At 39.5% G+C, this 57,671-nt stretch carries 34 protein-coding genes and 1 pseudogene (1 of these 35 cut by a window edge); 28 read left to right on the forward strand and 7 right to left on the reverse strand.

All coding sequences use genetic code 11. The features are described 5' to 3' along the window. Positions 1-150 precede the first annotated feature (150 nt). On the reverse strand, positions 151-1,395 hold the full coding sequence (locus GKR88_10800; protein QMU64726.1) for a tetratricopeptide repeat protein: 1,245 nt from the start codon (positions 1,393-1,395) through the stop codon (positions 151-153). A gap of 25 nt (positions 1,396-1,420) precedes the next feature. Then, positions 1,421-3,913 carry a DNA gyrase subunit A gene (gyrA, locus tag GKR88_10805; protein QMU64727.1) on the reverse strand — a complete coding sequence of 831 codons (2,493 nt, stop codon included), beginning with the start codon at positions 3,911-3,913 and terminating at the stop codon, positions 1,421-1,423. A 251-nt stretch (positions 3,914-4,164) separates the two neighbouring features. On the opposite strand from gyrA, the gene GKR88_10810 reads away from it, so the two are divergent. Further along, entirely contained in the window at positions 4,165-6,723 is a 2,559-nt protein-coding gene (locus tag GKR88_10810; protein QMU64728.1) for an AAA domain-containing protein, read from the forward strand. Positions 6,724-6,734: 11 nt separating this feature from the next. Here the strand turns inward: GKR88_10810 and GKR88_10815 are convergent, their stop codons facing one another. The 5 genes from GKR88_10815 to GKR88_10835 all read right to left on the reverse strand — a co-directional run bounded on the left by GKR88_10815 (position 6,735) and on the right by GKR88_10835 (position 11,865). Continuing rightward, positions 6,735-7,559 carry a thymidylate synthase gene (locus tag GKR88_10815; GenBank protein QMU64729.1) on the reverse strand — a complete coding sequence of 275 codons (825 nt, stop codon included), beginning with the start codon at positions 7,557-7,559 and terminating at the stop codon, positions 6,735-6,737. A gap of 84 nt (positions 7,560-7,643) precedes the next feature. Then, the gene (locus tag GKR88_10820; protein ID QMU64730.1) at positions 7,644-9,389 is read right to left on the reverse strand and encodes a Na+ dependent nucleoside transporter; all 1,746 of its coding nucleotides are present in this window, start codon (positions 9,387-9,389) and stop codon (positions 7,644-7,646) included. After that, positions 9,367-9,978 carry a hypothetical protein gene (locus GKR88_10825; GenBank protein ID QMU64731.1) on the reverse strand — a complete coding sequence of 204 codons (612 nt, stop codon included), beginning with the start codon at positions 9,976-9,978 and terminating at the stop codon, positions 9,367-9,369. The genes GKR88_10820 and GKR88_10825 overlap by 23 nt, the downstream gene beginning before the upstream one ends. An 89-nt stretch (positions 9,979-10,067) precedes the next feature. Then, positions 10,068-11,036, reverse strand: coding sequence for an electron transfer flavoprotein subunit alpha/FixB family protein (locus tag GKR88_10830; protein QMU64732.1), 969 nt, complete (start codon positions 11,034-11,036; stop codon positions 10,068-10,070). A gap of 82 nt (positions 11,037-11,118) precedes the next feature. After that, on the reverse strand, positions 11,119-11,865 hold the full coding sequence (locus GKR88_10835) for an electron transfer flavoprotein beta subunit/FixA family protein (protein ID QMU64733.1): 747 nt from the start codon (positions 11,863-11,865) through the stop codon (positions 11,119-11,121). A 161-nt stretch (positions 11,866-12,026) separates the two neighbouring features. Here GKR88_10835 and GKR88_10840 point away from each other — a divergent pair, with 161 nt between their 5' ends. The 27 genes and pseudogenes from GKR88_10840 to GKR88_10970 form a co-directional block, all read left to right on the forward strand. After that, positions 12,027-13,004, forward strand: a complete 978-nt coding sequence (locus GKR88_10840; protein QMU64734.1) for a pyruvate dehydrogenase complex E1 component subunit beta — start codon at positions 12,027-12,029, stop codon at positions 13,002-13,004. 65 nt (positions 13,005-13,069) lie between these two features. Continuing rightward, positions 13,070-15,574, forward strand: a complete 2,505-nt coding sequence (locus tag GKR88_10845) for a carboxypeptidase-like regulatory domain-containing protein (protein QMU64735.1) — start codon at positions 13,070-13,072, stop codon at positions 15,572-15,574. A gap of 84 nt (positions 15,575-15,658) precedes the next feature. Continuing rightward, a pseudogene (locus tag GKR88_10850) lies at positions 15,659-18,121 on the forward strand (sodium-translocating pyrophosphatase). Between the two features lie 618 nt (positions 18,122-18,739). Then, complete coding sequence (locus GKR88_10855; protein QMU64736.1) at positions 18,740-20,926, forward strand: DUF4255 domain-containing protein; 2,187 nt, start codon at positions 18,740-18,742, stop codon at positions 20,924-20,926. 32 nt (positions 20,927-20,958) lie between these two features. Beyond that, complete coding sequence (locus tag GKR88_10860) at positions 20,959-21,768, forward strand: hypothetical protein (GenBank protein QMU64737.1); 810 nt, start codon at positions 20,959-20,961, stop codon at positions 21,766-21,768. Between the two features lie 56 nt (positions 21,769-21,824). Next, positions 21,825-23,852 carry a hypothetical protein gene (locus GKR88_10865; protein ID QMU64738.1) on the forward strand — a complete coding sequence of 676 codons (2,028 nt, stop codon included), beginning with the start codon at positions 21,825-21,827 and terminating at the stop codon, positions 23,850-23,852. 109 nt (positions 23,853-23,961) lie between these two features. After that, the gene (locus GKR88_10870; protein ID QMU64739.1) at positions 23,962-25,614 is read left to right on the forward strand and encodes a phage tail sheath family protein; all 1,653 of its coding nucleotides are present in this window, start codon (positions 23,962-23,964) and stop codon (positions 25,612-25,614) included. A gap of 37 nt (positions 25,615-25,651) precedes the next feature. Further along, positions 25,652-26,122, forward strand: a complete 471-nt coding sequence (locus GKR88_10875) for a phage tail protein (protein QMU64740.1) — start codon at positions 25,652-25,654, stop codon at positions 26,120-26,122. 196 nt (positions 26,123-26,318) lie between these two features. After that, entirely contained in the window at positions 26,319-26,792 is a 474-nt protein-coding gene (locus GKR88_10880; GenBank protein QMU64741.1) for a hypothetical protein, read from the forward strand. A gap of 36 nt (positions 26,793-26,828) precedes the next feature. Continuing rightward, entirely contained in the window at positions 26,829-27,299 is a 471-nt protein-coding gene (locus tag GKR88_10885) for a phage tail protein (GenBank protein QMU64742.1), read from the forward strand. A gap of 6 nt (positions 27,300-27,305) precedes the next feature. Continuing rightward, a complete protein-coding gene (locus GKR88_10890; protein ID QMU64743.1) occupies positions 27,306-27,452 on the forward strand; it encodes a hypothetical protein in 147 nt (48 codons plus the stop codon). Further along, on the forward strand, positions 27,449-28,150 hold the full coding sequence (locus GKR88_10895) for a hypothetical protein (GenBank protein QMU64744.1): 702 nt from the start codon (positions 27,449-27,451) through the stop codon (positions 28,148-28,150). Before GKR88_10890 ends, GKR88_10895 begins: the two co-directional genes overlap by 4 nt. Positions 28,151-28,153: 3 nt before the next feature. Continuing rightward, entirely contained in the window at positions 28,154-29,938 is a 1,785-nt protein-coding gene (vgrG, locus tag GKR88_10900; GenBank protein ID QMU64745.1) for a type VI secretion system tip protein VgrG, read from the forward strand. A gap of 21 nt (positions 29,939-29,959) precedes the next feature. Further along, the gene (locus GKR88_10905) at positions 29,960-30,400 is read left to right on the forward strand and encodes a hypothetical protein (protein QMU64746.1); all 441 of its coding nucleotides are present in this window, start codon (positions 29,960-29,962) and stop codon (positions 30,398-30,400) included. 12 nt (positions 30,401-30,412) lie between these two features. Next, positions 30,413-30,598, forward strand: coding sequence for a hypothetical protein (locus GKR88_10910; protein ID QMU64747.1), 186 nt, complete (start codon positions 30,413-30,415; stop codon positions 30,596-30,598). Positions 30,599-30,618: 20 nt separating this feature from the next. Next, positions 30,619-31,032, forward strand: coding sequence for a hypothetical protein (locus GKR88_10915; protein ID QMU64748.1), 414 nt, complete (start codon positions 30,619-30,621; stop codon positions 31,030-31,032). A gap of 47 nt (positions 31,033-31,079) precedes the next feature. Continuing rightward, on the forward strand, positions 31,080-37,217 hold the full coding sequence (locus GKR88_10920; GenBank protein QMU64749.1) for a hypothetical protein: 6,138 nt from the start codon (positions 31,080-31,082) through the stop codon (positions 37,215-37,217). Between the two features lie 256 nt (positions 37,218-37,473). Beyond that, a complete protein-coding gene (locus GKR88_10925; GenBank protein ID QMU64750.1) occupies positions 37,474-39,129 on the forward strand; it encodes a hypothetical protein in 1,656 nt (551 codons plus the stop codon). A gap of 135 nt (positions 39,130-39,264) precedes the next feature. After that, a complete protein-coding gene (locus tag GKR88_10930; GenBank protein ID QMU64751.1) occupies positions 39,265-44,184 on the forward strand; it encodes a hypothetical protein in 4,920 nt (1,639 codons plus the stop codon). A gap of 5 nt (positions 44,185-44,189) precedes the next feature. Beyond that, on the forward strand, positions 44,190-49,199 hold the full coding sequence (locus GKR88_10935) for a hypothetical protein (GenBank protein QMU64752.1): 5,010 nt from the start codon (positions 44,190-44,192) through the stop codon (positions 49,197-49,199). Between the two features lie 35 nt (positions 49,200-49,234). Continuing rightward, positions 49,235-50,935 carry a hypothetical protein gene (locus GKR88_10940; GenBank protein QMU64753.1) on the forward strand — a complete coding sequence of 567 codons (1,701 nt, stop codon included), beginning with the start codon at positions 49,235-49,237 and terminating at the stop codon, positions 50,933-50,935. A 16-nt stretch (positions 50,936-50,951) separates the two neighbouring features. Continuing rightward, positions 50,952-52,376, forward strand: coding sequence for an AAA family ATPase (locus GKR88_10945; protein ID QMU66693.1), 1,425 nt, complete (start codon positions 50,952-50,954; stop codon positions 52,374-52,376). 108 nt (positions 52,377-52,484) lie between these two features. Continuing rightward, on the forward strand, positions 52,485-53,393 hold the full coding sequence (locus GKR88_10950) for a hypothetical protein (protein QMU64754.1): 909 nt from the start codon (positions 52,485-52,487) through the stop codon (positions 53,391-53,393). A 254-nt stretch (positions 53,394-53,647) separates the two neighbouring features. Continuing rightward, positions 53,648-53,830: a hypothetical protein gene (locus GKR88_10955; GenBank protein QMU64755.1), complete on the forward strand. Its 183-nt coding sequence runs from the start codon at positions 53,648-53,650 to the stop codon at positions 53,828-53,830. Between the two features lie 178 nt (positions 53,831-54,008). Continuing rightward, a complete protein-coding gene (locus GKR88_10960; GenBank protein ID QMU64756.1) occupies positions 54,009-55,127 on the forward strand; it encodes a hypothetical protein in 1,119 nt (372 codons plus the stop codon). Positions 55,128-55,311: 184 nt separating this feature from the next. Next, the gene (locus tag GKR88_10965; protein ID QMU64757.1) at positions 55,312-56,253 is read left to right on the forward strand and encodes a hypothetical protein; all 942 of its coding nucleotides are present in this window, start codon (positions 55,312-55,314) and stop codon (positions 56,251-56,253) included. A 445-nt stretch (positions 56,254-56,698) separates the two neighbouring features. Beyond that, positions 56,699-57,671, forward strand: partial view of a DUF4157 domain-containing protein gene (locus GKR88_10970; GenBank protein ID QMU64758.1) — the start only. The gene runs 6,383 nt beyond the window's last position; 973 of the gene's 7,356 nt are visible here — the first part of the coding sequence; it begins with the start codon at positions 56,699-56,701; the stop codon falls past the right edge of the window.

Raw genomic sequence — 57,671 nt, forward strand, 5'->3', positions numbered from 1 at the left:
CTAAAATAAGCCATTGATTATCAGTCAATAAAACTGTAAATTGATGGCTTTTTTTACTTGGTGAAATAATGAGCACATACAGTAAAAACCAGTTCATGTCGCCTAATACGTGAAAGCCAAAATGAGTTCTTTGTTTAAAATAGCTATCTCTTAACCCATATTATCAAGAATCTCTCCGTATTCTTTTGCCTTGTCATTCATCTCTAAGATCTCATACAAGCTTTTTAACACTTTTACGGTTTCAACGGTTCTTTTTAAGCTATCTGCTTTTTCCAAATAAGGCAATGCTTCTTTATATATCAATATTTTTTTTGCCTGTAGATCATCGTATTTATCAAAATCAGTTAAGCCTTCCATTTGATCATTGATTTCACTTTCTTTGGCAATAATCAATCTATACATACTTGAATATGCATCTGCATAATCGGGTTTTAACTCGATTGCTTTTTTGAAATAGCCCATAGCTTCTTCTTCTTTACCTTTTTTATCGCTGTTTATAATTCCTAGATTATAATACAGAAGATGATTATTGGGAGCTAACTCAACGGCTTTCTTCAATAGTTTTTCAAACTCATCCATTTTTTCCAATTTGATATAAAAATCCGCTTCGGTTAGTAAGAGATTAAGATCGTCGGGGTCTTGAGCCCTCGCTTCTTTAATCATTTTAACAGCTTCTTTATATCTGTCGAGTTTAGCTAAAATAGCTGCAATATATTTGATAATACTCGCTTTTTTGGAGGAGGTTACTTCATCTCTGGGCTCTTTAAACTGACCTAATCTTACCATATTGTCTCTCTGAGTTTTACTCCCCAGATTTCTTTCTATTCCTGTCGCTTTTTCTTTGGCATAATAAATGGTGGTAATACCTGTATAGCCAATATCTTTCAATTGCCGATATTTCTCTAAAGCACCTTCAAAATCCTGAGCATTATAAGAACTCAATGCAGAATTTTGGAGGGAAGCAGTATCCGTAGGATCCAGCGTATATGCTAACAAAAAATCTTTGGCAGCATTAAGAAAATCCTTATCTTTTGTAAATAAAGTGGCTGCTCTGTTTGAAACTTCAACAACCATTTCATCTACCATAGGTTTTGCAGTCGCAGCATATTTTTTTCTACCGGAAGTGTTCTCAACATCTTGTAAGTTTTTAAAAGCCGTTGCTGCAGCTTCATATTTTCTAACTCCCTTATATGCCTGAACTTCCAAATAGTGAAATTTTGCTCTTGTTTTTACATCCATGTTAGATACCAAGCTTTTAGCTGCCATTAATGCCGTAGAAGCTGTTCTATAATCTGATTTTTTAATTGCTTTCTCTGCAGTTTTTAATTCGCTTTTTTGTGCAAAAAGGCCTACTGCTATAAGGCTCACAAAAATGACTAATACTTGTTTTCTCATGTCGTTATTATTTAGATTCTAAATTTTATTCATTTTCGTTTCCATTATTCTCAATTTCCATACCATTATTTTCAGAATCCTCTTCATACCTTACCTTTGCTACTGCAGCAATACTATCATCTTCTTTTATATTGATTAGTTTCACTCCTTGAGTAGCCCTACCCATCACGCGTAAATCTTCCACTGCCATTCTAATAGTAATCCCTGACTTATTAATAATCATTAAATCATTACTATCATCTACATTTTTAATGGCGACCAAATTACCTGTTTTTTCCGAGATATTCAATGTTTTCACTCCTTTACCTCCTCTGTTCGTAATTCTATAGTCTTCTAATTTGGAGCGTTTGCCATATCCTTTTTCAGAAACTACCAAAATATTACTTTCCATATCATTTACGGCAATCATACCCACCACTTCGTCGTTCTCATCTGCAAGAGTAATGCCTCTCACTCCGGATGCTATTCTACCCATAGGCCTTGTTTTTGCTTCCTCAAAACGGATAGACTTTCCAGATTTCAGAGCCAACATTACCTGACTATCTCCTGTGGTTAATTTTGCTTCCAGTAATTCATCATCTTCCCTGATAGTAATAGCATTGATTCCATTGGTTCTTGGCCTCGAGTACTGCTCCAGAGGAGTTTTTTTAACCTGTCCCTTCTTAGTGGCCATAATTACATAATGACTGTTTACATAATCTTCATCTTTCAAATCTTGAGTTACCAAAAATGCTTTTACTTTATCATCTTGTCCTATGTTAATCAGGTTCTGAATAGCTCTCCCTTTTGATGTTTTACCTCCTTCGGGAATTTCATAAACCCGCATCCAGAATACTTTTCCTTTCTGAGTAAAGAATAACATATACTGATGATTGGTTCCTATAAACAGGTGCTCTAAGAAATCTTCATTTCTGGTGGTCACCCCTTTTTGTCCGCGCCCCCCCCTGTTTTGTACTTTGTATTCGTCCAAATTGGTACGTTTCAGATATCCGGCATTAGAAATAGTTACTACTACTTTGGAATCAGGAATCATGTCCTCTATTCTCATATCGCCACCGGTATATTCTATGGTGGAACGGCGTTCGTCTCCATATTTATCCCTGATACGAACTAATTCATCTTTGATGATTTGATAGCGTCTTGGTTCATTGGATAATATGTCTTTTAAATCGGCAATGGTTTTTACAATTTCATCAAATTCCGCTCGTAATTTATCCTGCTCCAAACCGGTAAGATTACGAAGTCTCATTTCAACAATTGCTTTTGCCTGGGTTTCGGTCAGTTCAAACCGAACCGTCAGGCTGTCCCGGGCTTCATCTGCATTCTTAGAGCCTCTGATTATTTTGATCACTTCATCAATATTATCAGATGCAATAATCAGCCCTTCCAGAATATGTGCTCTGGCCTCTGCTTTCTTTAATTCGTATTCGGCTCTTTTAACAACAACTTCATGCCTGTGTGCTACGAAATAATGAATTAATTGTTTTAAATTTAATTGCTCCGGTTTTCCCTTTACTAATGCAATATTATTTACACTAAAAGAAGTCTGCAGTGCAGTATATTTAAATAATTTGTTTAGAATAATATTAGGAATTGCATCGCGTTTCAACACATATACAATGCGCATTCCGTTTCTATCGGACTCATCTCTTATATTAACAATACCTTCCAGTTTCTTATCGTTTACCAGTTCGGCTGTTTTTTTAATCATTTCCGCTTTGTTAACCTGATATGGAATTTCAGTAACCACGATAGATTCTTTGCCTTTTACTTCTTCTATAACGGCTTTTGCACGCATTACAATCCTCCCTCTACCCGTATGGAAAGCATCTTTAACACCTTCGTAACCGTAAATAATTCCTCCTGTCGGAAAATCAGGGGCTTTTATGAGCTGCATCAACTCATCTATTTCTATATCCCTATTATCTATATACGCTATCGTGCCGTTAATAACTTCCGTGAGATTATGCGGTGCCATATTGGTGGCCATACCTACTGCAATACCGGAAGCCCCATTAATTAGTAAGTTTGGGATCCTGGTAGGTAATACGGTGGGCTCCTTTAATGTGTCATCAAAATTCAACTGATAATCCACCGTTTCTTTTTCAATATCCGATAACATTTCTTCGGATATTTTTTGCATTCTTACTTCCGTATAACGCATTGCTGCAGGACTGTCGCCATCTACAGAACCAAAATTCCCCTGCCCGTCTATCATCATATAACGCACACTCCAGTCTTGAGCCATCCGTACCATGGAATCATATACGGACGTATCTCCGTGCGGATGATACTTTCCTAAGACTTCTCCGACAATTCTCGCTGATTTTTTATATGCTCCGGTAGCTTTAACCCCCAATTCGTGCATTCCGTAAAGTACTCTCCTGTGCACAGGCTTTAAACCATCTCTTACATCAGGCAATGCCCTGGACACAATTACAGACATAGAATAATCTATGTATGCGGATTTCATTTGTTCCTCGATATTAATCGGAATTAACTTTTCGCCTTCAATCATTATATTTTTGTTAGTTTTTAATAACAAAGCAAGGTACTACAATTCGCATTTCTCACAAAGGTTTTCATTGCGCATTTCCCCTCGAGTTATTAACATTTCTTCATAAATTCTGACTTTTTTATATGGCTGATTTCCAGGTATTTTTATTTCCTCTTTAAGCAGCCAAAATGACAGTATTTTATGATTGGTATTTTTTTTGTAATTTTTTTTGATGAAAAAGGACTAAATTTACACATACTATACAAAGAAATATGGACGATAATTTTTCACCAAAGGTCAGAGATGTAATTACTTTTAGCAAGGAAGAAGCCCTTCGTTTGGGGCATGATTTTATTGGTACGGAACATCTTTTACTCGGTTTGATAAAAAAAGGAGAGGGCAAAGCAATTGATATACTAGATATTTTTGAATTGGATTTAGCTCTGATTCGAAAAAAATTAGAACAATTAAATCCTGTTTTACCCTCTGTCAACGGAGCATATCAGAAAAAGAATTTACATTTGACCAGGCAAGCCGAAAAAGCTTTAAAAACTACTTTTTTAGAAGCTAAATTGTATCAAAGTAATGCTATAGATACCGCACATTTATTATTGTGTATTTTAAGGAATGAAAACGATCCTACAACAAAATTGTTGAACAAACACAATGTTGATTATGATCAATCAAAGGCTTTGTATAAAGAATTGCATATAGAGCAAGACAATTTATCCATAAGCCCAATTGCCGAAACTTCTTCTGATGATGAGTTTACCTCTCCGGAAAAGAGCAACCCTTACGGACAAACTCAAAAAGGGAAAAACCCCAAAAAATCCAAAACACCTGTTTTAGATAATTTCGGCAGAGATTTAACTGCTTTAGCCGAAGCTGATAAATTGGATCCGGTTGTGGGGAGGCAGGTAGAAATAGAACGTGTTTCTCAAATTTTAAGTAGAAGAAAGAAAAATAATCCCATGTTGATAGGGGAGCCCGGTGTTGGTAAATCTGCCATTGCAGAAGGGTTAGCTATTAGGATTGTAAATAGAAAAGTTTCAAGAATTTTATTTGATAAAAGAATTGTCTCTCTGGATTTAGCGAGTTTAGTTGCCGGGACAAAATACAGAGGGCAGTTTGAAGAACGGATGAAAGCTCTCATGAATGAATTGGAAAGGAATGAAGATATTATTTTATTTATAGATGAAATTCATACTATAGTAGGGGCCGGTGGAGCCACGGGTTCATTAGATGCGTCTAATATGTTAAAACCCGCCTTAGCCAGAGGAGAAATTCAATGTATAGGAGCTACCACACTGGATGAGTACAGGACTAATATAGAAAAAGACGGTGCTTTGGAGCGTCGTTTTCAAAAAGTAATTGTAGATCCTACCAGTGTAGAAGAAACCATTCAAATCTTACACAATATCAAAGGTAAATACGAAGCACATCATCATGTGGATTTTACGGATGCTGCTATTGAAGCCTGTGTGAAACTGACCAACCGATATATGACAGATCGATATTTGCCGGACAAGGCAATTGATGCTATGGACGAAGCCGGTTCCAGAATTCATATCACCAATATTGTAGTTCCGAAACAAATACTGGAATTAGAAGCCCAACTGGATGTAATTCGAGAGCGTAAAACCGATGCAGTAAATGGCCAAAAATATGAAGAAGCTGCCAAATTACGTGATGATGAAAAGAATTTGGAAACTGCTTTGCACTCTGCTCAAAAACAATGGGAAGATGACTCTAAACTAAATAGAGAAATTGTAACTGAAGATAATGTTGCCGAAGTAGTTTCTATGATGACAAATATTCCCGTAAACAGAGTTGCCGAGGCAGAAAGTCATCGTTTAAGTGAGTTGCCCGGTATGATCAAAGGAAAAGTTATCGGACAAGATGAAGCAGTTGCTAAAGTGGTAAAAGCCATTCAAAGAAACAGAGTCGGATTAAAGGACCCTAATAAACCTATTGGTTCTTTCATATTCTTGGGACAAACGGGCGTCGGTAAAACACAACTGGCAAAAATACTAGCAAAAGAGCTATTTGATTCCGAGGATTCTTTGATTAGAATTGATATGAGCGAATACATGGAAAAATTCGCTATTTCCAGATTAATTGGCGCACCTCCGGGTTATGTAGGTTATGAAGAAGGTGGACAATTGACAGAAAAAGTGCGTAGAAAACCATATTCTGTTATATTACTAGACGAGATTGAAAAAGCGCATCCGGATGTCTTTAATATGTTATTGCAGATTTTGGATGATGGTTATATTACTGACAGCCTGGGAAGAAAAATTGATTTTCGGAATACCATTATCATTATGACTTCTAATATTGGTGCTCGTCAAATAAAAGATTTTGGCAGTGGTGTTGGTTTTGGAACAGCAGCAAAAAATGCGCAGGCAGACGATCATGCAAAAAGTGTGATTGAAGGTGCTTTAAAAAAATCTTTTGCTCCCGAATTTTTAAACAGGATTGACGATGTCATTATTTTCAATGCCTTGGAAAGAGAACACATCCACTCTATCATTGATATTGAGTTAGATAAATTATTGAGAAGAATAGCCGATCTGGGGTATACCTTGCAATTAAGCGAAAAAGCAAAGGATTATATAGCTGACAAAGGTTTTGATAGAAAGTATGGTGCCAGGCCTTTGAAAAGAGCCATTCAAAAATATATTGAAGATACACTGGCGGAAGAAATTATCACTTCCAAATTAGAAGAAGGAGATACTATTAAAATGGATTTGAATGTCAAAGAAAATATACTCACTATTAAAATTAAGAAAGGGAAAAAAGCACCTGAAAATAAAGCTGCAGAAGAATAAACCAGCTATAATTATACAGCTACAGTACCTTTTATATGTGGGTGTGGGTTGTAATTTACCAATTCAAAATCTTCGTAAGTAAAATCCGTGATGTTTTTTATTTCAGGGTTTAATTTCATTGTAGGCAACGGCCTTATATCTCTGGATAATTGCAATGTTAATTGTTCCAAATGGTTGTTATAGATATGAGCATCTCCAAAAGTGTGTATAAACTCACCTGCTTCATAATCGCAAATCTGCGCGATCATCATTGTGAGTAAAGCGTAAGAAGCAATATTAAACGGTACTCCTAAAAAGATATCCGCACTTCTTTGGTATAACTGGCAAGATAATTTTCCTTCCGCAACATAAAACTGAAAGAACGCATGACAAGGTGGCAAAGCCGCTTTTCCGTTGGCTACGTTTTCCGAAAATGATACCGATATATCGGGCAATACACTTGGATTCCACGCACTGACTATCATTCGCCTGCTGTCAGGATTATTTTTTAAGGTTTTAATGGTTTCCTTTAATTGATCAATATCATCACTATTCCAATTACGCCATTGGTGCCCGTAGACAGGTCCCAAATCTCCGTTTTCATCTGCCCATTCATTCCAGATTCTAACGTCGTTTTCCTGTAAATACTTTATATTGGTATCTCCTTTTATAAACCATAATAGCTCATAAATAATAGATTTTAAATGCAGTTTTTTTGTGGTTACCATTGGAAAACCCTCATGTAAGTCAAATCGCATCTGATATCCAAAAACGCTTTTTGTTCCCGTACCTGTTCTGTCATTCTTCTCATTTCCGTTTTCCAAAACATGCTTTACCAAGTCGTGATATTGCTTCATTTTATCTTTTCCTTTTGGTTTTAACCTTGTGAGACCTTTGCCAAATCAATTTTGCAAAGGTATCCTTGTATTTCTAATAACTTTTTACCCAATAATCATCCCCGCTATTGTGGCAGACATCAGCGATGCAATGGTACCTCCAAGCAGAGCTTTCATCCCAAATTGAGAAAGTGCTTTTCGTTGCCCGGGAGCTAAAGAACCTATTCCTCCAATCTGAATTCCTATGGACGCAAAGTTTGCAAATCCACATAACATGTATGTCGCCATAATGACGGATTTATGATAGGTAAAATGAACTGCACTAACTGTATTTTTTAATGCTGCCAATTGTATATAACCTACAAACTCGCTTGCGGCTAATTTAATTCCCAATAACTGCCCCATTAAAGCCATATCTTCATTTGCAACACCCACCGTCCACATCAATGGTGCAAATAGGTAACCTAAAATAAATTCAAGCGAAAGAGCTTCATAAGGGGTATTTACCATAATCCAATTATTCCATCCGGTAACATTTCCAATTAACAAAAAAACATAGTTTATCATTGCTATGAACGCTATAAATACCAACAGCATTGCTCCTACATTGACTGCCAAACGGAGGCCCTCTGTAGTGCCATTTGCAATTGCATCTAAAATATTCGAACCGATTTTATCAAAGGAGACTCTAACATCCGTATTTATATCTTCGGTTTGCGGATATAAAATTTTGGAGATGATAATTGCTCCCGGTGCAGCCATTACAGATGCTGCCAATAAGTGCTTTGCATATTGTAGCTTTAATACCGGGTCATCTCCTCCTAAGAAGCCTATATAAGCGGATAAAACAGCTCCTGCCACTGTTGCCATTCCGCCAATCATCACTAAAAGCATTTCAGATTTATTCATTTTTTCCAGATACGCTTTTATCAGAAGCGGTGCTTCTGTTTGCCCCAGAAAAACATTCCCTGCCACCGACAAACTCTCGGCTCCTGAAATTTTCAAACTCTTAGATAACACAATTCCAAATGCTCTTACTATAAACTGTATAATTCCCAAGTAAAATAGTAAAGAAGTTAGCGCAGAGAAGAAAATGATGGTGGGCAATACCTGAAATGCAAATATAAACCCGAAAGTATCCATATTGACTATCAGGCCTTTAAATAAAAACTCACTCCCGGCCTTTGTAAATTCAAGAATCTGTACAAATATCTTTCCAACAAACTCAAATCCCTTTTGTATGAAACCTACCTTCAAAACACCTATGGCAATTAACAATTGAAAAGTCAGTCCTATACCAACTGTCTTCCAATTGACAGCCTTTCTATTGGAACTAAATAGAAATGCGATTACGAGTAGTGTCACCATTCCTAAGATACCTTTCCATAAGCTTTTCAGGGAAAACCCTTCGCTTGGTAAAATTTGATTTGTATCCGTATCACTTTTGGTTATATCAGGCTTAATGTCTATTTCTTTTTTAGAAAACTTAAATACGACATCTCTTTCGGAAAGTACTAGTGTGGAATCTGTTTTTACTATAATATTGCAATATCGGACCGTGTCTTTTGGTTGTGTATAATTGAGTATTAAAAGATTGTTATGAAGTATATAAGTTCCGGAAGCTTTTAGGCTGTCTTTTTCAACTAAAGAATAATTAAATGTTCCTTCTTTCAGAAAAAACATATCCGATTTATGAACAGTTATAATAGGTTTACCTTCTCTTTCTATGGAAGAGAATCTCCATTCGTTTTCGACAGATTGAGAAAAGCCTAAAAAAGAAGTATAACATAAAACCACTAATAATAATTGGTTTATGTACCTAAACACATTAAGATTTTTTACTGATTTCATCTCTGATTTTAGCTGCTAACTCATAATTTTCATTAGATACGGCTTCGTTAAGTTTTTGATATAATTCATCCAAAGACAGCTTAGAAAAGATAGTATCCGAAGTTTCTTTACTTTCCAATCGCATTTCAATTTCTTCGGTTTCCGTATCACTATCTTTTAAAGATAATTTTTCTTCAACTTTCAAATAAATGCCTGCTTTATCCAAGATATTTTCATAAGTAAAAATAGGAGCCTTAAATCGAACGGCAATAGCAATGGCATCCGATGTTCTTGTATCTATCACTTCATCTGTTCCGTCTTTTTCGCAAATTAAGCTTGAAAAAAAAATGCCATCTACCAGTTTATGAATAATGACTTCTTTAATATGTATGGAAAACCTGTCTGAAAATGTTTTAAATAAATCATGTGTCAGAGGCCTGGGAGGTCTTATTTCTTTTTCCAGGGCAATTGCAATGGATTGCGCTTCAAAAGCACCTATAATAATGGGTAATGTTCTAATCCCTTCCATTTCAGTTAAAACGAGTGCATATGCCCCACTTTGAGTTTGACTGTAAGAAATACCTTTAATGGTTAACTGTATCAGGTTCATATTTAATTTCTAAACATAAAAAACGCCTAATTATTTGGCAGTGGCAAATACATTAGACATGTTTTTTTGCGGGTACAATTTAGTAAAAATTATAAGTTTTGTGCTTTAAATTCTTTCAGTTTATCAATTAATTTGGGAACGATCTCGAAAGCATCTCCAACGATCCCATAATCAGCAGCCTTAAAGAAAGGAGCTTCCGGATCTGTATTAATGACCACTTTTATTTTAGAGGCGTTCACTCCCGCCAAATGTTGAATTGCTCCGGATATACCAATGGCAATATACAAATTAGAAGCTACCGGTTTTCCTGTCTGCCCGACATGTTCGCTATGTGGCCTCCATCCTAAATCAGATACCGGCTTGGAGCAGGCTGTTGCAGCTCCTAAAACAGTTGCTAATTCTTCTATCATTCCCCAATTTTCCGGGCCTTTTAGACCTCTACCTCCGGAAACAACAATATCTGCATCGGCAATCGTTACGGTTCCTGTTGCCTTTTCAATTTTCCGGGATTGTACACCAAAATCCGTTTCAGTTAAAGAAGCGTCAAAAGATATGGTGGTACCAGTTACCTCGTTTTCAAAAATTCCATAAGAGTTCTTAGCTAAACTGATTACTTTATTTGCAGTAGAAATCACCGTATGGCTAAAACCTTTGTTAGAAAATACTTTTCTTTTTACGGTAAAAGGTGTTATATTATTTGGTAATGCAACTACATTAGAGACAAAACCCGCTTCTAAACCTACAGCCACCAACGGGGATGTGTAAATAGCGTCAATACCGGAATCCATAATAATTACATTGGCAGCCTCAGAGATTGCTACCTGTGTAATTACACCCGCATAAGCCTTTGCGTTAAACGTTTGTAATCGGTCATCGGAGACTGTAATTACTTTTTCTGCTCCGTAGGTATATAAATCAGACGGAGTGTCTGCATTGACAGACAATGCTACTATGTTAGTACCTAATTGTTCGGCCACTTTAACCCCATACGAAACGACTTCGAAAGCTGCTTTTTTATATTTTCCGTCTATTGTATTTGCAAATACTAAAACTGCCATATTTTTATTTTTTATGTTGCTGTGAGAAGAAATGGTAAACAGGTAAGATGCTTCTGATTTGACTCACAGTTGTTTGTTTTTATCAAATTACTTTTGCTTCATTATGTAACAGATCGACCAATTCATCAATATGGTCGGCATCTACTAATTTTACTGCACCTTTTGGTGTCGGTTTTTCAAACATTTGAACTGATGTGGTATGATCTTCTTTCAAAGCTTCAACCACACGCAATGGTTTCTTACGAGCCATCATAATACCTCTCATATTGGGGATTCTCAAATCCGATTCCTCAACAATTCCTTTCTGCCCTCCTACTACCAAAGGCAGGGAAGTAGTTACTTCTTCGCTTCCTCCGTTAATCTCTCTTATTGCAGTGACATCATTTCCGGTTATTTCTATCCCTGTACAACCATTGACAAAATGATAATCCGTTAAAGCAGCTAGCATTCCCGGAACCATCTGACCATTATAATCACTCGATTCCTTTCCGGCCAATACCAAATCATACGCCCCGTCTTTTACTATTTTCGCTAATTCTTTGGCAACTGAAAAGCCATCTATTGCTTCCGTATCTACCCTAATGGCATCATCTGCTCCGATTGCCAATGCTTTTCTCAAGGTAGGTTCGGTAGTTGCATTTCCTACATTGATAACTGTTACGGAAACTCCTTGTTTTTCTTTAAACCACATTGCTCGGGTCAACACAAATTCATCATAAGGATTGATTACAAATTGAACTCCACTTGTATCAAACTTTGTGTCATTATCCGTGAAATTAATTTTTGAAGTGGTATCGGGTACATGACTGATACATACTGCTACTTTCATACAAAATTTACTATTTCTGATTTGATATTGCGAAGATACTATAAATAATAAAAAAACAGCTTTTAAAAATATATTTGCTTTACCCGGTTTCGGATTTTGACTAAACTTTTATATCAAAATTTTCATACTTTTGTCCTCAATAATTTTTTGATGAATACTATATGAAAACAGTTCAGTTTAGAGAAGCCATCTGCGAAGCCATGAGTGAAGAAATGCGTGTAGATGAAACTATTTATCTAATCGGTGAAGAAGTAGCAGAATACAACGGTGCATACAAAGCAAGTAAAGGAATGTTGGACGAATTTGGGGCAAAACGAGTTATTGATGCCCCTATAGCCGAGTTGGGTTTTGGTGGTATTGCCGTAGGTTCTGCCATGAATGGTAACAGGCCTATTGTAGAGTATATGACTTTTAATTTCTCCTTAGTAGGTATTGATCAGATTATAAATAATGCGGCAAAAATCAGGCAGATGTCAGGCGGGCAGTTCCATTGCCCGATTGTTTTCAGAGGCCCGACAGCTTCTGCCGGGCAATTAGCAGCTACACACTCTCAGGCTTTCGAAAATTGGTTTGCCAATTGTCCGGGCTTAAAAGTAATCGTACCTTCTAATCCGTACGATGCAAAAGGTCTGTTAAAAGCAGCTATTAGAGATGATGATCCCGTAATTTTTATGGAATCCGAACAGATGTATGGTGACAAAATGGAAATTCCCGAAGGAGAATATATCATTCCTATCGGTGTTGCAGACATTAAAAGAGAGGGAACAGATGTAACAGTAGTTTCTTTTGGAAAAATCATAAAAGAAGCTTATAAAGCCGCAGAAGCATTAGCAAAAGAGAATATTTTCATAGAGATTATAGATTTGAGAACTGTAAGGCCTATGGATCATACTGCTATCATCAAGTCCGTGCAAAAAACAAACAGATTGGTCATTTTAGAAGAAGCGTGGCCTTTTGGTAATGTCTCTTCGGAAATTACATTTAGAATACAAGAGCAGGCATTTGATTATTTGGATGCTCCGATTAAAAGAATTACTACCGCAGATACACCTGCCCCTTACTCTCCGGTTTTACTGGAAAAATGGTTACCAAACAGCACAGATGTTGTGAAAGCAGTAAAAGAAGTTCTGTACCTGTAATCATAAAAAATACTAAACCTTATTTTTTATAGTTACAAGGTTATAAAAAGTGAACTTTTTATGATATGAACATACGATTTTTATTTTTTTTATTTTTTATAAGTGTAATCGCACATGCTCAGCTAACCATATCCGGCAAAGTTTTAGATGAACAAAACCAGCCGTTGCCTTTTGTAAATATCATTCTCAAAAACTCAACCATAGGGACGGTAACGGATGATAATGGAGCATTTACTTTAACTATTAACGAAAAAAGAGGAAGGATTGAAATTTCTTATGTAGGTTATATCTCACAAGTAATACGAATAAACTCTAAAAAAAAGTACCTGACTATTATTTTAAAAGAAGAAGCCAATCAGTTGGGTGAAGTTGTTATTGTAACAAGGCCAAAAAAAAGGCTTAAAAAGAAAGAAAACCCCGCTTATAGAATTTTAAAAGAGATCTGGAAAAGAAAAAAATCTAACGGACTCAAACTGGTAGATTATTATCAATACAAAAAGCACCAAACCGTAGAAGTTGGGCTTAACAATTTAGATTCTGTTTTTTTAAAAAAGATTTTTAAAAAAGATTTTGATAAAGCTGTCAGTGAAATAAAATACGATAATGACGGCATCAATTACTATATCCCTGTTTTTTTGAAAGAAACGATTTATAATGTTTATGGAAATAATAAAACTAAAGAAATAAGAACTGATATAGAAGCGGAAAAAAGTAAAGGTGTACCTACTCAAGGGTTTATTTTTGACAGAATGACGAATACCTTTAGAGATTATAATTTTTATGACAATAATATCCTCATACTGAACAAAACTTTTGTAAGTCCAATTTCAACAGCCGGTTTTGAAACGTATGATTATGTACTGCACGATAGTACAATTGTTAAAAACAGGAAGCATTACCATATTTATTTTTTCCCTCGCAGAAATGGCGATTTTGCTTTTGAAGGTAATTTTTGGGTTTCGGAAAAAAGCTTCTCTATTACCAAAATGAAAATGAAAGTGCATAAAGATATCAATTTAAATTTTGTAAGGTCGTTTACTTTTGAAAAAGAATTCGTCATTAAAAACGATAGTATTTACCTGCCAAAATCTAATCTCTACGAAGGAGATTTTACACTTTTAGATAAAAATGAAAAAAATAAAGGTTTGACTATAAGGAAAACAAATACTTTTACCAACTATATTCTAGACGAACCTCAATCCGCTGATTTTTATAAGCAGGAAATTGTGAAATACACTCCTAAACAGTTTTTAAAACCCGAAAAGTACTGGAAAAAAAACAGCAAAGCAGAAAATACTTTAACTTATCAAATCATAGAAAATGTAAAAAACAAAAAGAAAATTAAAAACCTAACAGGTATTATCAATACATTAGCCAGCGGTTTTATCAATATAAGTTCCAGTGTTCAGTTAGGGCCGTTCTGGACGTTTTTTGCAAGAAATGAAGTAGAAGGGCTTATAGTAAAAGCAGGTGCCAGATCTTTTAAGACGATTCATGACCGTTTTAGATTTAACGGATATTTGGCTTATGGTTTTAAAGATAAAAAAGCAAAATTTGCTATAGAATCGAAATATTTACTTACATATAAACCACGAATTTCTGCCGGTTTAGCTTATGTATATGATAACGAGCAACTGGGAAGCAAGCTCTTAAATACAAATCAACTTATTGGAAATACCTTTGGTACCGGAGCTTTGGTTACCAGAGGGGATAACTTTTTCCTTTCCAAGATAAATAAGCTTGCTGCTAATGTAGATTTTCAGGTGAAACAAAATTTTAATATTGGTATCAATATGACTCATAATAGCATCGTTTCTGCTGCTCCCGATCTGTTTTCCATAGATTACTTAAATGAAAACAATACCATAAGTTCCAGTGTAAAAGATGTTTCTACCGATATTTATCTTAGTTTAACTCCCGGTAGATTTATATACGGATTAGGTGTTGAACAACGCTATGGAAGAATCTTATTTTCCACATTTATCCTTAATTACAGAAGAGGGTACAAAGGATTTTTGAACGGAACTACAAACTATGATAAAATTCAATTTCTGTATAATCAACCGATATTCTTAGGAAAGTCAGGCCTTCTTGATGCCACAATAGAAGGGGGTAAGACTTTCGGAACAGTCCCGCTAACTTTATTAAACCCGATACCGGCCAACCAGACACTTTCTTTGGTAAGAAATACTTTTGCTTTAATAAATTATTACGATTTTGTAACGGACACCTATGCAGCTACCCATTTAGAACATCACTTTAACGGTTTTATTTTAAATAGAATTCCATTATTAAAAAAGCTAAAACTACGGAGTCTAGTTACCTTTAGAGTGGCTTATGGTACTATTTCCGATGCAAATATTGCGATTAACAGGTCGTCCATACAGTACAATGCACCATCAAACCGATTATATTATGAATATAGTGTCGGGTTAGAAAATATAGGTTTTGGAAATATTCGTTTTTTAAGGATCGATGCTATTTGGCGAAGCAATTACACGCAGGTAAATACAACCATACCTCAAACTCCAAAATTTGCCATTAGAATTGGTATAAGACCGGGCTTATAAATCCTTAACTCCATAAAAAAGAGTTTTTCTATTCGATCGATTTTACTACTTTTGCCCAGCAAATTAACAAAACCAAATAAGAACATGGAATCAATGATGATTTATATGCCGATAGCATTGGCAACTTTAGGCTTACTATACATGCTAGCTAAGAAATCCTGGGTGATGAAACAAGATGCGGGTGATGGTAAGATGAAAGAAATATCCGACTATATATACGAAGGAGCTTTGGCTTTTTTAAATGCAGAGTACAGACTTCTGACTATTTTTGTACTCATTGTCAGCGCATTACTGACCTTAGTATCTTTTATAGTACCTACAACACATTGGTTGATTACCATCGCATTTATCTTTGGTGCTGTTTTTTCTGCTTTTGCAGGAAATATTGGAATGAAAATCGCAACGAAAACAAATGTCAGAACTACACAAGCTGCTCGTACAAGTTTACCAAATGCCCTTAAAATATCTTTTGGCGGTGGTACGGTGATGGGACTTGGTGTTGCCGGTTTGGCAGTGTTAGGGCTCACGGCATTTTTTATCATATTTTTTCATTTTTTTATGGATGGAGCGTGGACTTCAACCGAGGATATGACTATTGTTTTGGAAACGTTGGCCGGTTTTTCTTTGGGAGCCGAATCTATTGCGTTGTTTGCGAGAGTTGGCGGAGGTATTTATACCAAAGCAGCAGATGTTGGTGCGGATTTAGTGGGTAAAGTTGAAGCGGGAATTCCGGAAGATGATCCGCGTAATCCCGCCACCATTGCAGATAATGTAGGGGATAATGTGGGAGATGTTGCAGGAATGGGAGCGGATTTATTTGGTTCTTATGTGGCAACAGTGCTGGCTGCCATGGTTTTAGGGAATTATGTAATCAAAAATATGGGAGGAAATATTACGGATGCTTTCGGTGGAATCGGGCCTATTTTATTACCTATGGCTATTGCGGGTGCAGGGATCATTATTTCCGTAATTGGAACCATGCTGGTCAAAATTAAAAATAATGATGCTAAAGAAGCACAAGTAATGGGCGCTTTAAATGTGGGTAACTGGACATCGATTATATTAGTAGCGATTTCGTGTTTTGGACTATGTTATTATATGCTGCCGGAAACCATGAATATGGAGTTTTTTCGCGAAGGTTTTAAAGAAGTTTCAAAGACGGATGTATTCTATGCTACTCTGGTTGGGTTAACCGTAGGAGCCGTTATTTCATCGGTAACCGAATTTTACACCGGATTAGGGAAGAAACCTACCTTAAAAATTGTACAACAATCCGGTACAGGGGCGGGTACAAATATCATTGCCGGTTTAGCTACCGGAATGATTTCCACATTCTATTCGGTATTATTATTTGCGGGGGCTATTTGGGCATCATATGCATTTGCAGGGTTCTATGGTGTTGCTTTGGCAGCATCGGCAATGATGGCAACTACGGCAATGCAATTGGCTATTGATGCATTTGGACCTATTTCCGATAATGCGGGTGGTATTGCAGAAATGAGTGAGCAGGAACCTATTGTAAGAGAACGTACGGATATTTTAGATTCGGTAGGAAATACAACTGCTGCCACCGGAAAAGGTTTTGCAATTGCTTCTGCCGCTTTGACCTCATTGGCATTATTTGCTGCCTACGTAACATTTACCGGAATTGACGGTATTAACATTTTTAAAGCACCTGTTTTAGCCATGTTGTTTGTCGGCGGGATGATTCCTGTGGTTTTTTCTGCATTGGCCATGAATGCCGTTGGTAAAGCTGCTATGGAAATGGTAGAAGAAGTAAGACGTCAGTTTAGGGAGATTACCGGAATTATGAAGGGTACCGGAAAACCGGAATATGATAAATGTGTAGCGATTTCTACCAAAGCTTCTCTAAAAGAAATGATACTGCCAGGCCTGTTGGCAATTGGTTTTCCATTAATCATTGCATTTGCACCTATGATTTTTGGAATGGATAACAAAACTATTGCTGAAATGTTGGGAGGCTATATGGCCGGTGTAACGGTAAGTGGCGTATTATGGGCTATTTTTCAAAATAATGCCGGCGGAGCTTGGGATAATGCCAAAAAATCTTTTGAAGCAGGAGTTGAAATCAACGGAAAGATGACTTACAAAGATTCTGATGCTTACAAAGCAGCAGTAACCGGAGATACTGTCGGAGATCCGTTTAAAGATACTTCCGGCCCCTCCATGAATATTTTAATTAAGCTATCGTGTTTAATAGGTTTGGTTGTCGCTCCTATTTTAGGAGAACATACTGACGAATCTCATAGTAAAGCCAATATTTGGGTTACAGAAGACGGAAAGGAAATTAAAGTGACCACTGATGCTACCTTTACGTCTGGCACTGACGTTGCTATTAAAAAAATTGTAAAAGTAAACATCACAAAAAATGATGATGGGACTTCAAAAGCCGTCGTAACCACTTCTACAACTGAAAATGGCGAGACCGTAACCAAAGATGAAGTTTTTGAAGGAACTCTGGAAGAAGTAAAAAAGAAAATAGAAGCTTTTGAGCGTGCTGATAAAAATGTAAAAATCAAAATTAAAAAATCCGGTGATATTGATGTTGAAAATCTCGTGAATATTGATGTTTCGAAAAATGAAGATGGAACTACAAAAGCTACGGTCACTACTACTACGATTGAAAATGGAGAAAAAGTAACTAAACAGCAAGTATTTGAAGGAACCCAAGAGGAGGTTGAGAAAAAATTAGAAGCACTTGAAAAATCTTTTGAGAATATAAAAATTAAGAAGATCAGGAAAAAAGTAAAGAAATCAAAATAGGTTTTTGCAGTTTCAAGTTAAAAGCTCAACCTTTTTTAAATAGTGATAAAAAGCATCCTCTTTTTTGAGAAAAACAAAACTTAAAATAATTATTAATTTATGAGGTATCTTTATGATTAAAAACTAATTTGATGGTCCGTTTCACAATCTAATTGTATTTTTTGGATGAAATAATACATCTGCTTTCATCATCATTACAACAACTCAGGAAGATTTTTATCTCATTCTTTGACATTGATGCTTATCAAAAAAGGGCACCTCTAAATAAAAACACTCCCCGAAAATGGGGAGAAAAAAATTTCACCGTTTTCAGGGATTGACTTGTTGCGTTTTTCCTTTCTATATTTGTACCACTTTTATTAATCCCTTAAAAACTCAAAGTTGATTAATGATGTGTTCGTCCTTATAAAGGATAAGTTAAATACATATTTTAAAACACTTGGAATAGAAAACCCCAAGGTTGATTTTGTTGACCCTACTACTACGGAATCAGATGATACTATTTCATTTAAATCCAATACGGTTACTCCTGTTCTCATCAACATAGAAGAAGATCGTATCATGAGGCCTGCAAACCTATATGCCCGCAACATTGCTGAGCAGGGGGTGGTACAAAGTGAAAATTCTCCTGAAATAAGGATCAATCTGTTGGTTTTGTTTGTTTCAAAATTTGCTGATTATCCTGAAGGACTGAAATTTTTGTCTTACATCATCAAGTTTTTTCAGGCCAATCGGGTTTTCGACCATCACAATTCACCCACACTCAGCAGGGAAATAGAAAAACTCATCATGGAGTTATCACCTCCGGTACTACAGGAGCAGGATGCCGTATGGAATGCCCTGAGAACTTCTTACCTGCCCTCCATACTTTACAAGATTAAGATGTTGGTATACTTTGATGAGGATTCATTACAAGCTGCAAATATGGTAACATCTGTTCCTTACGATGTAAGTAATGGAGCTTTAAAAAAAGGGGGATTCCAAAATCAAAAATCGCAAGCAGGGTTATCGAGCACTGAATTTTTTACCAGGCAGACAAATCCTCCTCCCCTGCCAGGTATATCCCCTTCTGTAAAAGATACTGTTTTAAAGGCAGACTATGATACGGAGGCAATTGTTGAATTAGAGCATACGGAGAAAGGAATTACCTATCAACTGTTTTGTATTAAACAAAAAGGCGATCTTCCTTTACCTTGCACAGAAGGCGGGCTACCGGTAACCGTCAATGAAGATGGCATGTCTCTTCAATTGTTTACACAGCCTCTCACAGCAGATCATACATTTTGTGTAAAAGCAACCAACTTGTCAGGTGGGGGTGAAACATACTTAAAAGACGATGTAAAAGTAAAAGTTTATCCACGTACTGATGTTGAGGTGACTGTCTCCGATAAATCAATTCATACCGGTGAGTCGGCAACCATTATATTAAAAAACCCTCAATCAGGTATCAGCTATCAATTGAAAAGAGGAGGCGATAACAGTGGCGAAGCCAAAGTATGCAGGGACGAAAGTACTCCTCTGCACCTTACAAGTGCTGTTCTGGCAGAGCCGGGAAAAGTTACTTTTACGGTGCAGGCTACTTCAGCCGTCAATACATTGTCTGTTACCTTGACCCAGCCGGCCGTTGTAGAGGTTGAGAAAAAAAGCGTCCATATTGACCCCGACCTGGAAGTCGTCCTCAAATCCCTTTTTGTAACTCATGACGGGCAGGCAGATATCACGGTCAAAGGTACTCAGAAGGGAGTGAAGTACCAACTCACAGACAAAGCAAACGAAACTCCCCACGGAGATACCGTCGAAGGACCGGGTGAAGTATCACTCTTTAGCAAACATTTACAAAAAGATACTACGTTCATTATCAGAGCGACTCCCGTAGAGGGAGGAAACAGTGTTGATTTAACTACTAAACCCGATGTATTGGTTGGTTGGTTATTTTTTGAAGGAGCCGATAGTACCAACAAAGGCAAAGGTCTCTATGTTGATTTTAACAACAACGAAAAACTCAAGGTTTCCGGAAATCAAACGATTGAAATGTGGATAGATCCGGACAATCTGACCGGCGATAAAAAAATATATTACAAAGGATGGGCATATTCGGGGAGTATTTTAATCAACAACGAAACTATTAAATATGTCTTTTCGGGGACAGTGGGAGAGAATAGTTCTCAAATAGCTCAAGATCTATCGCAATTCTCAGGACAGTTTATACACTTGGCAATTGTTCGCAATATGGATACAAAAATCATGACATGGTATGTGAACGGTAAAGAAGATTCCCTGGGAAATATAACGGCAAACGATATAGACACTCAAGATCAGCATGCCATCATTGGAGGAAGCGAACAAGCATATGGAAGTTATGAAGGACGAATGGCAGAGGTACGTATATGGAATAGGGTACGTACACAAGAAAATATTTTGAATAATAAAAATAAGCGCCTTAACGGAAATGAAGAAGGACTTATAGCCTATTGGAAGATGAATGAAGGTAAAGGAGACGTTATACATGACACTTCGGAAAATAACATCAACGGAGATATAAAAGAAGGAGACCCGAAATGGGGATAAATAAATAATTTATGTGATCGTTTAGAGAAATTATGAGTAACTATTCAGAACTATTTAGTATCAGCATTATGCACACGTATTACAGTGATGAGGTTTGCCCTGATTTTACGTTGGAGCCTACCCCAAGCAGTTATGACATACTAAAAAATCATCGGATCGTCCTAAAAAACAGAACAGGCAGTTTGCAGCTGGCCGTACCCACCGGTGATAACCCGCCATCTCAGCCTTTTATTGACCTGTCGGCTATTAAAAAAGTGTCTTTTTACATGAAGCTGCACCGAGAAACGTTTAGCTATTACACCGACCTGCCGGAAATAACAAGAGATGAAATGTATTATTACGGTAACTTTGACCCGTGTGAGGAAGATCTGACTGAAGAGATAATCAAAAAAAAAGCGGTTGAGCTTCCAATGAATGATGGCGGTATTTTTGGCATGGCAGACATTTTTTTTCCGGATTCATTTGATCTGAACAGCCCACCCAACTATATAATTAGTTTTCAGGCTAAAGAAATTGAGTGGAGTTATTATTTTATTATCAATAAAAACACTCCTCCGTCAGTACCCAAAGTAACGGTAACGGACACTTCGGGTCAGATCATATTTTCTACCGGAACCGGGGATGCCGAAATAATAGCAGAATTAAAAAAAAGATATCCGAACAGCCACATACACTTTTTACGCTCTGATGCGCCCGTCAGTTATCAGGAAAAAGGACGAGCAGGCATACAATTGTTGGTGGGTGATGATCCTTTGATTGAACACCTCCCCAATCCATCCACAGTTGATAATGGCATACAAATACTGAGAACACCGGTGAGTACTTATCAACCCTCACTATAATCATTACATGAATACAATAAGATCATACAAAATTAAATAAATAACACATTAATATTATGGCAACATACAAAACTCCCGGCGTATATACAGAAGAAATTTCCACACTTCCTCCTTCGGTAGCACAAGTATCCACTGCTATCACTGCCTTTGTAGGCTATACTTACGATAGTACAGGTACTTCAGATACTCCTCAAATTGAAAGGGTTACTACTTTTTTGGAATATCAGGAATTGTTCGGAGGACCACAGCACACCGATTTTGAGATCACTGTCAACAGTAACGGCACACTCAAGACTACCATTCCCGAAGGCAAGGAATTGATATATTTGATGTACTATGCCATCGATCTCTACTTCAAAAACGGAGGCGGCCCTTGTTACATTGTTTCCTTAGGGGCTTATAAAAGTACCCCAAGTATACTACTAACCGATTTTGAAAGAGGTTTGAAAGCACTCGAAAAAGAAGACGAACCTACCCTTATTGTTCTGCCCGATGCCGTAAACCTTTCACAAAGCGACTATTACACCGCATGCAATATAGTACTCGATCAGTGCCATAAATTAGGGGATCGTTTTGGTATTTTCGACATCCTTCCGCAGGATACCGATGGCTCGAAGTTTAGAAACCATATCCGTTCCGAAGCCGAATATCTCAAGTACGGTGCTACGTATATTCCGTATTTAAACACGTCTATCTCCCGGGCATATGATGAAGATAAGGTAGATGTAAAAAAGTTTACGGCACAATATACGATTGCTGAAAGCACAACAGAAGCAATCAAAGTAAGTTATATAGGAGATGTTCAAAACAGCACACCGCAGATAGAAGTAAGTGTACTTATTACTAAAAAAGCATCTAAAGCATCCAAAGCACTTAAAACAACTACTCCGGCGGCTCAATTTACCATAACTGATAACAAGCTGCTAATCACACTTCCGGCCGGAGGCTCACAAGTAACAGATATCATCACCAAATGGCAAACATGGAAAGCAAATAACAATGCTGCCGGCTTTGATTTGGAAGAAAGCGGAAGCGGATCAACAAATATAGTAACACCACTTACAGCCACACCTTTGTCAAGAGATTTTACCGATGTCTTTTACAATGAGGGTAATAAAGGCCTTGAAATAGCATATAAGGGACCGGTAACCACCAATATCCCTGAGGTAACCATTGTTGCAAACGGAAGTGCAAGCGATGATATTGGTTTCGAAACCGTTGCAGGCAAAGGTCAGATTCCTGCGAGCCTCAAAATTACTCTTAAAGCTACTAACAACAAAACTGCATCAGATATTGTGACCGAATGGACTACTTTTGCAGCAACTCCGGAGAATGCCAAAGGATTTGTACTCACCAAATCAGGAGATGGCAGCAATACAATTGATGATGAACTCCCTACTGTTTCTCTTCCGGAAACAACACCCTCCGTTACCCTGACACAGGTCAAGCAAAACAGTTCTTCTTTCTACAATAGCATGGTTACCGAACTGTCTGCTCAAAAAGTTACACTGCCACCTTCTTCCGCAATGGCCGGAGTCTATGTGACTACCGATAACAACAGAGGCGTATGGAAAGCGCCTGCCAATGTAAGTGTGGTATCCGTTACAGGACCTACGGAAGACATCAATGCTCAGGAACAGGAAAATCTGAATATAGACAGCACGGCAGGAAAATCCATCAATGCCATCCGAAGTTTTACCGGAAAAGGCACCCTGGTATGGGGCGCACGAACACTGGCGGGAAATGACAATGAGTGGCGCTACATTTCGGTAAGACGTTTGTTCAGCACCATTGAAGAATCCTGCCGGAAATCTACCGGGTTTGCCGTATTTGAACCCAACAATGCCGTTACCTGGTTAAAAGTAAAGGCCATGATCGATGGTTACCTCTACGGATTATGGCAACAGGGTGCCTTGGCGGGAACCTCTTCTGAAGAAGCCTTCTTTGTCAACGTGGGGATGGGAAAAACCATGACTTCGCAGGACATTCTGGAAGGTAGGATGATTGTAGAGATCGGCATTGCTGCCGTACGTCCCGCAGAATTTATCATCCTGAGATTCTCACACAAATTACAGGAATCGTAAAGGTTTGAGAAAAATATACGATATCAATTACAAAAGATTATTAGTAAGTATAACTTGAAATACTTTAAAACTTAAAAAATAAACAATTCATTAATTTAAAAATCAACACATGGCAACTTACAAAACACCCGGGGTATATGTAGAAGAAATCGCTACACTGCCCCCTTCGGTAGCCCAGGTATCTACGGCAATTCCTGCCTTTATAGGGTATACCGAACGAAGTACTGCTCAGGGGGGAATCGGTACTGTAAAACCGCAGGTAGAACGGATCAGCACTTTTCTGGAATACAAAGATCTTTTTGGAGGTTCTGATGAAGTAACGTATATGGTTGAAGCGACTGGTGACATCCCTAGTATCGAAATTACAGGTACATCCGATTTTCAGATGTACTATTGTATAGATCATTATTTTAAAAACGGGGGAGGTCCTTGTTACATCATTTCCGTAGGCACTTATGGAGGATCTATTGATAATCAAGCCTTATCTGACGGTTTATCAACTTTGGAGAAAATAGATGAACCTACACTGATCTTATTTACCGAAGCTGTAAAACTTACTACCCAAAGTGAATACTATGCACTTTGTGATGAAGTACTGGCACAATGTAATAAACTCGGTGACCGGTTTGGAATTTTCGATGTTATCGATGAGGATACAGGTGTAGATGACTTTAGAAATGGCATTAGGTCCGAAGCAGAATATCTTAAATACGGTGCTGCCTACACGCCTTACCTAAATACAACCATTACCCGCGAATACGATACCACAGGGGTCATAATAAACAGTGATATCCTGGCGGCATATCAAACTGACACAAATGGTATCAACGTGGTTTTTGCAGGGCATTATGTAACAGGTTCAGAACCCGAAGTCACCATTGAAAATGCTGGTGGGGCAGACATAGGTGATATTACTTTTACAGCTACTGATTCACTCATCACTATTAAAGTACAAGCCAGTGGAGGTTCGCTTCCTGCCGACATTAAAAATGCATGGGATACATGGAAAAAAAGTAATGATACACATGGATATGACATCAGTATTTCGGGCGACGGTTCTGAAATTGTTACGGGGGGGATCACTGACCAATCGTTTGACAGCAATGTTACCCTTCAGGCGATAGCAACCGTCAATACCACGCTATACAACAACACCCTTACCTTACTGGATGCTGAAAAAGCGGTCTTACCACCTTCGCCGGCAATGGCAGGTATTTATGCAGCTACAGACAATAACCGCGGGGTGTGGAAAGCTCCGGCAAATGCAAGTGTGGTTTCCGTGACCGGACCCACTCAAAAGATCAATAGCGAAGAACAGGGAAATCTCAATGTAGATGTTCAGGCAGGGAAATCGATTAATGCCATTCGTGAGTTTACCGGCAAAGGTACTCTGGTATGGGGTGCACGAACGCTGGCAGGAAACGACAACGAATGGCGATATATTTCGGTAAGACGTTTGTTCAATACCATTGAAGAATCCTGTCAGAAATCTACGGATTTTGCTGTTTTTGAACCCAATAATGCCGTTACATGGCTGAAAGTAAAATCAATGATTGACGGCTATCTCTACGGTATGTGGCAACAGGGCGCACTTGCAGGTACTACTGCCGAAGAAGCGTATTTCGTAAACGTGGGGCTTGGCAAAACCATGACCTCTCAAGACATTCTCGAAGGCAGAATGGTTGTAGAAATAGGAATTGCTGCGGTTCGTCCTGCAGAGTTCATTATTCTCCGTTTTTCACACAAACTACAAGAATCATAATTTTAAAATAAACTAATAACTAAAAATAATTTTAATCATGGCAGTTACAAAAGAAACCATCAAGAGCAACTATCCGTTACCCGTATACAATTACAAGGTAGACATCGGTGGCGAAACCATTGCTTTTTCCGAAGTTTCAGGACTCAGCATAGGGTATGAGGCCATCACTTTTAAAGAAAGTAAAGTAGACGGCGGGGCCGGTCCCAACGTTATGCAGATGCCCGGACAAATCACACAACCCAGTATTTCACTCAGAAAAGGATATGTAAAAGCCAAAAGTGTGGCTGTTTTTTATCAATGGATCAACAGCATTACGCTCAATCAGGTAGACAAAAAGAACATTACCGTAAGTCTTTGTGACGAAACCGGTTCTCCTGTGGCTGTCTGGAGCGTTATTGATGCCTTTCCTACCAAGCTGGATGCTCCGGGTTTCAGTGCCGACTCAAATGAAGTGGCTATTGAAAGTATGGAACTCGCAGCTCTTAGTATTACCATGGAAGAAGCATAACCGACCGGGGTATCGGGATAGGTTTTAGACTTTAGATTTTATCAGGAGATGGGAATTTCATGATTTTTATCATCCTGATTGTCCGGATACCTCTGTTTGATGTCAAGGTATCCCCACACCTTAGGTCTGTCGGGTTAATAATACAACAATTCAATAAATAAGCATGTAGTCCATACTCTAAATTTAAACCTGTAAAATGGCACTTACAAAAGACGACATTATATACAAATATCCGTTACCTGTATACAATTACAAGGTAACGGTAGATAGCAAGGAAATGGCTTTTTCCGAAGTTTCGGGGTTAGACATCACGTATGGTGAAGTGATTCTTTACAAACACGGACTCAGTTTTATGGAAGGTGAATTCATACAGAGCATTAACAGTACAGAAACACAAAAACAAAAACCGGCAACGATCACTTTAAGGAAAGGCATGATAAGAGGTGAGGATACACTGTATCAGTGGATTCATAACCACTGGGTTAATACCGTATTGCCTATGACCATATCCTTGTGTGATGAAGAAGGAAACCCATTGATATACTGGGACATAAAAAGAGCAGTCCCTGTCAGATTAAGTGCACCGGCATTCAACGCCGAAGCCAATGAGGTTGCCATTCAAAGTATGGAAGTATTTGCAAAGGATATTAAGATTATTTATGAGAAGTAAGAATTTCGGTTCAGTCATTAAAAACAACAGAAAAGTATGAGTAATCATGCACAGCCTCTTCTTGAAAGTTTTCCGCTAACGTTTCGTTTTAGTGTTGTTTTTTTCGAGTTAGGCATTATACCCAATCCGTTGGATATTCGTTTCCGGAAAGTTTCGGGAATTACTTCCGAAATAAACACACACGAGGTAAACTCGGGAGGAGAAAATTTATTTACCCGTCGTTTACCTGCAAAAGTCAACTACCGGAATCTTACGTTGGAAAGAGGGTTCGCTATAGGGTCTGTTGTCCGTTTGGATTTCAATGCCGCTATGACGGGCTTCCAATTTGCACCGGGAAATGTACAGGTAATTCTATATGGTGAAAACTCGCTTCCCATATCCTCATGGATGTTTCTGAATACCTATCCCGTAAAGTGGTCCATATCCGATTTGGACGCCAATCAGGATCAACTGGTCATTGAGTCTATGGAGTTGGCGTATGATCAATTTTTAAGCATTACAATATAGCATACTATGCCGGTAGAGATCAGACAAATTATCATTCGCGCGCTTGTTCGGGACAAAGGTAATGAAAGCAATAATAACGGTGTTGGCACAACCCGGTCAGAGGAAAATGCAGAAAGCATATTAAGAATAATTGAAAAACAAAAAGAACGATGATCAGTACAGCATTGATCCCTTTTTTCAAACTCGAAAAACTCAAAATAGAGTTGTACAAAAGACGTGAAAGGACGATAAGTGACAAATTGTCTGCAAGTTTTGAAGCATTTTTCAATCCGGAAACGCTTTCGCAAACCATTCAAAACAATCTGAACGGAAAACCGGGTTTTTCAGGTGCCAGCAGTGAGATGGAATTCATGAATACACAACCCCGTACCCTGCAATTCAAATTGCTTATGGACCGGACGGCGTTGGGAGGCACATCATCATTTACACCCAAAAGTCTGCACGATGAAGTAGAAGATTTTATAAAAAATGCAGTCTACATCAATGGAGTCATACACGAACCTGCCTTTTTAAAAGTAATTTGGGGGAACTATTCATTAGACTGCCGGGTCAGTAATGTTAGTGTACAATACACACTTTTTGACAGAAGCGGTAATGCGATACGCGCCGAGCTGGATGTCAGTTTTGTAGAAGATATCAAAGAAAATACAAAGCAGGCAGAACTGAAACTGTCTTCTCCGGATCTGACCCATATCAGAACAGTGAGAAAAGGAGATACATTACCCATGATGGTAAAAGAGATCTACGGCGATCAAAAATATTACATACAAGTAGCAAAATATAATAAAATCAACAATTTCAGGCAATTGCAACCGGGGACGAAAATCAGTTTTCCACCCTTAGAAAACTAAGAAATGGCAACACCAATAGTAACCATAGTAGATCCGAATACAAAAAAAGAGGTAAGCAAACCTTTTGATTGTATCAGGCTTGATATAATCAAAGAGGTCAATCGCATTCCTTCGGCTGAAATTGTTTTGAGAGAAGCGGGCAATAAAGACGAATACTTTCCAAAAAGTAAAGAAGGAAATTTTAAACCCGGAAAGTATCTGGAAATACAATTGGCTTATGCCGGCAATCCCGGCAGGAAAGAAACTGTTTTTAAAGGAATTGTCATCAGGCATCGTATTAAAGGAAGCGATCAGGGTACCCGGCTTATCGTGGAATTGAAAGACTCTGCCTATAAACTGACAACCGTTCGAAGAAGCACGGTGTATTATGCAGATGCAAAAACACCGGTAAGCGATACGGATATCATCAGGCAAATTATTGACGAAGCAAAAAAGAAAGAAGCTGTTACAAACCCTCCTTTTCCCATACAAGGCCCTGCCATAGACTCAGCCATTCGGCTGTACCAACACAAAGAATCTCAATCCCGTTATTATTGTACGGATTGGGACTTTATCCTCTCCCGTACAGATATCAACGGTTTGCTGGTCATCGTCAGCGACGGTTACATAGGCATCAAACCCATGCCTGACCTGTCCAGGGCAGGAGCAGCCTCAACACCATCACATGTTTTTTCAATCGGTATTCCGCCGGTTGTCCTTGATTTTGAAATGGAAATTGATATGCGCTGTCAATACAATAAAATAGAATCGTACTGTTGGGATATTGATGAACAGCATTTAATGCGAAAGAGCCAGGCAAAAGATTTTTCCATCAAACAAGCTAAAGATGTTAATGTAAAAGAAGTCAATAAATCTCTTGGCAGGGATATTTGTAAACTGTTGCAGCCGGGGGTGTCTGAAAAAGACGAACTCGTCAATTGGGCAAATGCGAAAATGGCTAAAACTCAAATGGCAATGGTACGGGGACGCATCACCATTAAAGGAGATGCAAAATATAAAGTAAGTGACCTCATAAAGATTACCAAAGTGAGCGAAATGTTCAACGAGATCACCATGATTACAGGAGTCAGACATGTTGTGAATGCTGAATCCGGGTGGCGAACCTATATCCAGTTCGGATTATCGCCACAATGGTTTTCTGAAAATGAAGACATTGCCGGCATCCTCGCTTCGGGTATGTTACCCCCTGTAAATGGTCTTCAGATAGGTGTTGTTGATAAATATGAAGAAAAGAAATTCGGCGGAGATCCCCGTGTCAGGGTTAAAATCGAAGCTATGAGTCTGGAAACCGATAAAAAGGTAAAGCCCGTATGGGCAAGACTCTCCTCTGCGGATGCAGGGGACAAAAGAGGTACGTTTTTCCGACCGGAACCGGGCGATGAAGTTATTTTAGGATTTTTCAATAACGATCCCCGGCAGCCGGTCATTCTGGGAAGCATGTATGGAACCAAAAAGAAAAACCCTCCTCCTTTTACACCCACTGACAAAAATGACATCAAAGGGCTTGTGACCAAGAACGGAGTAAAATTACAAATTGATGAAACAAAAGATGCCTGTACAATTACCGTAGAAATACCCGGAGCAGGCAAGGAGTTGAATCGCATTGTTTTAAAACAGAAAGAAGGGATTACCCTCAGTGACCAAAACAAAAATACGATTACTATGAATGACCAGGGGATTTCCCTGGGCGATCAGCATAAAAATAAGATCACCATGAGTTCAGCAGGGATTCATCTGGAAACCAATAAAAACTTTACTGTTAAAGCTAACAACATGAAAGTAGAATAGACAAAAATAAAAGACAGAGATATGTTAGATGTAGTATTAATAAACGGAGATTATGCCATTTTTGACAATACCCTTGCAGGGGGTGTCATAACAGGACCTACGCTACCCGGTATCATGCGAGGAACCGGTAACGCCTCAGTCAACAATCAAAAAGTATGTGTAGAGGGAGACGAAAAATCAGTGCAGGTTCCCAACTGCCCCTACATTGCCGGAAGCTATTCAATACCCGGTATGGGAACCTTTACCGTCAAAGAGGTGGCCCAGGATCAAAAATCATCTAAAACCACCTTAAAGGAGAAAGCCGTATTGCTGAAGGGCAGTGTATTTAAAGCCACATTTACCGTAAATACCCCTGCACAACAGCCCAATCCTCCGGGACCTAATTTACTTGACGGACCCGGGAAAAAATACGAAGGTACCGGTAAATTTCAATCGTTAAACACTCGTTACAAAACAATGTAAACTATAACAAATATGGAAAAAATAACACTCGAACTAACTGTAGAAGAAGCCAATGTCATTTTAGAAGCCTTAGGACAAATGTCTTTTAAAAAAGTGTACCAGCTGGTGAATAAAATACAGCAGCAGGCATCGCCCCAGGTAAATAAAAACGGACAACAAACCGATGAAACATTATCTGTATCGGAAGAAGAAGCATAACCGGTTTTAAAGTAAAAAACATGAACGAAAGCAAAACCTTTCTCGGCACCGGATGGAGTTTTCCACCTACTTTTCAAAAAGAAACAGGGCAGGTACAAATGGTATCAGCAGAAGAAGATGTACGACAAAGTCTTCAAATTCTGTTCACCGGTACCTTGGGTGAGCGCATTATGCAATACGATTACGGATGTGAACTGAGCCGCTTTCTCTTTGAAGAAGTAGATCAAAGATTACTGACCACCATCAAGGACACTATCTACAATGCTGTGATTACTCACGAACCGCGTGTGAATCCGGACGAGTTGGTCGTTACAGAGAGTATGAACAAGCCCGGAATGATCATTATTGAAATTAAATATACCGTATTAGCCACCAATACCCGCTACAATATGGTGTTTCCTTTTTATCTGAACGAAGCCACATTAACCATGTAAACAGCAACAGGCGTTTGTACTCAAAATAAACCAGCAATTATTCCCCCATGAGAGACCCCATATTATACCGTGACGGTACTTCCCAAAGTCAGCGATTGCCCAAAGCTATCAGTGCCAGCTATGTTGCTGTAGACGAACGTACTCTGGAAGATGTGTTTGCATTCGTACAAGACTACTCCAAAGGGCTCCGTTTTTATGATCTTGACAATACTCCCGGCGGAGACTGGTCTTCCTTTTTCGATCAGGATCCTAATGATATCATTGAATTCTTAAAAGACCCTACCGCCTTTTCCGACGATGCCGTTAAAGAAGCCAAATTATCACAACCGCATCTCGTGTTGTTATTAACCTTTTTGCAACTTCTGGAACACGAAAAAAAACAGGCCAATGACCTGACCAAAAGACATTTGGACTTTTATTATCACGAAGCTCTGAAAATGGTCAAAAAAGCGGCCATACCCGATCAGGTAAATGTGACCATTCAACTGAATGAGAGTACCGGAACTTATGAACTAAAAGCCGGAACTCTTTTTGATGCCGGTACCGATAGTGAGGGCAATCCTTTGGTATACACTTCGGAAGCCGATACACTCATCAATCAGGCTACTATCGGGCAGATCAAAAATCTTTACAATGATAAAGAGGTCATTACCATTCGGGACGAACGCCTTCGCGAAGGAGACATCCTGGAATTGGTACAAATGGCAGCAGGCGATCCCAATCCGGGCGACCCCCTTCCTCCCTATCCGCCGGGAGTTACCAGTTTGCAGGATTTATCAGATAAATGCTCAGGTAATCCAACAGATGAAGTTAGAGACAAACAAATTGAAAATGCCATTGTTTCTCTGATGCGGGAAGCCATCTTCAACAGTCAGGAATACCAGCTCAACGATGCCTTTAAAGAGGAGATGCGTAAAGCCATCACAAACAACAGTGGAAACTTAAAAGTTTCCGCAGGCTCAGCAGACTCAACAGAGATCATCCGGAAGGTTCTTAACAACGTCACCGAAGAAGATTTTGGAAGCATCATGCTGGAAGTGCTGTATCCTGATACTGAAAAGAAAGATTTGCCGGAAATAGATCTCTTGGAACTGGGAAGAGATCTGTTATTTATCATGGAACAAAACCTGATGGTACTTTCCGATATCGTCTGCGACACATTGGTGGAAGTATTGCGTATTGATTTGGATACTGAGACCAGAAATCAATTAAAAAAAGCCATTGAAACGGCAGTAAGTAATAGCAATTCCATATTAGACCATTTGGATGAAGAAAATTCGGAAAGAGAGATATTGAATCGAATCCTCAGCGAAGCCGTAGCCAAAGCCGATACCAAAAGCAATGAAAAAGGAACTTTTAAGTTTGTAGCCGAAGCACTTCACACTGCTGACGGCAGTACATCTTTAGAAGGCTATCAACAAGCTGCCGAAAACGTATTGGGGCAAGTGAATAAAAGAAGTTTGAATGAATCCGTCCGTAAAAGCATCAACCAACAATTGGCTTCCGAACAGTCGAAACGAGTAAACAACGTATTAATAGATAATAGCGAAATACAAACTGCGGTTAAAAACGGAAATGGTGATTCCAATACCATAGCATCTTATTTGTTCCGACATACTGAAGATATCCTAACAACAGCTACGACCGAATTTTTGGGAACGGGTACTCCTGAAAGTCCTGCACAAAACCAACAACTGATCGCTCTATACATACAGTTGGAAATGGAGCAAACCACTCTCAAAACATTGGGTAGAAAAGGGATTGCAAGCGCAACAAAAACCGCTTTAGACGGCATGCTGTCCGAACAAGCGATTGACAATGTTGCGGAAGACATTCAACTGGGGGTGATAGAAGAGCAATTGACAAAGACATTTTCTTCGGATCTTTTACCGGAATCCGGACAAAATGATTCTAAGGAATTGGAAGAAGTTAAAGCAACCACAAAAAAAATCATAGACGATGCCCTGGCAAAAGTAACCAGCCAAACACTGGATCCAGCAGATGAAAGTGAACTTATCATAGCCATTTTAAACGCTGTGGGTCTTGCCAAAGATGAAGTATTGGTTTCCGTCGCAACCATAAATGATACCACAATTGTCTCGGGTATAGATCCTCAAGTTAATGGTATTGTTATTGTAGATATCGGAGCTAAAAAAAGAACGGATGAATTTTTAGTAGAAACCATTAACGTATCCAAAGCAAATACCAATTCTGCTACAAGTGATTATGTAGAAAAGCAGTTGTACATGAATTGTAATACCCTGAAAGAAGTACTCGGCAATAAATCAACTTCCGATGATGAGGCCTGGGACAAAACCTATATCATTCTGGAAGAGGCACACCGGGAAAAAGTGATCGTAAAGGGAGAAAATGTGTTAAAACAAAAAAGAGAAGAAGGTGATCAAGTCACTTCGGGTCGTGGTTTTCAAGACATCAGTGAATACTGTTGGGGAAAACCCAACGAAGGAGACCCGCTACCCGCTTTTCCGGAAGGGGCCAATAGTTTGGATGATGTGTACGCACAATGGAAAGGCACTGACGAAGCGGCAAAAAAGGGGGCGAGTGATTATATTCGAAATGAGCTCTACCTGATTGAAGACCACTTTTCCACTATCATGACCACCAAAGACAATGCGAGAGCCACCGAAAGCGAATGGAAACTGGTTTATGAGTATATGGAAAAAGCCCGGATCAATCTCCGGCAAATTGATATTCCGGAACCTCAAAAAGACCTTTACGGGAATTTTTATGCAACCCCCGATGCCACAAAAACCGCTTTTCGAAAAGAATACGAAGACGAGAACAGCAACCTGCGCTGGAAAACCTTTGGCAGCAATCAACTTGACGAAAAGAACGGTACCGTTACATTTGCCAATATGGGGTTTGCGGTCAGTTCTTCGGTACTGGCCATGGAAAAAGGAAAACGAATCATTCGCTGGTCTTTAGGCTTTACTCCCGGAAGTTATGACGAGAGTGACACAGAGACCCTCTTTAACCATCCCGACATCATTTCCGATCCGGACTCGTTCCCCTTCTGTTTTTACATTACCACTGCCAAAGAATGGATTCCGCTTACCCTGGAAAGAGTGAATTACGGTGCCTGTATTACCTACGATCCCGAAAAAAGATACCTGGAAGATACTTCTACCGAAAAGGTACCAAAGGGAATCAGACTCACTGCAGGAAATGAAGTACAGAAAAACGGGGGCGATCCCTTTACTTCCGGTGATATAGGTGGTTATCTGGTTTGGGGAAAAGACGGGAGCATCTGCCAAATTGATACGATTATAAATAGCAATAAAGTAAAAGTAACACCTTTAACAAATACTGTATCTGCCGACCAACGTCCGGAAGACGATTTTGTAAAAAAGTACGGCGCAGACGATCTCTACCTTCAAGGATGGAAATTTGAATTGAGTGTTGATGAAAAAGACGATCCTATTGCCATGTTAGAAACAGGAACAGACGTATCACAATGGCCAGTTCTTCGAATGACATTACGCAACATCCTGCAAAAAGCAGACATTGCGGGCTTCCCGGATTACTACGTGAATTGCTACAACCAGGTAGAAAATTTAAAGCTCGAAAAAACCAGAGTGAGTGTTGAGGTAGAAGCCATTACCGAATATGCCCTGAGCAATGATACCACCGTTCTGAAGTCAGACAGTCCCTTTGAACCCTTCGGAACCAATCCGGAGCGAGGGTCTGCCTGTTACTTTGCGCATCCGGAAACCGTCTACAAAAAATTAGACACCCTGACCCTGGATGTTGAATGGATGGGAGCCCCTGACAATTTTAAAGAATACTATGAGAACTACTGGAAACTACAAGGCTTAAAAGTACAGGATACACCAACATCGGACGAAGAACCGGCAGACAAAGAATTCCCATACACCAACAATATCGGATATACCGCACAACTCAAATACAGAGACAGGAGCATTGAGATTCCTTTAGAGCATTTTGAATATACCGAAACCTTTTTGACAGGCAATCCCGGTAGAGAAGCACCTTTTCTTTTAAACGGTATCCCTGTTGAATCAGTCACCCCGGCCGATTTCAGTGTAAAAGCAGAAGACGGAAGTTCCCTGCCTGTGGCAGGCTACGAGCCTAAGGTATTGCATCAGTACATCACCATCAGTACAGAAGGCAGAAGTATCGGAGATACCTTTGTGGTATGTTATACAGATAAAACCGGAGAAAAATTAACCGTTCATAAAATAGGGAGCAGGGTTACCTTTTATTTAAAGGAGGGAACTGACGAAAGCAACTTAAAGGGTCTTTGCGGACATGTCAAATGGGGAGCTGAGGTAAGTGACTGTAGTCCGAATTGCCCTGAATCAGGAGAAGGTAAAGGTGTTACACTTATAGACGACCGCGGAAAATATAGTGCCGGTGTCATCAAGATCAATACCCAAACACAACCTGAAGGGAGCAAGATCGAAGTGACCTATCCCGTATCAGGTGATCCCTACCTTTTTTCGGCTCCCGATGCCACTCGGAATCACCGTCTTACCCTACGTAATATCAGCGGGATCATGGCTGCCGGCAATGGGGCTTATCAATACGTTAGAGAAAAGGGTTGGACGGTGACCGACAACCCTCAACAATGGGTACGATTTTGGGAGTTCACGCTGAACGCTCCTGATTTTTACCATACCGATTACAGCAGGTTACTTTCTAAACAGCAGTTATTAGCGGATGAAAATTCCAACAAGGAGTTGCTTTTGAACCCTCCTTACACTCCCAAGATCAAAAAAATGACAATGACCTACACGGCACTGGCAACAATTGCTACGGAAAAGTACACTGTTGGAGAAGATGATGATTTGCTGTTTTATGTACATCCTTTTGGTTTTGCTGAGATTGTGCCCTCGGAAGAAACCGATACACAGGGAGATGTTTGGTATGCCCTGTTTCCGGAATATCCGAATCAGGGAGAACTGTATCTGGGATTGGAAAATCTGGTGCCTCCCAACAACCTTTCCGTTTTGTTTCAACTTGCAGAGGGAAGCGCAAACCCGGATCTTGCACCGCCCGAGGTGATGTGGAGTTACCTGAGCCGGAACAACTGGATTCCATTCAAAGGAGACCAAATCCCTGCCGATACCACCAACGGTCTGATCAATACCGGGATCATTATATTTGATATGCCCGAAGAAGCCACAAATAATAACACCCTCTTATCCGCAGGATACCATTGGATTAAGGCAGAAGTAAATCAGAACAGTGCCGCTACATGCGATACCATAGGGATAGACACACAGGCCGTTCATTTGGTACTGACCAATCCTGCGGAAGTACCCGACGATCATTTCAGCACGCCTCTACCCGCGGGTAGTATTTCCAAAACCTTCGAAAACTTAGACGAGATCAAAGAGGTCAGTCAGCCTTATACCTCCGGTAAAGGAGCTCCGGAAGAAGAAGATACCGCGTTTTACATTCGCACCGGAGAACGTATCCGGCACAAAAACAGATTATGGGCACTTTGGGATTACGAACGCATCGTCCTTGAACAATTTCCTGATGTGTACAAAGCCAAATGCCTTTATATTAATGACAAAACCAATCCCGACAGTCAACCGGGCAGAGTGGACGTACTGGTGATCCCGGACATCAGAGGGAAATTGCCTTTCAATCCTTTTGAACCCAAAGTACCCTCCGGCAGGCTGTTGGAAATTCAACAGTATCTGGACGGATATCGGTCACAAGCGGTGGATATGATAGTGCGGAATGCCAACTTTATTCCCGTTAAACTGCGCTTTTCGGTACGTTTTCGCACAGGATATAATCCGGGAGTATATCAGGTTAAAGTTAACGAAGATCTGAAACAATACCTGTCGCCCTGGGCTTATGACGAAGGGGCTGAGATCAGTTTTGACAGTAAAATATATGCCAATTCCATCATTAACTTTTTAGAAGGCAGACCCTATATAGATTATATAACACGCATAAAAATGTTTGAGGGGTCTTATAATGATCAGGGCGAACTTAAATACACAGACGTCACAGTTTTACAAAACGGAGAAAATGTTGCGGTAGCCCTGATGCCGGATGAGGTACTGATGTCGGCTACCGAACACGAGATAGACATCATTGCCACCGATGAGTATGACGATGCCCGTTACCAGGGGATTAACTACATGAAAATAGAACTGGACTTTAGGGTACAAGCGAAAACGTAGATAATTATGAATGTAGAATTACGAATTGTGAATTATGAATTGCCAATTGTGAATGACAAATGTAGAATGACAAATGTAGAATGACAAATGTAGAATGACAAATGTAGAATGACAAATGTAGAATGATGAATTATTATTAAGACCTAATCTGGACAAGCCAGAAGACGAATTCGAAAACGAAAACATTCTGCAACAAAAGAAATATTCTGCCAAAAAATACACGAATATTATTGATAATACACTAAAATATAAAAATATGAGTACTGATATTAACCAAAAAGAACGACCCGAACTAAAATCTTACTTTATTGCCTTTTCCATTCCCACACAAGAGAATTTTGAATACCTCATTGATGCCATGATCATTCAGGGAGAGGACCCGATTGCTGTTGTGGATGATACGCCATTGATGATCAAAAGTTCGGGAGCAAGCGCAACTCGCAATGAATTTCTTCATCTTTTCAAAACCGATTTTAATCAAGGCACTCCTTGGATATTGGGAGAAAACATTGCTCACGAAGCCTTTGAAATTGGAACCACAGGAAAAACCCATTTTTATATAGGTAGAACGGATAGCAAAGTAGGGATCAATATCAATACCGCTGACTCAAATGCTACTGTAAAAGTACCTAGAGGTCAACTGGATGTATACTATGATGATTCAGGAGGTACCTCCGTAAATCCACTGATCATAGCAGGAGACACCAATAATTACCTTTCGGTAGGGGCACTAAGTCAAAATGCGAAAGTAGTCGTGGGAGGACATGGTATGAAACCTAATGATGCAACTGCATTTTTTAACGACAAAGCAAAACTACATGTCACACTAGATACCGGAAATAACAAAGATGCTGATGTTGCTCCTTTGATCGTTGAAGATGATAATGGAGATGCGTACCTATCCATTTGTAGCAAAAACAATAATAGGCATGTAGGGATTGGTCTGGCAGTAAGCGAAACCATTGACGAACGCTTAACGGTAAATGGCAATATCAAAGCAGTAACAGGCAGTAAGATTTTATGTTTAAAAAATTCCGGAGATGACAATGCACTTGTTTCAGAGGGTACTTTATCAAACCTGCTAAAAATAATTTCCGATGGTGAACTTGGCTTTTGGGCAAACAGTAAAGGTAATGTGACCGCCAACTCACACCTGTTAATTAATACTTATGGTCAAGTAGGAATTGGTTTTGACACCGTTCCCTCAGGTGCTAAACTGGCGGTTAACGATTCTATTTACGTAGGTACTGGTAGTACCATGACAAGCAATTTTAAACTAGAAGTCATTGGCAATGCCAGAATTAATGGTGATCTTCATACAACAGGCGATGGAGTTTTTAATGGAGGTAACATCAAGGGAGTTAGTGGCACAGGAGGTGCTTTGAATATTTATGGTGCTGATAGCGACAGTAATTATATTACCATCCGCAACGGTAGGTTGGGTGTTATGAACGTTGACTCTCCTTCGGAAGCAATAGAGGTTAACGGAACAGTAAAGGCCAAAGCCTTTCGATACAATACTGGAGTAGATGTCGTTCCTAGAGGAGTCATTGTCATGTGGTCCGGAAAAAATGATAATATTCCTAGCGGGTGGGCACTTTGTGATGGAACTGGTAGTCGTCCAAACCTAATACGTAAATTTATAATGGGAGGACACAAAGCTGAGATAGGAAATGAAGGAGGAGAAGAAAAAGTGAAGCTTAAGGAAGCAGAAATGCCAAAACATAGACATCATGGCTGGGGAGAACGTTATACTGATTGGCAATTTGGGTACACTGGTAGTAGAAACCAAATGGGATCTGGAAAAACAGATTACGACAATTATTTCTACTTCGGCTCATACCAAGGAGGAGATCAACCTCATAACAACCTTCCACCTTATTATGTTTTGGCATACATCATAAAACTATAACACAAAAAAGTGTTCTCTTCTTATAGAAGAAACACAGAATATTGAATCAGACGGATTATGAGACATAGGACAAGATTTCAGATAGACTACCGTCATTTTAATAATCATACCACGCCCAACTATATTTAAGCAATCATGAGCGAACAGACGATTACCATTAGTACCGATGCCCCCGAACAACCGGCAATGGATTACGAGTTGTTACGGGAAGAAGGCATCGCACATCTTCAGTATCTGGCCGGTAAAATATGGACCGATTACAATACCCACGATCCGGGGCTCACCACCTTGGAGCAGCTCTGTTATGCACTCACCGACCTTAGTTACCGAACCGGGTACGACATGAAAGATCTGTTGGCTACCGAGGCACATGATCCCTACCGTTGCCTCTATACTCCGGCACAAATACTCACCACGCTACCCGTTACGGCAGAAGACCTCCGTAAAATTCTGGTAGATATTGAAGGGGTTCAAAATGCCTGGATTGAAGCCCGGACACATCCCGATGATTATTTTTATTATGATAAAAATCACGATGTACTTACCTTTGAACAACTGAACGACAAGGCATTAGAAACCAAAGGTTTTTATGAAGTACTGATTCAACCCGATAAAGAAGCAGATGTATCAGAAGAAGATGTGCGAGTACAAGTAACCGACTGTTTGCAAAAAGATCGCAAACTTTGTGAAGATTTTCGGCAGGTTACTTATCTGGACGCGCAACGGGTTCATATCAAGGCGACCATTGAAATTGGGGAGGTGGCAGACGCAGACCTGCTGATGGCGCAGATCTATCGGACGACTGCTGATTATGTGGCTCCTTATATTCGTTTTTACACACTCAGCCAAATGCTGGACAAAGGCAAACGAATGGATGAAGTGATGGAAGGACCGCTGTTGCAACACGGTTTTATAGATACCGAAGAAATCAGACAACTTACCAAACGAAAAGACCTTCGGATTTCCGATATCATCCACAGGATCATGCAATTGGAAGGTGTGAACATCATTAAAACGATCAGTATTTTTGACCACGATGCCACAGATGAAGACGGAAAGTATGTAGATTGGGTATTGAACTTAGATCCGTACAAAGCTCCTGATTTTTATGCCGAAAAGGCGGAAGTTATATTGATGAGAGGAGACAAAGAAGTGCTGGTTAACGAAGAAAATGTATTACAGTACTACCAGAAAATGAAGTTGGCATATATGTATCCCTTACTACCCGAACAAAGCAAGGACATTGTTTTAGCCTCTAGTAATGATCGACATATTAAAACCTACACTCCCTTCCAAAACGATTTTCCAACCACCTACGGCATCAGCAAAGCCGGTTTGGCTTCTAAAGACCCGCAAAGAATAGCACAGGCAAAACAATTAAAAGCCTATCTCTTGTTTTTTGAACAATTGTTAGCCAATTATTTTTCACAGATTGCACATTTTAAAGATTTAGTCGACTTTTTTAATCCTGAAATCAAAACCTATTTTGCGCAAACCCTTTCTGACCTGCCCGGGTTGGAAGAGATCATCAAAGATCCCAATCACTACGAAAATTGGCTAAAAAGCATTGCCGAAGACACCGATACAGATACAGGTATAGACCGTAAAAATCGTTTTATGGACCACTTAATGGCACGTTTTAGCGAACAGTTTACGGATTATTCCCTCATTATGTATGGAGCCACAGGGAACGCTTTATATGCGGCTCCTGAAAAGCAGATTTTTGACAAACAAGTCTTTTTACAAGAATATCCTCAAAATTCAGCAGAACGATGCAATGCCTTTAACCATACGCTGCCTCCTGCTGGCAATACCGATAATATTTCCGGTCTTGAAAAACGAATCGCCAATCTGTTGGGCATCCGCAACTATCAGAGGAGAAGACTCACCGGGCAGTTGGAAGGTACAACTCCTGATAATACAAGAGTACAAATTGAAGTAATATATGACAACATAACCAACAGGAATATATACCATCTTTTGGAATCGGGACTCTTAGCAGAACATTACAAATGGCTTAATAATAAAATAGAAATCGTTAAAGATGTAAGTATCGAAAGTCGTAACAGCGAATCTCAATTGCAGTTTACCGACCCGAATGTATTAGCAATTACCAAAGCATCTTATGATACGGAGGAAAAGTTTGAAGAAGCTAGACAACAACTCATTGCCCAATGGCAACAATGGAATAGCGATGTAGAAGGTTTTTATATGGTAGAACATGCACTCTTATGTCCGCAAACAGCGCAACAAGGAGGTGTTTTTTTGACGTTTACCTCTGAAATTACTGGCACTGAAAAGTCTAAAGTAGGCTACGGAATTCGATGTACCTCACCGGGACACAATTTGAGTACCGGTGAAAGCATAGAGATCTCTCATGCTTCCGATGCGATCTACAACGGCATTTACGAGGTGTACAACATACAAAAAGACCATTTTGAGATTGCTCATGCAAATACGGATACCCGTTTTGATCATGCGCTTTGGAAACGAACACGAATCTATCGGGAACCCTATACCCTACAGCTTAGTTTTGTTTTCCCCGAATGGCCTGCACGTTTTAGAAACCCAAATTTCAGGGAATTGATACAACAAACCCTTAGGGAAGAAACCCCCGCACATATTCAAGTTTATGTGCATTGGTTCTCTCGTTTTATAGACCTCCCTGATGCCACTTGGTCTATTGAAGATATTGAAGCCTACATGACACAACTGGGAATCCCCTACAATCAAGCAGAAACTCAAGAAGAACTTTTGAATAAAATTCCTGAGGTTACAGTCATGGAACAATGGGAGAATGCCTATTTCCACTGGCTCCATAAAAAAGCCCAACAAACAGGAACCCCTAATCAAAACTGGTTAGAGAAAGATATTCAAGACTTTATGGATATCTATGGTATCAGCTATCAATCTGACGAAAAGAGAACAGTGTTGTGTAAGAAGATTGCCAATCATATTCAAAACATGCAAAAATGGCAGTTATTGTATCAATCCGGAACACCGAATACCGATTGGACAGAAAAAGATTTGAAAACCTATATGGATATTCCGGGGATTCCGTACAGTACCGAAGAAACAAGAAAAACCCTTGTCAAAGCCATTCGCCACTTTGAGCAACACTACCGGAAATGGCAGGTGATCCGACAATACGATACCTCATTAGATGGTACGGCATCAGCAGAGACCTTACAGGCGGGAATGCAGCTTTTGGGTGTACCCTACTCAGAAAAGACTCCCAAAGCCACCCTGCTGAAACAACTCAAATCCGTTCGGGAAAAATCTTCCCAATGGTTATCACAAACCGAATTGCCGAATGACCAATGGACGGATACCCAACTCAAAAAACGGATGAATACCCACGGTATTGGGTATACCGGAAAGGATGGAAAAACAGAACTTCAGCAGAAAATCATGCGTCATGACCGTGCCTGCCGCCTTCAAAAACTATTATTGGGTAGTGCCCCGCCCTGTAAAGAATGGAGCAAAACCGACCTTAAGACCTATATGAACTCCCTGGGTATTTCCTTTGACAATGCTGATACGGCAGAAGATCACCTGCACCAAATAGAGCAGGCCCATACCCGTTTTCAGAAACGATCTTTGCTGGAAGGAAATTCCGGTCAAGAGGTTGCTAGAAATAAGCATTCACTGCTCAAGAGAGAGCTGCAGCAATTTGCAGATGAATTTGGGGTTTTTTACAAAAACAGCGACACCAAAGCACAGTTGGCCCACCGAATTCAAGATTTTGAACGATCCGTTGACAAATGGTTGCAACCGGATACCAACCATGTACAATACCATGCCAATCAACTGATAGCATATCTTAAAATGGGAATCATTCCCCCGCCATACAATTTTGACGAAGCCCACACGGTATGGTTTGGTGAAGAACAGGGAAGCCCGGCGGTTCCTCAATATGCCAATATGGCCGACTTTGATTTGATAGATACCGGAGAACGAACGGCATTGGGAATAAAAGCAGTACAAACCATTGAAATGTGGATCAAACCCGGCGAGATAGGAGACGAACAAGTACTCTATAAAAAAGTTACAGAAAGTAATACCGAAGAAAAAATGGTCTTACAAGCCAACGGAAAACCTAAATACAGTTATGGCAGTTCTGAATTGGAGGGTGAAGAAGAAGTTTCTACCGATTCCTGGACACATATTGCCATAGTTCGGAATGAAAAAAACAATACCTCTTTGTACATCAATGGAGAAGCCATTAAACGTAATGATATAGTTATTACCCCTGAGGAGACAGTAAAATATACCCTAGGTGCCGATGAAACTGCCTCTGAACCCTACAAAGGAAAAATAGCTGAAGTACGGATTTGGCATGAAGCAAAAACCTCTGAGGATTTGAAAACAGGTATGTACAACACACTGACAGGAAGTGAATCCAATTTACAAAGTTACTGGAAACTGAATGAAAGTTTGGGAAATATTGCTTTAGACAGTACCTCTCATGCCAACCACGGTGTGTATGCACACGCGTTATCAGAACCGTTTATCAAGACCAATCTTACGGTCACGCCTTCATCAAGTTCCATTGACTACAATCAACGGGTTACGATCACTATTAACGATACGCAACCGAATGTTAGTTACCAACTCAGAAAAGAAAAGGACAATGCACATGTTGGAGCCCCAGAATTTGGAACAAGTAGAGACCTTACTTTTATTACGGAACGTTTGGAAGTTAGTACGGAATTCAACATACTAGCAAGGTATCATATAGATCATCCGTTAGACGGGATGGGTGCAGAAAGTGCACGAATAGGAAATCCGATTCCTATTAATGTCAATCCTAAAACCGATGTACAAGTCTCACCTCTTAAAATAACCATAGACTACAGTCGTACTGCCTCCGTTAGTCTTACAGGTAGCCAAGACAATGTATCTTATCAACTACATCTGTACGAAGGTGGGTCGGCAGGAACCCCAACAGGAAGTGCTGTAGACGGAGACAGCAGTGGAACAATTACACTGAAATCCTATCTCTTACAAGAGAACGTTCAACTTTGTATCAAAGCAACCAATAAACCAACATAAGAGCCATGAGTAATAATGACGGTGTTCTATTAAATGTCTTTCCCGAGGTTCGTGTAAAGCCTAATACAAATTTAAACGTATCTTATGGGTATAGTCCAGGCGAAAACCCTTCTATTAGCTACAATACTGCTACAACAGTATTCATAGAAGAAACGCAAAATGGGGTACGCTACCGCTTATTTGCCGGAATCACTCCCACTGGTGATGCTATTAGAGAAGAGAACGGAAATGGGAGTACCCTTTCCCTAGCTACTGAAAAACTGACAAAAAACAGTGATTTCTGTGTAGTAGCCAATAAAGATGACACGCTTGAAGTGGTATTGAAACAAACCGCGACTGTGATTGTAATACCCAATCCCAATATTGACATTGAAGCAAGTTCCACTCTGATTGATTACAATACTGCCACCAAAATACAAGTACTGAAAAGTCAGCCCACAATCATATATAAAATCGTAAACGGTCTGGGTGATGAAGTGAAAGGGAACGGTGGAACAATTTTGTTGCCTACCGATAATTTAGTAGATGATACTACATTTCAAGTTGAAGCCATCAACCCAACAGATGAAGGTCCAAAAATCACGTTAACAGATACGACAACGGTATCAGTACGCCCCGATGCCAGTATTCAGTTACATATACCCACTTTACCAGAACAAGAGCCTGAGGATGTAAGTGGAAGTGTCAAAGAAGTAACCGTCATAGAAAATCGTCAATTAACAATAAAAATAGACACTCCACAAACAGGAATTACCTACCAACTTTGGAAAGTTGGAGAAGACAAACCAGACTTTACAGAAGGAGAGCAACTAAAATCAGCAGTACTCACCGGGAATGCTTCCTTTCAAGTTTTGGCAACCAAAGCACAAGACAATGATACAACATTACAAGAAACAGTAGAGGTAACCATAGCACCACAAGTGGTACTTGATCCTGGAAATACTCCGGATCAAACTCCGGGTGTTATTTATTATGGTACAACAGCAAGTGTAAAGGTCAAAGCTACGGAAACGGAAAAGATATATACTCTTTATAAAAAGGAAGGAGATGATGATTGGGAAAGACAAAACAGCCTGCCAGGAACAACAGAAAACAATGGGGAGATTACTCTCAAGACCCTTGCATTACAAAAAGATGCCACAATAAAAGTCACACAGCAACTCACAGGAGACACTAATTTGGAAGAAGAGTTGGCTGAATTTTCCATTACGGTAACTCCCCGTATTTCCGTAACGCCCAATCCTGCTTTTTACAACCGACCAGTAGAAATTGTTTTGGGAGCCCCTGTTTCCAATGCGGTCTATCAATTGCGTTATGATGCAAACAATGCTTTAGTTCCCAATGCTAGTGGTTCTTCTAATGACAGCACCACTCCTATCAAACTCAATACAAAAAACTTAACCCAAGCTACCGTTTATAATATCTTAGAGACCTCTGACGGTAAAGCAACTGAGATTACTCCCACCATTGTTGTACAGGTCATACCACAATTTAGTTTGGAACAAAATTTTATTCCTTACAAAACTGCTGCAGTCATCAAAATTGGGGATAGTGAAAATGGTACAAACTATCGGTTAGATATAGATGACAATACTATAACCCATGAAAAAAAATATGACCCCGATACAAAAGTCACTACCCTAACTACCGAAGAAATCACCAGTGAAGGATCAAACACCATTAATATAACCCCAGATTCAGGAGATTCAGGTACTGTTAAACTAGAGGTAGCTCTTCGTATCAATACTACTGATCCCTCATTTGAATATGGAGGTCAGGCCAGCATAGAGATCGCTGATACAGAAGATAGTAAAACATATTATTTGTACAAATCGGACGGGTCAGAGATTTCCACTACTTCCTCTTTTGACGAAGCTACAAAAGTAACTACCTTAATAACCAGCGTTCGGGCAGGATTAATAAACAGTGCCACCTATAAAGTAAAAGAAGATACTGCCGAAATAGGAATCGTAAATATCCTGATCAAGGCACAAGTTACCACCTATACCCCGCGTATCTCCTACAAAAGCACAGCCAAAATAAAAGTAGCCGCCTCAAAAAACAGCAGCAGTTACCAATTAATTGCCAATGAAACGAATATGGGATCGCCACAAAATGGTAACGGAACAACCCTGGAATTCACTTCTGACTCTCTATTGACAGATACTGTTTTTAAAGTAAAAGAAAAAGAGGGTACTAGTGAGATAGGAACCGTAAACGTTGAAGTGGCAGAGCAGGCTTATTCCCAATCTCCAGAAGTTGCTTATCGGGTTATTGATGAGGAAGAACTCGTTATTATGGTGACAGCCCCTGATAAAAATGTTACCTATCATGCCAAACATGACGGAAATGTTTACACACAACGTGATCAAGGAGATGATAAGGAAGTGAGTATTCCTATTGATCAAGAACTTACAAAAGAAACAACCTTTAATGTCTATTATGACGGTAATGGAGGAATGCCGACCCCCGTAAACGATGTAAAAATTGCCGTAACTCATCAATTGGTAGAACGTAAAGTACAGATTAGCGATGATTATCATGGTTCCGTCTTTCTAAGGGTAGGTGCCAGCACAGCTCCAGACAAAACTGATAGTGATGAAGATGGTACTCCTCCAGTTACAGAAATTACAGAGTACCAATTACGTGAAGATGCAGATAATCATAATGTTGGTCTCTCACAAGAAGGTACTAGTGATGAACTGGTCTTTACCATTGATACCGCACCTACATCGGATACTCTTTACAATATCAAATATACGTCCTACAACGTAGGAGAATTTCCTGATCCTACAGATTATAAAGAATTTAAGGTGTCGGTAGTAAGAGAGTCAAATCTACAGAATACGTTAACCCTAAGTACTCCTGTAGTTGCTTATGATGATGGACTTGTGGTTACGCTTGAAGAAGCTCAAAATCCAGACAAGCTTTATGAAATCCTTAACAATCAGGGTGCCGTACTTGCTGCCGGGGCAGGAAGTTCAGGGGGTACTGTTACTTATAACCAACCCGCAGGTTTGTCAGAAGATACCACCTATATCGCCCGAATAAGTGATACAATCCCCGACGAAAACGGGCAAGTTTTGTTACAAATAGTAGGTAAACAAACCGTGATGGTGGGTCGTTTACAATTTCACGGCACGTCTGATTATGTGTATTTTAAAGACCTCAATGATGACCTACAAATCAGAGAAAGTCAAACTATTGAAATGTGGGTAAGAGCCACTACACCTGCACATACAGAACTTCAGACACTCTATGACAAATCACCTGCTGCCGAAGGTACCACGAGTATTGATACCACTGGAAAGCCTACATATAAATATGATGACGGAAGTCAACGAACCGTAACAGCAGATCATGCTTTAGCTGATAATACTTGGACACATATTGCCATGGTACGTAATTCAGTAAGCGATCAATCACAGTGGTACGTTAACGGAGTAGCTGATAACAATACTACGCCTTTTACTGGTATAATTGCCACAACAACAAACGGTGCCAGAATAGGAGCACAACGTATAGCAGAGGACATCAATGCCGTACATCAAAGTTTTACGGGTTTGATTGCTGAAGTACGAATATGGAATACAGCCCGTACGCAAGCAGAAATCGACGAAACAATGAACAGACGTCTAGAAACTTCTGAAATTGATAGTACGTTGGTAGCTTACTGGAAAATGGATGAAATGCAAGGTCTGGAGATCAACGACTCGTCTAGGTCTAGCAATACTATTACGGGAACCCTTAACGGAGCTTCGTGGGATGGTGGAGATGCTCCTGCTCTACATCGTGTGATCGAAGAAGAAATAATCATTGATAGTGAAGTAAAAGTAGAAATCCATGTAGAGAATAGCCTTTCGGAGGACACACAATATCAGTTGGTATTTGCAAATAATGGCGACAATATCGCCAGTGGAAGTGAAAAAGGAACAGGCAGTACGTTAAGTCTCATCACAACCGACCCCATTGAAGAAGATGTCTATCTCAAAGTGATGGCAACAAAAGGTAGTATCTCGGAAGAAGTAGGTGTGGTAAAAATAACCCACCAAGAGACACATCAAATTATTACTACAAGCCTACAAGGTAAAGCCATGGTTTCCTACCGGGAAAAAGTTACAGTAGAAGTAGAAGGAGTAGCAGACCAAGAACCCGTTGAATTGTATTTAAATGATAATTATGGTACCCCTCTTGATACGGCTACCGGAAATGGCAGCACTATTGAATTGACCATTTCCGGTGATGCTGTTACCCGAGACATCCATGATGCTGTGGTAAGATCCGGGCAAAACAACGGCAAAACAGTTTTCATCACCAAAGTTCCGGAGATTATGGTAGGGTTGTTAAGTTTTGACAATTCAAAAAGTCCGGTAAAAAATGTGTCAATCCTTAACAATAAGAATACATTCAGTTTTACATCTGATCAGGATTTTAGTGTGGAATTTTGGATCAACGGATCCGTAACCCAATCAAATAACTTTGCGCCCATTATAAGTAATAATGATTTTAGTGATTGGGCAAATGATGGGTTTATCATCTTTTTCCATACCGAAAAAATATGTGCATATATCAGAGATGATGGCAATTCTGTAGATAAACCTCCTAAAGACAAATTATTAGAGTGTTCCACTCCAATTAACGATGACCAATGGTACCATGTAGTGGCTGTTTTTAACAGAACAGCATCAAAAATAAGCATGTATATAGATGGAAATGACTCTGTAGAATTGACCTATGCGATTACTTCTACAAAAGACTTTGACGCACCTGTATATTTGATGTCAAATAAAGCGACCAATTATATATGCTCGGGAATTCTCAGCAATGTCCGGATATGGGATACTGCCCTTACAAAAAACGAAATTGTAGCTAATAAAGACAAACGTCTTTCGGGCACCGAGAGTCATTTGATCGGGTACTGGAAACTGGACGAAGGGCAAGATGCCAAAGCCAACGATACTACTGATAATGATAATGACGGAACTATACAAAATGCAGAATGGTTAAATGAATAGTTTAAAACTTAGTATTAAGTACTTAATACTAAACCATGGAACAACAACATCTTATTAAAACACAACTCATTGAGTTTGAAGTGTCCGATAGCCACCGTGTTTCCGAGGTACAGGATGAGATCAGTACCTTGTACCATACCAAAATACTGCCCTATATTGAAGTTTGCTGTGATGAATTGAGCGATCCCGGTACAATTCACAGAATAGACACACTGGAATTGGATATTGGAAACATCGACCGAAATGACCTCATTTCCGAATTTGAACAAAAAATAAAGCCGCTACTTTACCGGCAGTTAGCCGAAAAGATCCGGGCAATTCCCCAAACCCTTTCCATAGTACAACCCGAAGCATCCGGCCCTACCGAAACATCAACACCGGAAATATCAAAAACAGAGGGTACGGATACCGAACTGCTTGCTTATTTTATACAAACAGGCCTGCTTCCCTGGTGGGCAAAGAAAAAAGACAGACAGGAACTCGAAGACACCTTGGAAAAATGTATCAGCACGAATCCTGATACCGTGAAGACTCTCTTTTTGGCAAGTATTAAAAATGAGGCATCCCTGCAACGAGTTGTCTTCCATTTTTCAGATGCGATACTTCTGAAAATCATCAAGGTCATTACTCCTGTACTGTCTTCTTTTATCAGCAACTATTGGTACGATCTCCGGCAACTTACCCGGGAAGGCATTTTCGATCAGGATAGCGTTCAAAAATTGACCCCAACTGCTTTACGTTTGCAACAGTGGAAGGGTCTCTTATTGAGTCTTGCCCTAAACCGGTTTTCCGCCTCACAAAAAAAAGAACTCGTTATACAGCACCTGTTGTATCTGGCAACAAGTCTTAACATAAAATATTCCCTGCTCATCCGCAGATTGACCAAACAGGTAAAGGATCACCCAAAGAATCGTACCGCTTTTAAAAGTTCGTTACCTCAGCTTATTTCCGAAATGCAGACAACTGACAAAACATCAGCAAAGCATCCGGCTTCAGAGGTATCTGATCATCATATAGTTTCCGGTCAGGATGTTTCTCAAAAAATCGACCGGATACAAAAACAAATTCAAGATCTTCAACAACAAAAAACATTCACAAAAGCCCGGCAGCAGCAATTAACAACATTGAAAAAACAACTCCGGCAATTAAAAGAGCAGGCTGTCCGACAAACCATACGGCAACCGGCAGAGGAAGAACAGTTACTGCAAATTCCATACAAGCCCTTTAACCAAACCGAAGAACTCTTTATTACCAATGCCGGACTAGTCCTCTTATGGCCTTTTATGACACGTTTTTTTGAAACCACAGGTCTGGTGAAAGACAAAGCTTTTACAGAGGACCCTGCCGGCAGAGATCGTGCAGTACTCCTGTTACAATATCTGACGGACGGTCTTACCGAAACTTCGGAATACCTGTTGCCACTCAATAAAATACTTTGCGGGAAGCACTTGTCAGAACCTTTGGAAACCGATATTGTGCTTACGGAACAGGAAAAAGAAGAAAGTGAACATCTGCTGACTGCTGTCATCGCCAACAATTCTATGTGGGAGAATCTTTCTGCGGAAGGTTTCCGGCAGGCGTACCTGCAAAGAGAAGGCGTATTGAACCAACGTGACGGAAGCTGGTGGCTGCAGATAGAAAAGAGAACCTACGATATTACATTAGAAAAACTTCCATGGACCACCACCGTAGTGAAATTACCATGGATGGAACACATTCTGTATGTGGAATGGTAAAAATACGATTGATATTATGATAACCACGGCCCAAACAAAAGAAAACGATAAGGAGAACAAAATAGCATCCCCTGAAAAAAACAGTAAAATACTCCCTGCTTTGCAACCCAATGCTCAGTTGCTTTACCGGGAAATGCAATGGATTGTTAAAATTGTTGATACCCGGCTGGCACTGTTTTTTGGCGACGAATGCCCCTACGGGGATATCTGTGAAGTGCTTCCGCCGGAATTGCCAAAGACAGGATCTACCTATGCCGATTACATCACCCAAAACCATCTCGGGTTTGTTGAACGTTTTGTGCTGGCTTTAAGTATGGCGCCCCATTTGCAACCGGAGGTACTGGACAGACTGTACCTTAAGAATTCAACCTATGACAAAGTATTTAGTCAGTTTGGAGGGTGGTACGATAAAGGCTATACCGGATTCATGCCTACCGTGGAAACTGCCTTTTTTCTCCTTGCTCATCATCACTTCAGCATGCGTTTTACATTGCAACAACTTTTTTATAGCGAACATTTTTTTATAAAAACCGGTGTATTAGAACTCAACTCCGTTTTTTCACATACCCCGTTATGGAGTCAAATTTTCCAAATATCTCAGGAGTACTACGATATTTTTACGATCGGGTACGCCCGTCCTCCTGCCTTTAGCACGGAGTTTCCCGCCAAAAGGATCCATACGAAAATGTACTGGGAGGATCTGATATTGCCCTCCCATGTTCAAAGACAGGTTCTTGAACTCAAAGACTGGATCGATTACAGTCCCGTACTACTTGATCATTGGGGCCTGGGTAAAAAGATCAACAGCGGGTACAAATGCTTGTTTTACGGACCTCCCGGCACAGGAAAAACGCTTACCGCCTGTATCCTGGGTAAAAGCGTACAACGCGATGTATACCGGATAGACCTCTCTGCGGTAGTGTCTAAGTACATAGGCGAAACCGAAAAAAACCTCGCCAAAGTATTTGACCGGGCCGAGCACAAAAAATGGATTCTCTTTTTTGACGAAGCCGATGCCCTGTTTGGCAAACGTACGGAAACCAAAAGCTCTAACGATCGCTATGCCAATCAGGAAGTAGCCTACTTGCTACAACGAATTGAAGAATTTCCGGGACTGGTGATTCTGGCTTCCAATTTTAAAGAACATATTGACAAGGCTTTTTTCAGGCGATTTCAATCGGCTATTTATTTTCCCATGCCCTCCACACGAGAGCGTTTGCAACTTTGGAAAACCTCTTTTTCATCCAAAACTCCTCTTGAGGAAATGGTTAACCTGAAAAAGATTGCAGAAAAGCATGCCATTAGCGGAGGTACCATTATCAATGTCGTTCGTCACTGTTCGGTAAAAGCCGCAAAACGAAAAAGTCCGGTCATTTTGTTACAGGATATTGAAGAGGGGATTAAAAAAGAGCTGCAAAAAGAAGGGATCAGCTTTTTTTAAATAGTTGTGAGATAAAATATGCAGGGAAAAGACATGATAGCCCGTTGTGCATCTTGATCTCCGACGGGAATCAAAATGCACGGCAGGTAACGATAAATTTTATATAAGATGTTTAAAAGAATTTTTAGTTGTGTCATACCACAGGAACGAGAAGAAAGAAGTGGAATTTCCATGCCTGCCCCCATACCCGAGACTCCGGAGAAAGTAAATCTGTCAAAAGGAATCAGTGAGTTGTCCGGTAAAAGTGCCCTTAACATTCCTTTTGGTAAGGAAAATAATGATTTCAACAAATTCTCCTATGTGATAAGAGATAAAAACAATAATGAAGGGGTGCCTGAAACGCCCACCCGCCCATCGACAGAACTCCAGTACGGAAGAGTGTCACATCTAAGTAAAAGGGACAGTATGAGTAAAGTTGAGCTCGAAGAAAAAACAGATGTAATAGTGCTTCACAATGCACAATCAGGATCTGCGGCCGTGAAAATTGATTTTGACGATATCGAAGAAGAACATCCTGTACTGGTGACAACAGGGTCATTGTCGGGATGTACCGTACTGTTTGGTGCCGATGACCATGCTTTTTATGCATTCCATACCGGAAAAGCAACTCATGATACTGCTGAATGGAAAACCAACAAGCAAGGAGTAGAACGATTGTTTGATACCTACAAAGAGTTTAACGGGAACACCTCTTTATCTCCGGAGGATGAAAGAGGTGAAGATATAAACTCCTTTTTAGATAAAATTATCAATGAACTCGGGTCAGGAATAGCAATACATAATAGCAAAGAAACGACTGATCCCGGTGGACCTGCAGAAGGCTCATCTCGGGTAAAATACAATACAAATGCCAAAAGAGGGGAAGAGGGAGCAGAAGAAAAAGGGATTGCACTGGCACTGATTCGTAGGAAAGAGGGTGAGATCATCATAGAAGCGTTAGCCCACAGACTCACTCCCAACTCACCCGAAGGCGAAGGAGTACAGGATTCAGAGAAAGAACCCATACGGCTAAAATAAATTCCATGATAAGTAAAAAGACACTCAGGTTCCGGAAAGAGGTTACGCTTTGGCAGCATTGCAAAGAAGTTCCTGTTTTTGAAACAAACCTTAAAAACCTTAAATAAATCATCATAATCGAAAAACAGATATAATCAACGAGAATGAAAACAGTAAGAATGTAAAAAATTTCAAATGCCGTTTCACATCCTTTATCTCAATTAGACGTGAACGGAGAGGTTTATCAGGCATGATACGAATCAGACAGGGAATTTATGGAAAACAACAAAAATATAAGGTTGAAAAGATTAGGCACCGTATTGGTGGACGGTATGATTAATTCTGCTGTAAAAGACTCTGATTTTAGAGATATAACGTCTATTGAAACCGAAGCAATTAATCCAAGATCTGCCAAAATAGCGAAAAATTCAGGGATGAAAAAGGTTACGTCATATTGATTATGAATCCATTTGAGTTAATGAAATGAATATGACTTTGATTATCAATATTGTTGCGTAACATAAATGATTGCGTTAAGGCACTGAAAGATGGAAACTCTTCAACAAACCATAAGGTTTTATAGAGAGTGTTAAAAGATACGATTTAAATTTAATATAGAACCCAAAAAGACTACGTATGAAAGGATTTATGGAAAAACGAAGAGACGAGTATGCAGTACAAGATACTCGTAGCGGTGATTCAAGGCAATTATCTCAGGATCAGGACAGTCCGGCTAAAGTAACCGGCTTTAGACGTTTGGATAGTTCGGAAGATGTATCATCTGAGAGCGGAGTAGATCGTACGGTAGATAATACGGAATTATCAAGACAAACCACCCTGGCGGAAATCGCCATGTTGGGAAGTCACGACTCGGGTACCTACAATGTTGAAAGGCACAAACCGGTTAGTGTATGTCAACACCTCGACTTAACGGAGCAAGCCAAACACGGAGTACAATATTTTGATTTGAGAGTTAGAAAAAGTGATGACAGTGATTGGCAGTTTTATCACGGCGAAAAGAAGTGGTTTATGGCCGGATACAATGCCACAGGATCAGCAACACGAGAACTATCAAAGCTTTTTGATTTTGCGAAACAAAATCCCAGACAGTTATTCATATTCAAATTTCATTTTGACAAGCATACAAACGATAGCGATGAAATAGGTAATTTTCTTCAACAGGAAGTGGTGGAAAAATTGAAAGACAATTTAATTCCCAACAGGGAAGGCACAGGATTGGGAGAGGTAACTCTTGAAAACTCCGTTTACAGGGGTAAAAACATCGGGATTCTGGCACATTATGCAGAAAAAAGCATTGAGGAAAATAGTACACTTAAAGAATATGTTTACAAATATAAAGAGAATACACGAGGAGGTTGGGGAAATACTCCCAAAGATCAAGAACTGATCCAACATATCACAAAGAATATTGCCGAAGATTCCGGCGAAGGAAAGAGAGGGCGTATTCTGACAAGTCAGACCAACCTTCCGGCATTTGTTCCCAATGTACACAAAGCCATTTTTATGCCCAAAACTTACAGAGGATTGGAGCATTTGGCAGCTAAATCACATGCCAATGTTGCACAGGGAGTAGAAAGAGCCATTACAGATGATGAAGGCAATGTAGTCCGAAATCCCGGAGTGATGTCAATGGATTTTGTAGGAACAGAAGCCGCCAGTACAGACTATTATGCCGAGTTACGAGACAAAGCCAATGCACTTAAGAAAAAGGAAATAGAAACGACACGTTTGTAGGAAAGATCAGTAATTGTTGAATAGTGAGGTGAATGGACACAAGATATAAGACTTTAAGACGTAAGACCTGACTAACAGTATCTCAGTTACTCATACCTCACAGGTTTTGAAGAGAAAGCTGTTGGTGTACATACCGGTTTTTGTCATGCATTTAGAAAATATGATAACGAATTAAAACGTAATTATGCCTAAAAAACAACTAAAAGGAGATAAAGAATCTATACAAAAAGTAGTAAATAATCGGGGGGGTGCCGCCAGAATGCCACCTGAAGCTGCTAACAATATTGTTGATGAAGATTTGTTAGGTGCCGTGGGTGGACTCATTACAATTACAGATGAAAATAAGAGAGAATACAATGATAGAGTATCTAAAAATGTTTCTTCAAATATAAAAAACTGGCTTACTTCAAAAGGTATGACTGCTACTTTAAGTAGAAATAGACAGAGTAAGAAGATGAAAGAAGAGATCGCTGCTACTAAATCCAATGATAAAGCTCAAAAATACCTGGGTAAAAACCTCAAAACATATCTTGATGAATTATTTATAAGATATGTTGAGACAAATCGCACTTTTTATAATCAAAAAGACCTTGAAGATCAGCTATCACAAGATATCAAGTTGCGAATCCTTAAATTAGACGATATGGTGGGCATTCCTCATAATTATGGTCAATTCTCTTCTGAAGATAAAAGCGGAGGCAACAAACCCCTAAGAATATTTCGTACTACAGAAAGTGAGGATTGGGAAATGTATCAGGCAAATAATGACATAAAGAAACTTCTTCGTGGTCATGGAGGATCATTTGGGCAAGCATTAGATTATTTTTATAAATCCAGAAACCCCCCTGCAAGCAAAGAAATTCCGGACAATACGATGATAATGTTTGATTTTTCAAACGATGATGAAGATAGAAGTGCTTCACGTTTAATTGATTATAATGAAATTATTGGAGGCGCAGAGGGGGAAGGCCCCAAAGGAGATAGGCTAACGGGAAAATCAGAGCAAAATGATATATTAGGTGAGTCAAAGGTGTTTAGTATTCATTTAGGAAAATCGCAAGACTTTATTTCGGGTAAGAACCCCGCAGTATTCCGTATAGCTAAAGCAAGAGAGGATAATCCTTAACCAGCAACTAATGGAATTGGGACTAAAGCATAGTCAATATCCACCTTCGGAATTATCAAGACAAGAAAGTGGAGAATTGCGGGATTTAGAAGGATTATAATTCCGGAATGAATGGTCTTTTAAAAACTTAGAGGCTGCTTTTTTGTTAAGGTAGTGTAAGTTTCAAGGCATAAAGAATCAAAATAAGATCAGAATGGAAGCAGTTACAAAAATTCTTAATTTTATAATTAAGGGCACCTCTAAAAACTGGTTTAGTCAATGAAAATGAGCGAAAAATTCAAGAACAAGGCGGAAAGTAAAATATTCCGCAGACGTAGCCATAGTTACGTTGAGGATAGATTTTATTTGACAACGATGTTATTGGATTTTGCAGCCATTTGTAATAAAAAGTAGTTTTTAGAGGTGTCCTTAACAAAAAATCAATTAATTACTAGAATTTAAACGAGTGAAAGAAGGCGACAAAATACAACAAGAACAGCAGCACGAAGAAAGTACTCAAGAATCATCAAGAGCAGGTCTGTCGCGATCCGCTTCGTTACCCACACTGCCTCCCACAGAGACAGGCAACGGAAACAGCAGTCCCGGTCAAAACCCTGCCTTACCCAACATAAATAAAACAACAGAAAGTGCGCAAGGCATATTGAAATTATTGGGTTCAGAAACTCATTTGACTGCCGGCGATCAAATGGATGTAGACTTTGAAAGTGAAATACTGGAAAAAGCAAATAAGGCAAAAGCTCAAAAGAAAGAAAAAGAAACACTGCTGACCTCATTGAGTCAAATAAGATCTAACATTGGCAAAGAACTTTCGGATTATCAGGAAAGTGCGGGCTATACTACATCAAATCAGGCACGTGCAGAAAGAACCCATCTTTGGTTATTTTTACAACGTGCCGACCATACCATAAGAGAAGTGAAAAGCAGCAAAATTACTGAAAAGGGCGTAGAAAAGTTAAGAAAGATCTACCGGCAATTGCAACAGGTAAGGATAGATTTCTTTAATGACCCATTATACAGTTATGACGCCACTCAATTATACAGTGCTGCTTCCGGATCGGTAAAAGCTGATAAAGCTGCCCACAAAATTGTAAGAGGTGATGACATTGACTACAGGGTAGTCCGATTGATCGCTTTATTCAAAGAAGATCTGGGAAAAAACAACCGGTTTGCTGCCATGATGAACTGGCTGTCGGTAAGCGAGAAAGACAAAACAGAGATAGAGTTCCGCTATCAACTCATCAGAGGAAAAACGATTGAAGAAGATCTAAAAAATACTTTTGGCGAAAATTCCCTCAGATACGAACTACTGCAACAGATCTACAAAAACGGACGCATGTCCAAACCGGCTGAATTGGCACTGGAATTGGGATTGCTATATGAAGGAAACTTCTTTGGTCCCGAGATCACGCAAAAAATGG

The organism is Flavobacteriaceae bacterium, from assembly GCA_014075215.1.
Classification (GTDB): domain Bacteria; phylum Bacteroidota; class Bacteroidia; order Flavobacteriales; family Flavobacteriaceae; genus Polaribacter.

Bases quoted from the DNA above. Each gene is read 5' to 3' on its own strand.
- GKR88_10800 (QMU64726.1), bottom strand. From the start codon at position 1,395: ATGAGAAAACAAGTATTAGTCATTTTTGTGAGCCTTATAGCAGTAGGC.
- gyrA (QMU64727.1), bottom strand. From the start codon at position 3,913: ATGATTGAAGGCGAAAAGTTAATTCCGATTAATATCGAGGAACAAATG.
- GKR88_10810 (QMU64728.1), top strand. From the start codon at position 4,165: ATGGACGATAATTTTTCACCAAAGGTCAGAGATGTAATTACTTTTAGC.
- GKR88_10815 (QMU64729.1), bottom strand. From the start codon at position 7,559: ATGAAGCAATATCACGACTTGGTAAAGCATGTTTTGGAAAACGGAAAT.
- GKR88_10820 (QMU64730.1), bottom strand. From the start codon at position 9,389: ATGAAATCAGTAAAAAATCTTAATGTGTTTAGGTACATAAACCAATTA.
- GKR88_10825 (QMU64731.1), bottom strand. From the start codon at position 9,978: ATGAACCTGATACAGTTAACCATTAAAGGTATTTCTTACAGTCAAACT.
- GKR88_10830 (QMU64732.1), bottom strand. From the start codon at position 11,036: ATGGCAGTTTTAGTATTTGCAAATACAATAGACGGAAAATATAAAAAA.
- GKR88_10835 (QMU64733.1), bottom strand. From the start codon at position 11,865: ATGAAAGTAGCAGTATGTATCAGTCATGTACCCGATACCACTTCAAAA.
- GKR88_10840 (QMU64734.1), top strand. From the start codon at position 12,027: ATGAAAACAGTTCAGTTTAGAGAAGCCATCTGCGAAGCCATGAGTGAA.
- GKR88_10845 (QMU64735.1), top strand. From the start codon at position 13,070: ATGAACATACGATTTTTATTTTTTTTATTTTTTATAAGTGTAATCGCA.
- GKR88_10860 (QMU64737.1), top strand. From the start codon at position 20,959: ATGAGTAACTATTCAGAACTATTTAGTATCAGCATTATGCACACGTAT.
- GKR88_10865 (QMU64738.1), top strand. From the start codon at position 21,825: ATGGCAACATACAAAACTCCCGGCGTATATACAGAAGAAATTTCCACA.
- GKR88_10870 (QMU64739.1), top strand. From the start codon at position 23,962: ATGGCAACTTACAAAACACCCGGGGTATATGTAGAAGAAATCGCTACA.
- GKR88_10875 (QMU64740.1), top strand. From the start codon at position 25,652: ATGGCAGTTACAAAAGAAACCATCAAGAGCAACTATCCGTTACCCGTA.
- GKR88_10880 (QMU64741.1), top strand. From the start codon at position 26,319: ATGGCACTTACAAAAGACGACATTATATACAAATATCCGTTACCTGTA.
- GKR88_10885 (QMU64742.1), top strand. From the start codon at position 26,829: ATGAGTAATCATGCACAGCCTCTTCTTGAAAGTTTTCCGCTAACGTTT.
- GKR88_10890 (QMU64743.1), top strand. From the start codon at position 27,306: ATGCCGGTAGAGATCAGACAAATTATCATTCGCGCGCTTGTTCGGGAC.
- GKR88_10895 (QMU64744.1), top strand. From the start codon at position 27,449: ATGATCAGTACAGCATTGATCCCTTTTTTCAAACTCGAAAAACTCAAA.
- vgrG (QMU64745.1), top strand. From the start codon at position 28,154: ATGGCAACACCAATAGTAACCATAGTAGATCCGAATACAAAAAAAGAG.
- GKR88_10905 (QMU64746.1), top strand. From the start codon at position 29,960: ATGTTAGATGTAGTATTAATAAACGGAGATTATGCCATTTTTGACAAT.
- GKR88_10910 (QMU64747.1), top strand. From the start codon at position 30,413: ATGGAAAAAATAACACTCGAACTAACTGTAGAAGAAGCCAATGTCATT.
- GKR88_10915 (QMU64748.1), top strand. From the start codon at position 30,619: ATGAACGAAAGCAAAACCTTTCTCGGCACCGGATGGAGTTTTCCACCT.
- GKR88_10920 (QMU64749.1), top strand. From the start codon at position 31,080: ATGAGAGACCCCATATTATACCGTGACGGTACTTCCCAAAGTCAGCGA.
- GKR88_10925 (QMU64750.1), top strand. From the start codon at position 37,474: ATGAGTACTGATATTAACCAAAAAGAACGACCCGAACTAAAATCTTAC.
- GKR88_10930 (QMU64751.1), top strand. From the start codon at position 39,265: ATGAGCGAACAGACGATTACCATTAGTACCGATGCCCCCGAACAACCG.
- GKR88_10935 (QMU64752.1), top strand. From the start codon at position 44,190: ATGAGTAATAATGACGGTGTTCTATTAAATGTCTTTCCCGAGGTTCGT.
- GKR88_10940 (QMU64753.1), top strand. From the start codon at position 49,235: ATGGAACAACAACATCTTATTAAAACACAACTCATTGAGTTTGAAGTG.
- GKR88_10945 (QMU66693.1), top strand. From the start codon at position 50,952: ATGATAACCACGGCCCAAACAAAAGAAAACGATAAGGAGAACAAAATA.
- GKR88_10950 (QMU64754.1), top strand. From the start codon at position 52,485: ATGTTTAAAAGAATTTTTAGTTGTGTCATACCACAGGAACGAGAAGAA.
- GKR88_10955 (QMU64755.1), top strand. From the start codon at position 53,648: ATGGAAAACAACAAAAATATAAGGTTGAAAAGATTAGGCACCGTATTG.
- GKR88_10960 (QMU64756.1), top strand. From the start codon at position 54,009: ATGAAAGGATTTATGGAAAAACGAAGAGACGAGTATGCAGTACAAGAT.
- GKR88_10965 (QMU64757.1), top strand. From the start codon at position 55,312: ATGCCTAAAAAACAACTAAAAGGAGATAAAGAATCTATACAAAAAGTA.